The sequence below is a fragment of the Streptomyces sp. NPDC025638 genome (genome assembly GCF_055558775.1).
The window spans coordinates 1-40,696 of record NZ_JBVHLX010000034.1 but is presented as its reverse complement, the minus strand read 5'-3'; the positions used below and the strand labels follow the sequence as shown (position 1 = coordinate 40,696).

The following is a 40,696-nucleotide window of genomic DNA, read 5'->3' as shown; positions in this document are numbered from 1 at the left end:
GGGGCCCTGCCTTCATGCGCGTACACCGGGAAGATCACCCCGGCGGGAAACCTGTTCGACCTGCACGTTCCATGATCGGTTGAGATACGGCTTCTGATGTCCGTTTCGGTGTCGCCTGATCGTGTGGCTTTGGAGCTCCTGGCCGGCCGACGGGTCTGTCCGTGTTGCAGTGGCAGGGTGAGCGAACGCAGGCCCTACAAGAGCGACTTGTCCGACGAACGCTGGGCACTGATCGAGCCGGTGACCACTGGATGGAAGGCCAAGCACCCCTCTGTCAGCGGCCATCAGGGCAGATACGGGATGCGGGAGATCGTCAACGCTCTGCTGTACCAGTCCCGTACCGGTTGCCAGTGGGATTACCTGCCGCACGACCTGCCACCGCCCGGCGCGGTGAAGTACTACTTCTATAAGTGGCGCGACGACGGCACCGACGAGGTCATCCACGATCTGCTGCGCTGGCAGGTGCGTGAGGGCCGGGGGCGATTAGCCGACCCGAGCCTGGTGGTGCTCGACACGCAGAGTCTCCATGCCGCCGTCGGAGTGCCCGCGGCCACGACCGGGCGGGACGCCTCGAAGAAGGTACCGGGCCGCAAGCGCGGGCTGGCCGTTGACGTGCTGGGCCTGGTGGTCGCTGTGGTGGTGCTGGCCGCCTCCGTACACGACAACGTCTTCGGCACCGCGCTGCTGGACAAGGTCGCCGCCGGGACCTCCACGGTGACGAAGGCCCTGGTGGACCAGGGGTTCAAGAAGACCGTGGTTGACCACGGCGTCGGCCTGGGTATCGCGGTGGAGATCGTCGAGCGCAACCCGGCCGACCGCGGCTTCGTCCCGCAACCGATCCGCTGGAGAGTCGAGCAGACCAACGGGATCTTGATGCTCCACCGCAGGCTGGTCCGCGACTACGAACACCGCCCGGCCTCCGCCGAGTCACGGGTGTACTGGGCGATAAGCGACGTGATGGCCCGTCGACTGACGGGCACCTCCGCCCTGGCCTGGCGCGGCGCGTGAGCGGCGACCCGCAGCAGACCCTCGGCGCCCTGCTGGCCCGCCTGGAGGTCCGCGAGCGGCAGATCGCCGTGGAAGCGGGGGCCACTCACGAGCAGATCGTGCAGCTGACCGCGCTGCTGGACGGACTCGCCCAGGCCGCTGAACACATCGCGATCACCCGCAAAACGCTCCTGGAACTGACCGACGAGGCGCCCCTGGCACCGGCAGAGCCGGCTGCGGCCCTGCCGGATGGCCCCGCCTACCAGCAGATCATGGCCGTGTTCGCCGAAGCCGACGCCCCTTTGCGAGCGCGCAACGTGTGCGAGGCGATGGACCTGAACCTCGCACCGAACAACATCAACAACGTCCGCATCAAGCTGAAGCGTTTGACCAGGCGCGGAATCCTGGCCGAAACCGAGCCGGGACTGTTCACCAGGCCACGACCGCAATCGCCCGGAAGCCAGCTCTGACCAGCGCGCCTACTCGAGGTCCATGGCCGAGTCGGCCGATGGGTCACGGCCCATCGTCTCGGACGGCGTGGTTTTGATGCTGCCCGGAGCCCAGCCGAGGACTTCCTCGAAGCTTCGGGCACCGGTCGGGGTGGGCAGCTCCCCACGGTCGCGTTCGAAGGTCCTGATGGTCGCCTCACTCAGCCAGGTGCGGCGCGCGAGTTCACGCTCCGAGATGCCTTCAGCTTCACGGAACTCGATGAGGGCTCTCGCCAGCCGCGCCGATTCCTCTCCACTCATGACCGCAGTATGTCGCAGAGCCCGGGCTGGGACAGCCCTCTGACTCGATCCCATGCCCCAGGGGCACCGGCCGCGGCAACACGCCCACCAGACCGAACCCGAGTCGATTTGTTCGTCCTCGCCATGCAACCGGCGCTCGTTCACAGCCCTGACCTGCACGCCAATCCCATGGCAGAGCCAGATATCAGGCAAAACCTTACATACCGCCCTCTCAGAGGTCACGGGTTGTTCGAGCTTCCCGTTGACGGACCGGGGCCTGTCCGGTTGGTGGGCTGGCGCCCCTCCTCCACCCTCCAGCAGGCGAGACTGTCCTCCGTCGCCCGGGTTGCGGGGTGCTGTGGACCGAGCACGCGGAGCTGATCGGCGAGTAGCTGGGCGAGAGCCGCCGTTGCGCCGGCAGGGTCACCGGCCTGGCCGATCCACTGGGCGAGATGATGGCGGGCCGAGAAGGTGTGAGGATGCTCGGGCCCGAGCACGCGCAGCCGATCAGCCAGTAGTTCTGTCTCCGCGACGACAGCACCTGCGGCATCGCCTGTCTTGGCCCTCCACTGTGCGAGGTTGTGGCGCGTTGTCAGCGTGTCGGGGTGATCCGGGCCGAGGACGCGAAGCCTGTCGGCCAGCAGTTCCGACGTGGCGACGAAGGCACCTGATGCATCTCCGCCCTTTCCTCGCCAATAGGCGAGGTTCGCACGAGTGGTCAGTGTGTCCGGATGGTCGTGGCCCAGCACACTGAGACGATCAACCAAGACCCCCTCCAGTTCGCTCACCGCGCTGTGCGCGTCGCCGCTTTCCCCTCGCCAGGAGGCCAGGTCGTGACGGGTTGTCAGCGTGTCGGGGTGATCCGGACCCAGCACCCTCAGCTGATCGGCCAGAAGCCGCTCGAAGTCGGATACAGCCGTGTCAGGATCCCCAGCTTTCCCACGCCATCGAGCCAGATCGTGGCGGGTGCTCAGCGTCTGCGGGTGGTCGGCTCCCAGGAGTCTTAGCTGATCGGCCAGGAGCCCCTCGAAGTCGGACGCGGCCCCGAGAGGATCTCCGGCTTCACCTCTCCATACAGCCAGGTGGAGGCGGACGGCTCGAGTCTTGAGATGGTCCGGTCCCAGAAACCGCGACGTGTCGGCGAGTAACTGCTCGCACGCTGTCACGGCCTCGGCGGGGTTGCCGGCTTCTCCCGTCCAATGGGCCACGTTCAGTCGAGCGGTGAGAGTCTGGCTGTGCTCGGGGCCGAGAATCCGCAACGAATCCTCCAGAACCCTTTTGGAGGCCTCTCCGGCTCCGGATGGGTCACCCGCGCGACCCTGCAAGGCGGCCTCGTCGCCGCGGGCGGCCAGGGTGTCGGGATGGTGCGGGCCGAGCACACGTACCCGATCGGCCAGCAAGTCGGCGAAGCCGGCCTTCGCGCTGATCAGATCGCCGGTCGCAGCCTGCCACGTGATCAGGTGGTGCCGGATCGTCAATGCGTCCGCGTGGTCGTGCCCCAGGTACCGGCACGCCGCGTTGTAGAGATCCTGGAAGTACGTACGCGCCGCGCCGGCCAAGCCTGTTACACCCAGGCTCTGGCCGGTGCGGAGGAGCACCGGGTGGCAGCCAGCCTGCCATAATGCAGTACCCGCATGAGAGATCAGTGCTTCGGCGTTGGCGCGCAGTGACTGAGCGAGGGTAAAGTCGCCTTCTTCCATGGACCACACGGCGGTGAGTGCGTCCGCACACGTGACCACGAGGGTGTCCTGTACGGCAGACGGCAGAGCTTCACGAGTGGTCCGCTGAATGAGACCGTGGACACGGACTCGCTGATGGGGACTGTCGGTCGTGTGATCCGCCAGGCTGAGCCTGTCCAGGCATCGCAGTGCTGCGGCCGCGTCCTCCGCACTGGCCGAGCCGGACTGCCCGCTGGTTCCCACAGATCGGTGGTCGCTCAGGTAGCCCAGGGCTGGAGGGCTGGTCAGCACGGTCACAGGAATGCCGTTGGCATCCAGCATGCTGGCGAGGTGCAGCATGGGGCGGGCCAGTCCGGAAGGACGAAGCCGGTCCGCGTGCTCGACCGACAGGGACCACGTGGCTTGCAGGGCCGCACGATGGTCGTCGGGCAGGCCGCTGTCGTCCGGAACCAGGTCGGCGAGCTGCCGGGTTCGATCGGCGAGTCGCGCGCGATAGGTCGCACAGCCCATACTGAGATCGACAAGGTAGGCGGCTGCTTGAGCAAGAGCGAGAGGCAGATGGCCCAAGTCCGCGGCAAGCCCCGCGATCTGCACCGGGTCGTCGCTGCGCCCCAACGCGGCCAGCTGGGCCCTGAGATAGCTCGCCGCCTCATTGGGGGTGAACAGACCTATGTCGATGCGGACGCGGCTTCGGCCGCGGAGCGCCGCGTCGCGGCGGCGTGTGGTGATCAGCACCTGGCCCTGAGGGTTGGCGGGCGGCCAAAGGCCACGGAGGTCAGCGGGGTCGGCCAGGTCATCGAGCACCACCAGCCATCGGCGATCGGTCGTCTCGGCCCACGCGAGGAAACGGGAGGCGGCCTGGTCGGGGTCGCTGGAGTCCGCTGCCGCAACGTCTGCCCCAAGCCGGCTGTAGGAGCTGACAATTGATTCACGGCTCGAGGCGGTGATCCAGGCCAGGAGGTCCACAGCCCTGTCTCGCCATGAACGGCGGGCATAATGCGCTGCCAGTTGGGTCTTGCCGACGCCCCCCGTTCCGGAAAGAACTTGACACAGAACCGCGGTGCCGCCATCCGCTACTGCGCGTTCCAGCGCCTCCACCGCGTCACGATGCTGAAAGCACTCCGCTTGTCGCGGAATCACGCCGGCGATATGCGGCCACGACATCGGCGCTCGTGGCGCTGCGTAGTAGTCGAACCGGTTGATGCTGTGGGCGGCAACGCTGTGGTGGTGCGCACTGATCGAAAGGCCGGTGGGGTGAGGGATGGCCGGCATGACCACGGGGGGCCTCGGCTGTGTGCCGAGCCCGGCCTGCTCAGGATTTCCGATCCTCACGTCGCCCATCACGCCCGCGGCAGCCGACCCCCGGTCGGCGCGGATACCGACCGTGCCCTCGACTGCGAGCCCACCGTCACCGGCAGAAGCTCCGCCGGACAGGTGCTGGCCGTTCCCGACAACCTCATCGAGACGCCGAACCACCTCCGCACGCTCCTCGTCGGCGACATGCTCCAGGAGATGGCGGAAGCGAGTCTGCCAGGCCGCCACCATCCTCGTACGCGTGTGCTCCCTCTCCTCGGATCCAGCACGCTCCAACTCGACGACGGACCTGTCCAGTCCTTCCAGGAGGGTCCGCTCCTCCGCCCCGTCCCCACGGCCGAAGATCCCGGCCACGCGCTGGCGCAGGGCCTGCCAGGCATCGGTGCCAGCCGCGGAGGCCACGGCAGCCCCGGCTGCTGACGCCAACGCAATCAACGACTCATCTAGCATGCCAGCCCCCTCGAGCACACCGCGTTGCGACAGACCCGCGACTGAGCGTATCTATACGCAAGGCCTTCAGCCCAGACACGCGGTGACCTCTCCGCCAGCGAACGGGGCGGCGCCAGAAGGAGGTTGTGCAGTCTCGGGGCACGGCCAGCGTCGCACCGAAGCCGACCGGCTCCGGGGCGCGCGCCGTCTGCCACCCGCTCGGCGGCTAGCATCCGTGTGCCGGGGCCAGCTCCAGGCCGCGCATGCCGAGCAGGCCGTCGGCGCCGAGCGCATCGACGAACCCCGTGTGCCACCGATCGCGCGTCAGCATCCACCTGCCCGTGGCGGGGTCCTGTTCCCAGCGCGGCTTTCCGCGCCGGGTCTTGTCGATGCCCAGCACCCTCACCTCGGGCAGCGGCGCCTGGGTGACCTCGTGTGCGGCGGTGCGGAAGGCGTCCATCACGGTGGGCCAGGACAGGTGCAGGTCACGGGCGGCCTGGATGACGGTGGAGGCGGCGTCTCGTATCCGCCGCCCGGCGGCACCGCGCAGCCGCATGGTGATCCGCGCGTCGGCCGGTAGCTGCGGGATCTGCTCGATGAAGGACCGGCGCGGGCAGCCGGGCTCCCGGCACCACCAGCGGCGTTTGTGCCAGTGGAACTCCAGCCCGCTCTCGCCGTACGGCAGATCGCGGGGCCGGGTCGTCGCGGAGCCCTTCACCGGGGTCGCGAACACCCCGCACTCGGGGCAGGCAGCCGACCAAGACGAGGCGGTCCAGCTCCAGGAGAAGGCGCTTGCCGTGGCCCGTGCAACAGGAAGTACCGAGCTGTTGCCCTCAATCACAGCCAAACCGGGCATCGTGCTCCTCGGCCGGTACAGACGAAACGGTCGGCCCGAGGATCTCGCAGAGGCCGAGAAGGCGTGCCGGTGGGCGATCGAAGAGGCCCCCAGCGGCGCGACACGCCGCTGCTCGCCCTCGCGCTCGTGCTCATGGAGCGGTTGGACGGTTCAGACACGGACGAGGACCGGCGGGCCGCGTCCGCCGCGTTGGAGGAAGCAGCCCGGGCCCCCACTGCACAGTTGCAGCTTCGTGTGCTGGCGGCGCAGTTGTTGGGGCGGCTCGAGGCGGGGCGGCAGGATTGGCGGCGGGCGACCATCGGGTTCGGCCTGGCTGTCGAGCTGCTGCCGTACCTCGCTGCACGTACGATGAGCCGCCCCGATCAGGAGCACTGGCTGGGCCAGTTCACGTTCCTCGCCGCTGATGCCGCCGCGTGCGCGATTGCTGCCGGAGATCCCGAACGCGCAGTTGAGCTGCTCGAACTCGGCCGCGGTGTGATGCTGAGGCAGACGCTGGAGCTGCGGGGTGACGTGGACGAGCTGCGAAAGGCCGCCCCGCGTCTGGCAGAGCAGTTCGCCAACGTCTGCGCCGTGCTCAGCCGTACGTTTGTGGCTCCGAACTCTATCGTCCCGGCGGCGCTGATCGGAGAACTCGCCGAATACCCAGAGGCGGCCGACGTGCGCCGACGGGCGACCGAGGACTTCGAACGGCTGGTCGAGCGGATCCGGCAGTTTCCTGGCTACGATCGTCAACGACACCGGCGCTGAGCTGCACTGAGTCATCGAACTCCGCCTCGCGCCACACCTTTTGCCCCTGAGAACTCCTGGGCGTCGGGGAGTATGACGAAGATCGGGGCCCCTTGAGGTGACGTTGTGGTCATGAGCGGTGATTTTGGGGCGCGAGCAGTGCTGCGAGGGCCGTGGCGGGGTGAGGGTCGGGTTGACCGATGGGCCACCAGGCGCCGTTTTCCTTCCCGTACGGATACCATCGGCCGTCGCGGCCGTAGCGCAGTTGGCGGTCGCGGCCGATGACGGTGAAGCGGTTGCGCCACGCGCGCAGCTGGGGAGGCTGTCCGTCCGCCCAGTCCTCGGCGAGCGAGGCTCGGGCGCGGGTGAGTACGGATGGGTCCGGGGTCCAGGGGTCCTCCAGGACCGCGAGTGCGGCCGTGCCGCCGTAACTCCAGGCCCGTACTGCCTGGGCGAGCTCGATCAGCGGGCGGCCGGTGCTCTCGGCGATCCGGGTGAAGACCTCTGTCTGTGGGTGCTCGGCGGCGATGCGCACAGCGTCCTGCCACTCCGTTAGGTCAGCCAAAGGCGGTGGTGTGTCGTTCGCCAGCGCGGCGGCGAGTTGGCGGCGGGCGCGCTCGGCTGCGTCGGTGGCCAGGCTTTCGAGCGCCTGCGGGGCGATGCCTGGTTCGGCGGGCCGGGACGCCTCGAAGACGGGCGGGTGCCCGGTGCGTTCGGGCAGGGGCGGCGGTTCGGGCAGCGGTGGCAGGTCGGCGCGCGCCGCGAAGGCCTCCCGGGCCGGTGTACCTGTGGGTGGGGTGGGAGTGCGCGGGGACGGAACCGACGTTGATGCCGAGGCTGTCGCCTGCGATGCCGCGCGGGCGGCGTTGCGGCGGGCGAGCTCGTCCAGCAGTTGCTGTTCGCTGCGGCCGCGCATCAGCAGGAGTACGAAGGGGTCTTCGTCCAGCAGGCGTGCGACCTGGTAGCACAGCGCGGCGCCGTGCTTGCACGGGTAGCCCCAGTCGGGGCAGGAGCAGGACGGCTCCAGGTCGTTGGCGGACGGTAGCAGCCGTACGCCGGCCTTCAGCGCGTCCTGCACCAGCTCGGTGGGCATGTCGCGGTCCAGCAGTGCGGCGATGTGCCCGGCGCGCGCCGCCACCGCGTTGAGGAGCCGGTCCCATTCCGGGTCGTTGAGGACGGGGATCGCCAATGACACCCGGTAGGGCCGCGGCCTGCTGCCCTGCACCGGGGCGCTGATCCGGCCGGGGGCCACGGTCATCTCGCCCACGGATCCGCGCCGCGCGTAGGTGCGACCGCGGGTGAGGCGGCCGGAATCGAGTGAGCACTCCTCCAGCGCCGATACCCACGCCTGGCCCCACCAGGTTGAGACGAAACCGCCCCGGCGGCCGGGAGCTGGAGGGAAGGGAGGGAAAGTACGGGCGAGCTGATCCTGGGCCTGCTGCATGGGCTTCGTCGGGCGCGGGCTCACGTGCGGCTTCCCCTCGTGGTGCGCTGACGGTCTGTGCTCCAAGGCGTGGTGTTGTGGCGCATCGTTACCAGTTCGGCTAGTTCGGCGTCGGAGAGTTCGGTGAGTGCCGCCTCGCCATGGCTCAGCACGGCGTCCGCGAGCCCCTTCTTCTGCTTGAGCATCTGCGCGATCCGGTCCTCGACCGTCCCCGCCGCGATCAGGCGGTGCACCTGCACCGGCTGGGTCTGGCCGATGCGGTACGCACGGTCGGTGGCCTGGTCTTCGACCGCCGGGTTCCACCAGCGGTCGAAGTGGATGACGTGGCCGGCGCGGGTCAGGTTGAGGCCGGTGCCGGCGGCCTTGAGGGAGAGCAGGAAGACCTGCCGTTCGCCGTGCTGGAAGCGGTCGACCATCTCCTCGCGCTGCTTCACCGGCGTCCCGCCGTGCAGGAACTGCGCTGCGGTGCCGCGGGCGGCGAGATGCTGCTCCAGCAGCCGGCCCATCTCGACGTACTGGGTGAAGACGAGCACCGAGCCGTCCTCGGCCACGATCGCATCCAGCAGCTCGTCGAGCAGCTCCAGTTTGCCGGAGCGGCCGACGAGCTTCGCGTTCTTCTCCTTCAGGTACTGCGCCGGGTGGTTGCAGACCTGCTTGAGGCCGGTGAGCAGCTTCATCACCAGGCCGCGCCGGGCCATCCCGTCCGCCTGGCCGATGGCCGCCAGCGACTCGCGCACCAGCGCCTCGTACAGGGACGCCTGCTCCTTCGTCAGCGAGACGCTCTGGTCGGTCTCGGTCTTGGGCGGCAGCTCGGGGGCAATGCCGGGGTCGGACTTTCGGCGGCGCAGGAGGAAGGGGCGGACCAGGCGGGCGAGACGGTTCGCACTCTCCTGGTCGCCGTCGGCCTCGACCGCGCGGGCGTAGCGGTCGCGGAAGGCGGTGAGCGTGCCGAGCAGGCCGGGTGTCGTCCAGTCGAGCAGGGCCCACAGCTCGGAGAGGTTGTTCTCAACCGGGGTGCCGGTCAGTGCGATGCGCCCGGCGGAGGGGACGGTGCGCAGTATCCCCGCGGTGTCGGAGTACGGGTTCTTGACGTGCTGCGCCTCGTCCGCGACGAGCAGGCCCCACGGCACAGCGGTTTCGGCCAGGAGCGCCGCGTCGCGGCGCAGGGTGCCGTACGTGGTGAGGACGAAGGCGTTCGATGCGAGGTCGTCCAGGGTGCGGCCCGGGCCGTGGAAGCGGCGTACGGGGATGCCGGGTGCGAAGCGCTGCACCTCGCGTTCCCAGTTGCCGAGCAGGGACGTCGGACAGATCACCAGGGTGGGGCCGTGGGCCGCTCGCTCGTGGTGGCGCAGGTGGAGCGAAATCAGGGTGATCGTTTTGCCGAGGCCCATGTCGTCGGCGAGGCAGCAGCCCAGGCCGAGGGAGGTCATCCGGTCCAGCCAGATCAGGCCCCGCAGCTGGTAGTCGCGCAGGGTGGCTGCGAGCATGGCGGGTTGGCTGGTGGTGGCCGATGCAGCGTCCGGGCCCGCCTCCGGTTCGGCGATCCGCGCGCGCAATTGCTCCAGGGCGCCGCCCGCGGTGACCGGTACGGACGTGCCGTCGATCTCTACCTTGCCGGTCAGCGCCGCGCCCAGGGCGTCGATCGCGGTGAGCTCGCGGCCGCGCTGCTTGCGGACCTTTCGGACCAGCGTCTGGTCGACCACCACCCACTGGTCGCGCAGTCGCACCACCGGGCGGTGCGCCTCGATGAGGCGGTCCATCTCCTCCTCGGTCAGTGGCTCCCCGCCCAACGCCACCTGCCAGCGGAATTCCAGAAGTTGACCGGAGGAGAGGAAGGTCTCCAGGTCCGACTGCGTCTTTTTGCGCCGGGGCGGCTCCAGCAGGCCGGTCGCGGTCAGCTCCTTCGCCAGGCCCTTTGGCAGGTGGACCTGGATTCCGGCGGCGTTCAGCCGCTCCGCGGCGTCGCCGAGCAGGTCCAGCAGCTCGTCGTCGGCGAGCTGCAGCACATCGGGCGCGGCCGCGGAGAGCAGGCGCGACAGCGGCGGCCAGGCCTTCGCGCCGCGGCGCAGCGCCAGCAGCGCGTCGATACGGGTACGGGCGCCGAACTGCTCCGGAGCGGCTGCAGCCCCGGCCCACAGCTCGGCCGCATCTGCCAGCAGGGTGGGGTCGGCGAGGCTGTGCACCTGCACCACAGCCCGGAACTTTGGCCCGGCGCCGCCGCTGTCGCCGAAGTCTCCGCCGTCCCACGCGTCGCTGTCTTCCTCCAGACGCAGGGAGACGCGCACGCCCGCGTCCATCCCGGCGGCCACCTCGGCCGCCCACTCACGCTGTTCGGGGATAGGCACCGGCATCCGAGCGGCGAAGGCCGGACCGGCCACCAGGTGGCGTGCTGCCGGGCAGCGCGGCAGGCCGTCCGCGACCGCGTCCAAAAAGGCGCGGAGCAGCGGCTCGGCGGCGGGCAGGGCTACGGGCGACGAGCCCGGCAGTGGGACCGCGCGCGCCTCCGGCGGCATCGCCGCCGCGAGGTCGCGGATCCGGCGCACGTCGTCGCCGTCCAGCGGACCGAGCCGCCAGGCGTCGAACCCGGTGGGGCTCAGCCCCGGCAGCAGCCGCCCCCGCGCGGCAAGTTGAAGCGCGATCAGGGCCCCTGCTCCCCAAAACGCAGCGGAAACGGAGGCGTTGCCGCTCTGCACCAAGGCGCGAGCGCGGGTGAGTACGGGCACCGCCTGCGCGACCGGCAGCAGCACCGCGCTCACGCTCCGCCGCCGGATCCCGTGCCCGTGCGGCCGCACGACGGTGAGCTCCTCCGGCTCCACACCGCAGTCGGGCATTTCCCCGCCGTCCGCCCGCCAGAACGCCACACGGCCTTCCCTGGCCGGATCTCCGGGCAGGAAGACGGCCTCGCATACGCTGAGCGCGGCTGAGGTAGCCGGCGCAACCGCCGACGGCTTCCTCTGCTCGGCAGGCTCGTCCACCTCGACGACCTGGAGGATATGGGCCATGATCGGATGTCCTTCGAGCCGGAGTGCAGGTACGCGCTGAATGACACCGTCACGCCTTGTCATCACGCATCCGCAATCTGTACGGCGGAATGCTATCGACCCGTGACAGGCACTCGCGACGCGGACAAAGGACGCATGAGCGTCAGCACACCCAGTCCTTGAGCCACTCGGTGTCCAGCATGACGCCGACCGGCGGAGTGGACGACTACCTCGCACGTGTCGCAGTCGATGGGCAGGTACACGAGGATGCTGACCGGCGTGGGCGCGGCGCCTCTCGATTCGGTCGCGCTGCTTAGGTTCGCGGCGCACGAGGTCACCTCGACGACCACCAGGGTGCCCTCCGGGTCGGTGACGGTGTAGTCCAGGTACTGGGGGTCGTCCTGGCGGCCGTTGTTGCTCCAGGTGAGGCCGGCAACGGTGAGGGCGCGGCCCAGCTGGGCGCAGCGTTCCGGGGTGCGTGGGTGAACGTTGCCACGGGTCGTCTCTCCTTGTAATCAGGGGCAGGACTGGGGCGGGGCCTACGGGCGGGTGAACTCGGGGTGGATGCGTTCGTTGGTCTCTCGCGCTTCCCTGCGGGCCTGGTCGGCTGCGGCCTGCGGGCTGGCGGCGTAGACGACGTCGACGCTGCCGAAGGTCTCTTCGGCGTCCTCCTTGTGCTGTTCGTGGACGTCGGCCCGTTCGCCCGGATCGGCGGGGGCCTTTTCCACGTGCCAGATGTCGACGTCGCCCCCGCCCGTCCACTGACCGACCACGAAGTAAGCGCGCTCTCCGCTCTGGGGCGCGGCGGTGGGCTGGGTCAGCCCCTCGTACTCCGACCGGAAGAGCGTCAGGCGGCGGTCCTCCTCGTTGGCTGCGCTCCTGCTGATCTCGGCCCACTTCGGCAGGTACTCGGCGCGGTGGCCAGGCTCTCGCGGTCCGGTGCCGGCAGAAGCGCGAGTACCGGGTGCGGGCGATCGGCGAACCAGCACGCCAGCGTCCACCAGGCGCCTGGACTGCGGGCGGCCTGGAACCGGTGGGCGTCGGCCTCCTCCAGCCGGCGGGCCTGTGCCCGTTCGGCGGGCGAGATCATCGCGTCCAGCCACTTCAGCAGTTGCGGGGTGTCGTGGCGACGGGCCGCGTGCTGGAGGTGGGCCAAGTCGCAGCGTGCGGCGTAGTGGCCGGCGCACGCGCGCAGGATGGCGGTCAGGGTCTGGCTGGCCGTGCTCGGGCGCGGATTGGTCGTCGGTGTCGGTCAGGTCGCGTTGCAGACATCCCCAGGGCACGTCGGCCGAGTGGGCGAGTACCCGGACCGTGTTGCCCTGGTAGGCGCGGCGCCACGAATGCGCACCAGTGGCTCGGACGTTTGTTGCATGCGGCGCTACGGGGCTGCGCAACAACGAGCCGGTCCGGAAGTCTGGTGTGTGGCCGGGCGTCTGACAGCCATGTCGACGGGGGCCGGGTATCTCGGATGAGTGGTGCACACTGGTCGGTGATGTCGCCCTCGTCCGATCCAGCGGGCCGCTCCCGGCCGGGAAGCGGCGTCGAGAAATTGGGGAGGAACGTTGAACAAGCAGTTGGGCCGGGGTGTGGCCACCGTGGCGCTGGCAGGTGGTCTTGTCGCAGGAGGTGCGGGCGTGTCGGTGGTCTTCGAAAAGTGGACCAGTCCTGGACTTTGAGAATTGACCCCCTTCGAGGGTCTGGCTCGTTGAGTCAGGCCGGGAGGATGGGTGATCGACGTGGAGGACTGGGCGGAGATCCGCCGGTTGCACCGGGCTGAGCAGATGCCGATCCGGGCGATCGCGAGGCATCTGGGGATCTCGAGGAACACGGTTCGGCGGGCCTTGAACAGCGAAGCGGCTCCGAAGTACCAGCGGGCGCCGAGGGGTTCGATCGTGGATGCGGTCGAACCGCAGATCAGGGACCTGCTGCAGCGGTTCCCGGAGATGCCGGCGACGGTGATCGCGGAACGGATCGGCTGGACTCGTTCCTATGCGGTGATCAAGAGGCGGGTCAGGGAACTGAGGCCGGTCTATCGGGCGGAGGATGTCGGGGGCGGGCTCCCGGAAGTGGCCTCAGGTGCGCCTCATGAAGTGCTCGGCGGTGTAGTAGTGCACCGTCCGGGCCACTGTGGTGTCCTTCGCGGGCGATGTATTGAGCGAGGGGCTGCAACGGCCCCGCTGGAAGGCTGCTGATGGCTTCCTATACGCCTTCCCGGCGCTCTTGCCGGCAGCGGTTGGGGCGGGACGGTCTGCGGGTGTGATACCGAGCGTGGTCAGCCGCTGCTGCTGTTCTTTGGTGAGCGGTCCAGTTGCGCCGTTGCCGGGTGATCCATGTGCCCGGTGGTCGCCTTCGTACATCACGCCGGCCGCGATGTCGGGCAGCCGCCTTCCCCGAGGAGGCGGACGGAGGCGAGGAACGCCCGGTGGACCGCGGTCCCGCAGCGTTGACGGTACTGGGCCAAGACCACCTTCCACATCCAGGAAGCCCTTGAAGCAGATCAATGGAACGTCGAAGAGGACGAAAGGCAAGGGGCTAGGCGGCAGCGACTTGAGTGGTTCAGCAGGGACACCGTCCGCATGATCCTCAGCTTCCTGGACTCCACCGTCCGCGGCCAGCCCGGCGGGCTACCTGTAGCGCCTGTATGCAGCGAATCCGGACAACGTGGCCGTCGGTTCGGCTCCTTGCAGACGGCGCAGGCCGCGGCGGCCACGCCCGCTCAGGTTGGCCGGGGAACCGGTTGACCCCACTCTGGAGTGCATCTCTACGGCATGTCCTCGCCGTACTGCTTCAGCAGTTTCCGCAGGGCGTTCGCGTTGGGGTCGTCGCGGCCTTTGAGCCTGTGTTTGTTGTTGCGCTTCCAATCGCCGAGTGCTCTCTCGGCCGGATCCAGCGACGTGCGCGACGGTGCAGTATGACCGTGGTCCTCGGCGAACCTGCGCAGCGCGCCCAGATTGCGCTCCCACTGCTCCTGTTGGGGGTTCCAGGACCAGCCGGGAAGGCCTTCAAGTTCCTGCTGTCTCTCGCTGTCCAACTGCTGGCGTCGGGTTCTGAAAGAGGCGATCCACACACCGACCGGATGTCCGTTCCATGTTGACTGCTGCTTGATCGTCGCCATGGGCCGGCCGGTTGCGGCGAAGAACTGCCACAGCGCGTCGATCTTGGCTTGGAACTGGTCGTCATAGGGTGTCCAGCTCCAGCCGGGCACCTTGGCCATGGCCGTCAACTGATCGGCGGGAAGATCCTCGCCACAGTCCTGGAGCGCCTTACGTCGGCTGCGCAGATTGCTGGCCCAGATGGTCGCTGTGCGCTGCAGCATGCGCCCTGCACGGTCGTCCGTGGACTTGGCCAGCGCGTGAGCAACGTAACGTTCGTAGCCTTGCCAGAACTCGACCTCGTAGGCACTACGTTGGGACCAGGATGCGATCCCGTCCAACTGCCGCAGCCGCTCATCGCGAAGCTTCCCTCGCCGTTGTAGGCCGCGTTGCTTGCGAGCCCATCGACCAAGATCTACTCCCTCAGCCTCCCACTCCCCGTCCGACGGATAGCAGTGGCCGTTCAGCTCTTCGAACTCCACCAACGCGCTGTACATTCGGTTCCACGCCTCTTCGTGGGCGCGACGCTCCACGCGGAAGGCTCGCTCCCCGAGTTTCGCCCTGATCCATTCCCGAGCAGTGGTAGCAGCCACAGGGCGCCCGTGCGCCCGGTAGGCGTCGGCTTCGTCTTGTGCGATGAGCCCCAGCTGCGCCAAATGGTCGAGAACTGTTGCCGCGGCATCCTCCGGGCTGGCGAGGAAGCCGACCTCGACATCGAAGACAGGGTCGAGCTTGGCGAGCGGGGCTTCACGGATCCGCACCACAACCCAGCCGTCCCGGCGTAGTCGCTCTGCCTTCGCGGAGTCGCTCTCCCCCTTGTCCTGGTGATACCAGGAGCCGTCGAACTCAAGGATGAGCCTCATCTCGGGTGCCGCGGAATCAGCGACCATGTCCACCTTTTCCGTGCGGTCAGTCCGCACGGAGGTGCGGTCAACCTCGAGGGGCAGCACTGTGCACAGCTCGGCCTTCAACCGCAACTCCTGAGCCGAGGTCTGAACCAGCTTGCAGTCAGGGCAGCCGGTCCCGTTCGCCTTCCGGAACCCCCCAGTGCGGTTGTTGATGACCGCTGGCCAGGGCATGTGGTCCGGCATGGCATCGGGGCAGTCCCAATAGGCGATAGCGTTCGAGCCGACGCTGACCTCATCGGCCGAGAACCCCGACAACTTCTCGTTGAGGGTCTCGGCTATCTCCGGCTTCACCAGCGACAGCCGGTTCTGGTCTGTGACTGTCGGCCGTGCCCCTTGCCGCTCCACCCCACCCGCTCCTTCGTGTACACCGACCCATCGGGTCGCTCGCCATGCGTGAAAGCCGCATTCAACGAGTCCCGCTGAGGCATCTCAGCCCCAACCCCATTGCACCAGACGGCTTCGAAGGCAGATCCGAAGGCTGTGCCCTCGGCTGAATGCAAACCTGACCAGCACCGCGGCGGTACCGCGCGTGACCATGCTCGCCAACATCATGGATTCATCCCGGCTGCACATGGCGAACAGAACCCTGCCCTTGCCGGAAATCTGGACAAGGGCACCCTCGTGGCACCGTCCGTCAGCGTCGGCACGGCCACTTGCGGACGCGGCCGTCCTCGCCGGTGATCCATCCGTAGTCGGACTGGCCGCAGTAGGTTGCTCGTGTGGTGGCCGGAGGCAGTACGAGAGCATCTGACTTCACGCGAGTTGGGGACTGGCCGGAGCTACTGGCCCAATGGCCCGAAACGGTCCTTGATATGGGATCAGGGGCACCGATGTGGACGCTGGCCATGGCTTCAGCATTGCTACCAACGTTCCGGTCCGCTCTGGGATTCCGCCAGTACAGCGGGGCTCGAACGACTACCAGGAACCTTGCCTCCCTCGTGGGCGAGCGGGTCCTGTGGCCCGGTGACGGCTTGCTGCCTGCGCATGTACACCATGCAAAGTTCGCCTGCCAAGGTGCGAGCTTCATAAGGCCTGGCAGGAGGTTCCCCTGCGCGCCAAAGGCGGCACTGCCGCAGCCCGGGGCGGGGCGTCACGCTCCTGCCCCGGGCTCCGGATTCCTTGCGGGTTCTGCTGGTGTGGTTAGGGCTTGGGCAGCGGCAGGCTGGGCATGTTTGGGTGTCGCAGGTGCTGCCCGTCGCCATACACGTGCAGTGTGAACGTTTCAGGTGTCGGGGACCCGGCCGCGTCGTAGGCGCTCAGCACGTGCTCGATGCGCTGCCACAGTCGCACCGGGCCCCCTTCGCGTACCTGCCACTGGCCGCGGCCCGGGGTGAGCGTGGCGGCGGATCCGGTCGTGATGTCGGCCAGATGCACCGTTTCGCCGACGGTGACCATCTGCGCGTTGGGTGCCGCGCACTGGGCGAGGAAGCGAAGGTGGAATGCATCCTGGGTTGCGGCTGTGATCCGTTCGGGGCTGTGCCGGGCGGGTCGGCTGGTCCGGGGCAGGTTTGTGGCCCAGTGGGCGGGGTTGCCGAACGCCGGCGCCGCGTGGGTGCGTGCGGACATGAACGAGACGGTGCCTGGGAGCAGCCGGCCCTCTGCGGTGCCGTTGTCGGTGACAGTGAGCAGGACGCGGGCGTACCCGTAGAGCCAGCCGGACAACGTGAGCAGGACCTTCCCGCCAGGCCGTACCTGCGCGAGCAGGGCCGGGGGGACGGCGCGGAAGGAGCAGGCGGCCACGGCCCGGTCGAACTCTGCTTCGGGCCAGTAGCCGTACAGCCCGTCGGCTACTGCCAGCGTCGGGGTGTAGCCGCAGCCGTACAGGGCGCTCGCCGCCTGCTCAAGCCGGTGCGGGTCGACGTCGATCGATGTCACGTCGGCCGAGCCGAGTCGTTCGCAGGCCAGAGCGGTCGAGTAGCCGGTGCCGGTTCCGATCTCCAGCACGGTGTGGCCCTCGTGCACGTCGGCGTCGGTCCACATCCGCACGACCAGGGACGGCAGTGTGGATGAGGAGGTCGGTGCTCCGCCGTGCCGGGCGGTGGGTGCTTTCCAGTTGGGTTCGTCGCCGTCGAACTGCGTGATGAGCGTGGTGTCGCAGTACGCGGCGGCCAGCCACCGGCCGTAGTCGAGTTCGGCGGTGACCGGCTCCCACACCGTCAGCCCCTGACCGTCGCGCTGGTCGGAGGCCAGGTAGAAGCCTGGCACGAACCGGTGCCGGGGCACTGTGGCGACGGCTGCCCGCCAGGCGGGATCGGCCAGGGCACCGTCGGTGACGAGGGCCTTGGTCATCGCTGCGCGCAGCCGCGCTGAGTCGGCCTCCAGGTCGGCGGGCATCGTCATCGCGCCGCGCCCCCTTCCGTGCTCGTGGTCAGGATGTCGGCGAACGCCGTCGTGATGTCGTCGGCGTCGGGCAGCCAGCCCCACTGCCCGTTGGGGTTGCACTCGATGAACACCCAATCCTGTGGACTGTCACCAGCGCCGGTGAGGGCGAAGTCGAAGCAGCCGAAGACCAGGCCGAAAGCGCTCAGGTAGCTGTACAGTGCCGCCTCGATGGCTGTCGGGACATGGATGGGGGAGTGGATGAGGGCGTTCCAGTCTCCGCGGCGCCAGTCCAGCGCGGCGTCCGGGGCAGAGATCTGCTGGGCGAACACGCGGCGGCCGACCACCGTGACCCGCACGTCGCCGGTCTTGGGGATCTCCGCCTGGAACAGGTGGGCGGTCAGCGTGAGCGTGTCGTCGAAGGTGTCGGGATCGACGCGCTGGGCCCAGATCGCTCCGGTGTGGCCGTCCTGGTCGCGGGGAAGGCCGCGGAAGGTCTTGTAGATGATCGGGCCGTGCTCGGCGGCGAACTTCCGCGCGTGCTCGACGTCGTTGGTGACCAGTGTCGGCGCGATGGCCAGCCCGAGCTGGGCGGCGAGCTGGAGCTGGGCGGGCTTGAAGTCCGCGGCGGTGACAGCGCCGGGGTGGTTGACGTACGTCGCGCCATGCAGACGGTTCAGGATGCCGCCGAGCCCGTGGCGCGCCTCGGCGGCACAGAAGTCGCGCTGCTGGGCGGGTAGATGCCGGTAGCGGGCGGCGTAGGGGGTGGGGCGGCGGTAGTACACCGCCGCCACTTCCCCCAGCTCCACCTCCCGGCTGCCGGTGACCAGCCGCCCGGCCCAGGCGGGCTCCGCTGCGCCGATGCGGGCGCTGAAGGCCAGGCCGGCGCCGATGTCGGCCGGATCGACCCGTGCGACGGGCACCTCACGCTCGTTCAGCGCGGTGATGACCCGGTCCGCGGTGACGTCTTCCAGCGCGGTGACGACCAGGACGGTGGAGGCCATCGGGTCAGTCCGATTCGTAGTCGGTGGTGTTGTCGTCCTGGGTCTGCGGCTGCGGGTTCTGCCCGTCACCACCGCCGGACATGGACGCGGTGCCACTGGTCTTGCTGGTGCCGTGCTTGCCCATCTCGACCACCTGGCCGGCGCTGTCGGTGTAGCGGGCGGTCTGCGTCACCGCGTCGAGCGCGACCGCGGCGTAGGGCGGCGGGCCGACTGGCAGCCGGCCGGTGACCAGTCGCATCGCCCAGGGAGCTAAGGGTGCGAGCGTTGCCATGTGTTCGTCCTTTCCCTTGCTGTGTGCGGGTGGCCGGGCGGCCACCCGCACACAGCAGAATCGACCTCGCGCACCGGCCTCGACCAGTACCGTAGATGCCGCGAACCGTGGCGAAGATGCCACGCTCCGTAACGGGCGAGTCGGGGAGGGCGAGACGGCGATGACCGGTAGAACCAGCAACCCGCACCTAGCGCTGTGGATCGCGGCCACCGGCCTGTCCCACGGCGAGATCGCCCGCCGGATCGCCGCGCAAGCGATACGCCAGGACTACCGGCAGATCGCTCCGGACGCCACCCGCATCCGCCGCTGGATCGACGGCGAGCGCCCCCGCCCGCCCGTCCCAGCCCTGCTCGCCGCGGTGCTCTCTGACGCGGTCGGCCAGCCGCTCACCCCGGGTGATCTCGGACTGACGGCCCAAGGGCCCACCACAGATGCCATCCAGCTCCCGTTGCTCACCGAGGCAGCCGCTCAGACCCTGGCCGGATGGACGCAAATGGACCTCTTTGTCGACCGCCGCGACACCCTAAAGCTCGCCCTCGGTGCCACGCTGCTCCGCGCCGCCGAACGGATGCTGGGCGGCACCGCTCGCCGGCTGAACCGCGATATCAAGGGCTTCGACGCCGACACCACCGCCGCGCTGGAGGAGGTGACTGCGTTCTTCACGAAGGCGGATGCCTCCAAGGGTGGGGGCTTGTACCGTTCCGCGATCGTTGCGCAGCTCGCCGAAGTCGCCCGCCGTATCCAGGACGGCGTACCGCCCTCGCTCAAGGCACGGGTGTTCGCGGCGGCTGCCGACCTTGCGGCGCTGGCCGGGTGGGTGAGTCACGACTGCGGACGGTATGCCACCGCCCAGCGGTACTGGTCCTACGGCATCTATGCCGCATCCGAGGCCGGTCAGCCGGACCGCGGGGTGGAGATCGTCACCCGCATGTCCCACCAGATGATCTATCTCGGGCACCCCGCCGACGCCCTCGGCTTGCTCGGCGTAGCCGCAGCGAAGACAACACTGCCCGCCACGAAGGCGCTGGTTGCCTCCCAGACCGGCCGGGTCCACGCCGCCCTCGGTGACGAGCGCGGCGCCGAACAGCATCTCGGCGCAGCCGACGAGCTGGTGCATGGCGACCTCGGGGACGTACCAGCGTGGGTGACGTACTTCGACGCCGCAGAACACGCTGGCGCCCGCGCGGTCTCTGCCCGCGACCTGAACAGCCTCGTCCGCCCCCACCGCGCCAGCAGCCACTTCACCGACGCGCTCGCCTGGCGCCAGCCCGGCTTCGACCGGGTGAAAGTCATGGACCGGATCGGGCTTACGGCCGCGCTGTTCGACGAGGGCGAGCCGGAGCAGGCCGCCGCAGCCGCTCAGCAGGCCCTCGACGAGGCCGCCCGGATCGACTCCACCCTGGTCGCCTCCCGGCTCAACGTCCTTCTGGATTCCGCCCGGCCGTACCGGAACACCGCGGTGGACGAGGTCCGCACCCGCGCCAAGGACCTCGCGGCAGCCCGCCCGACCACGGTCGCCGCCTGAGACCATCGACCCCATGGGCAAGCACTCCCGACCCGGACCGCCGAACCAGCCCTCCCGCGCGGTACCGCGCATCGACACAAGTGACCCGCTCGCCGCCTACAACGAACGCCGCCGGCCGCCACTCGATCAGTACCGCCGGTACCGCCCGCTGCACGCCGGTGGTGGGCACCTGCGCCCCGGCGAGCCGAGGGCGCTGGAGGAGTGGGACGGCTTCCGCTTCGTGCCCGCGGGCACTGCGCCCGACCTCGCGGCGGCACAGCAGTGGGTGAACGCATGGGCGTTCGGCGACCGTGCCGATGACGCCGAGTCCACTACCTGACGCTCGACCAGCCACCGTCACCTGGCATGCGGCTGGTGACGACTGTAGAGCACCACTGCATCGGGCCGTGGAGACCTCGGGTGCCGATGCAAGCCCGCTCCGGAAGAGGCCGTCGCAGATGGTGCCTTCCACGTGGTCACAAGCGCCCACCGGCCCCGTTCGATGGTCGATTCCGGTCGCAACAACCATGGCAACCCGGTATGCATTCAGGGCCTGTTCAGGCTGTGCACGGTGCGGGTGGCGGGCACATGGAGACATTGCTGGCATCCACCGCGCTGCCGGGGCCGGAACAGAGGATCAACAGGGAGCGCGGTCGCGGGTATGAGCAGGACGACCGCGGTGTCCCCTGTGTACGTCTCGAGAGTCTCGGGCGTTGAGTCCTGGTAGTCGGTGGTCGGCTGTGGGGGCATCACGGGTGACGGTCACGGTGCGGGCAGCGGGCCGGGTCTGTCGTCCGTGCTCAGGAGCAGGATGTGGTGGCCGGCGAACTCGGTGCGGCCGTCGGTGACTTTCTCGATGTCCAGTCGGAGCCGGATGTGTCCGGCGCCTTCGCCGTTGAGCCGCAGATCCTGCTCCAGTTGGTCGCCGATGCGGTCGGCGGCGGCTTCGGCCGCGTCATAGTTGGCGAGGTCTCGTGCGAAGAGCTGCTGGGTGGCGGTGTCGCGGAGTTGATAGCTGGGCATCTGGGGCCCGTCCTTCGGATGGTGGGGTGATCAGGCAGCGGGTTCGGCGAGCCGGTTGCGTGCCGCGCTCACTGCGCGGGACCACACGTCGGGGCTGCCGCCGTGTTCACGGGCGAGGGAAGCGGCAACGCCGCGGACATCGCCCCGCTCCTGGAGTGCGGCCAGTGCGATCTCTGTCCGCTGCTGGGCGGCCTGTGAGCGGGGTGGCGCGGCCGCGGGCTGGTGCTTGAGGGCGGTGCGTACGACGTACTCCCAGGATCTCTGTGGGCCGCCGTACTGCACGCTGAGCTCCGCGGCCAGCCCTGGGTGGTAGCCGTCGCGGTCGATCGCCTCGGCGGCGTACTGCTCGGCGAGCTGCGTGGCGGTGAGCGGCTCGCCGCCGGTGCGGGCGCTCAGCTCGGCCGCGAGAGCCTCCTCGAGGGCGGAGGGCCGGCCGACGGCCGCGTCGGCCTGGGGCCCGGGACGGCGGCCGGCCTTGCCGAGCTTGTCCCCGGTGCGCTTGCGGTCGAAGTCCTGCAGGTCGCCGACGCGGAAGCCGGGGATCATGCGGCCAGTCGGGCCCTCGACCGGCTCGGCGAGGGGCTTCGGGAAGTAGTCGGGGTTGTCCTTCAGGTACTTGCGGATTGCCGAGGCTCCGTTGAAGCCCAGCCACTTGGCGGCTGTGTTGATGGAGACGACGTCCTCCGGGTCGGCCTGGTACAGCTCGGGGTCGGCCTTGAGGACCTTGTTCGCCTTCTCCTGCTGGAACCAGGTGTAGAAGTCGCGGAACTGCTGCTCGTCGTAGAAGTCGCTCCCGTCGATGCGCTCCTTCTCCGGGTGGCGGTGCCCCTCCGGCTGCTCGAGCCGGATCTTGTACCAGCGGGCCGCGGTGCCGACGCTGGCGCCGGTGAACTCGCGGATCCAGTCGCGGTTGACCACGGCACGGTCGCCGACGACGCGACGCTGCGGGTTCAGGGCCTTGGACATTGCACTCTCCGGTTCGGATCGCGGCCCTATACTGAGGGCCTGCTCCTCTTGGTCCTTCGGCGCTCACGCGCCGGCGGGCGAGTCGAGTTGGTGAAGGTGGTCGGCGGGACGTTCGGTCGGGGTTGCCGCCCTGGGTCGACACCCTCGTGAGGGGGTGCCTTCCGCCGTCCACCGCTTTTGCCGCTTGTTTTGCGTAATCAATATGACGCTCTTGGTGGATGGCTGTCAATCTCGCCGGCACCCAGAGCACGTCACGACCGGCTGCGGCGGTGCGCGGCCCACTTCCGTTCGAAGTGCGGCATTTTCTTGTCCCGGACGTGGAACGGGGCGGTGACCATGAGTTCCTCCACGGTCGGAAGGGCCGGCCCTCGCTGTTGGACCCACGCCCGCACTCGCCCGTAGCGGTCGTCGGGGTGATGCGGTGGTGTCGGTCGGGGGCCGCCGGACGTTGAGATGGACTGGACTCTGCGGAGGTCGATGCGATCGACAACGATGTGACTGAAGTGAATATTGTGATGCCGCAGCGACGGAAGGTTCCTTTCGAAAGAGTGTTTCTATTGCTCCGGAGTGCGGTAGCTTGCATACTCAGGTCGCGTGGCTGGTGTTATCCATAATCCATTGTGGTCTCGTTTATCGAAGTTGAACGTTGCAGGGAGCGGGGGTTCCTGGTGGGGATACGGCCTAGGGGTAAGCGAGTGAGTCGTCTCGGCTGGGAAATGCTTGCCTGGGGATTTCTTGGTCTCACTCTCGTGACTGTGGCCGCAGTGGCTCCAATATGGATTGTTTCGGCTGATGACGTCCCGGACGCTGCCAAAAGGTTGGAGATACAGAACTCGATCCGCGGCACTCTGCTGGGAGCTTCTGCAGGGGCCTTATTTCTGGTGACTGCGGCCCTCGGCTATCGACAGTTCCGCCTTTCTCAACGTCAGGCGGAAATTGCGGGAACCGACCTGGACTCCAAGATTGTTGCGCAATTGGATAGCGCGACTCCTGAAATCAGAGTTGCTGCGATCCTTGAAATGGGCCGTACTGTGGCTCGGGATTCGAGCGACAGTGAACGCATCTGCGATATTCTTGAAGTTTTCGTCCGGAGAAGTTCGCCCATGCGAAGCTTGACATCCAGTCCGGAAACGGGTTTTCCTCCCATGGCCGTGCGGCACCCTGATGTTCAGGAGGCTCTGGGCCTGTTTTCTAGAATTCGCCCGCTTCTGAGTTGGCGTCAGGTGGCGGATCATATTGAAAACGAAATTCGCGTAGAAGTTGCCGATCGGTCAACCTTTCAGCTCGTTGATTTGCGTGGGTCTGACCTGAGGCATGGCAACCTTCAGTTGTGCGACTTTCAAAGCTCCTCCCTGTCTCAGGCGAACCTTTCCCGGGCCAACCTTTGGGGCACTCATCTCGATGGAGTCGATCTATCCCGGGCGATCCTTGCGTTTACTCGGATTGGGCAATGTCGACTAATCAATGCGAAGCTGGATGGAGCATTTGCTATGAATGCAAATTTCACCATGGCGGTCCTGGCGGGAGCCTCTCTAAGGGAGGCAGATTTGAGGGGATGCATCTTTTCGGGCGCCTATCTTGAGGCGCTATCGGTCAGGGCAGATTGGGAGGATCCGGGGCTTATCGGAGAAGATCCGTCCTCTGTCGATTATGGTCGACGGCAGGTCAAGCAGACCGTGAGCCTAATGGCGCATCACGGGTTTCTGTTCCATGAGATCCTGACTTCCGGGCCTGAATATGGCCCATGCGACCTCGCCGGAGCGGATATCAGGGGTGCTGACTTTTCGGAGGCCGCTATCTCGGGGGCATCGTTCGTGGGTGCTCGGGCGGATCGCGAGACGAAATGGCCTTCGGGGTTTGATCCCGATGCGGCTGGCGTCACTTTTACGTGACGCTTCCAGGGGTGTGGTCTGTTGTGTAGATAGGGGTGTGGCTCCTCACTCTCATTGGAGCGTTTCCGGGATCCCTGGGAATTGGTCGGACATTTGAGGGAAGCGGTTGGGGCCTTTGGAGGTTTGCGAGTTTGGTTGTGAGAGCGTGGATGACTTGGGCATAGATCTCGTTTCGTTCGGTCAGTTCGCTGTTGTGCTGGCGTAGCCGTTTGTGTGCGGCTTCGAGGTCGTCGACTTTAGCCTGGAGGGTTTGGAATGCGGCGGGAATTCCGTTCACGGATCCAGAAGTCTCCGGAAGAGACGACTGCAGGCGCGGCGCCGTGAGGGCGAGTGATGCTGCCGCTCTCGAGTCACGAGGATGAACGAGTGCCTGAGTGCCGTTTCTTCGTCGCAGTCGGGTAGAAAGTTCTATCGGTTCGGCGCGCAGGAATAATTGATTACTCCCGAGGAAGACTTACTTCAAGCTCTGCCTTCAGGGTGTGACGATACCTTCGCGCCCTGTCATGCGTCCAAATATAAGCCGCATACCCAACACTGCCCAGAATTATGTATGGCGCAAATTCCGGGATCTGCGTTGAGACTAGTGCAGAGGTGGCAATCCCAGCTGTCGCCCCCAGCTTGCGGGCAGGTCCTTCGAAATTTGAGAGCTTCAACTGCAGAAGCGTCTCCGTATATCTTGAGCCCTTGGCCGCCTCCATTCGCAAAGCCTTCATGTATGCCTTGAATCGATCTTCAACGTCACGCCTCAATGGCTCATTTAGTGGGTTGTTACGCCATTCACTCAGAGCCGCAAAGTACTCCGCACCGGCGGTTTGCTTACGCACCCCGATGAGCTTCCTAGGATCCATGCCCAGAAGGACACGCGGAGGTGGAACACTTTCCGTAACCGTCGTCTCTGTTATTCCAGTGGTGGTGTTGTTGACTCCAGACGGCTCAAGGGACGCGAGCATGACCTGGCTAATACTCCAGTTGTAGATCGTGATCTTGCCGGTGGGGCGGGGCGACGGCCATGGGCACGCAGCGAAATCGGATCGCGTGACGCGGTCGGAGGCTGGCACGCTGCTTCCCATGGATCATCCGGAAGTACTGCTCGTCGGAGGGCGTGCCGGTGTCGGCAAGACGACGGTGGGGTGGGAGGTTTCGGCGCGACTGCGCGCCGCCGCGGTCTCGCACGCGATCGTCGAGGGTGACTTCATGGGCCAGGTGCATCCGGCACCGGAGGGGGATCCCCACCGCTCGGAGATCACTGAGAGCAATCTGACGGCCGTCTGGGCGAATTTCGCCCGGCTCGGCTACCACCGCCTGATCTATACGAACACCGTGAGTGTGCTGCCCGAGGCGACGGGCATGTTCGAGCGCGCCATGGGGGCGGGCGTGCGGATCGTACGAGTGCTGCTCACCGCCTCCGATTCCACCACCGGCGAGCGGCTGGCAGGCCGGGAACTCGGCTCGGAGCTGGAGCAGGAGCTGAGGGGCAGTGCCCGCAAGGCGCGGCTCCTGGATGAGCGGGCACCCACGGACACGGTGCGGGTGGCGACCGACGGGCGGCCTGTCGTGGACATCGCGCTTGAAGTGGTGGCCGCCACCGGCTGGATCAGGCGGCACTCCACTGAGCGATCCTGATCTTGCTGGTCGGGGCCTGTCAGGGAAGGGTGCGGCCAACGGTGATCATCAGTGTGTGAAGACAGAAGATCAGTCGGTGGCCGCAGGTCACAGCATAGATCCTGCCCGGTGGCAGGAAACGTTCGAGGCCCTGATGGGCCGTATCGCGGGGCGGTTCGGCCGTGTGGAACCACGGCGTCGGGCACGGGAGTTCGTGCTTGGTTTGCTATCTGACCTGCCGCGCAAGAACTGCTGGACGCTCGCCGAGCACGCCGGTGATGCGACCCCATACGGCCTGCAGCACCTGCTGTCGAGGGCCAAGTGGGACGCCGACGCGGTACGCGACGACATCCGCGGCTTCGTCGTCAGGGAACTGCACGATGACACGGCGGTGCTGGTCGTCGACGAGACCGGCGACCTCAAGAAGGGCGCCGCTACGGTGGGCGTGCAGCGCCAGTACACCGGGACCGCCGGACACATCGAGAACAGCCAGGTCGCCGTCTACCTCGCCTACTCCACCCTGCGGGGCCACGCGACGATCGATCGGGAACTGTATGTTCCGCGCTCCTGGACCGAGGACACGGCCCGCTGTCAGGCCGCCGGGATACCCGACACCGTCGGCTTCGCCACGAAGCCCGCACTCGCCTCCCGCATGATCGGCCGAGCACTGGACGCCGGCGTTCGCGCGTCCTGGGTGGCCGGGGACGAAGTCTACGGAGGCAACCCGCACCTGCGGACCGAGCTGGAGAGACGCGAGATCGGCTACGTACTCGCCGTCGCCCGTGACCACCAGGTCACCACCAACGCGGGCAAGTTCCGCATCGATGCCCTGGTCAAGAAGCTGCCGAAACGGGCCTGGCAGAAACTCTCAGCCTGCGCCGGAGCCAAGGGCCACCGCTTCTACGACTGGGCCCTGGCCGACATCGCCGACGACCGGCCCGGCCACCACCAGCTGCTCGTCCGCCGCAACCGGCGCACCGGCGAACTCGCCTTCTACCGCTGCTATTCAGCTACCCACGTGCCGCTGTCCACCCTGGTGCAGGTCGCCGGACGCAGATGGACTGTCGAGGAGACCTTCCAGTCCGGCAAGGAGCTGGCCGGACTGGACGAACACCAGGTCAGACGCTGGATGTCCTGGCACCGCTGGGTCACCCTCGCGATGCTCGCCCACGCCTTCCTCGCCGTCGTCCGTGCCGACGAACATTCCCGCCACACCGAGTCGGACGACCTGATACCGCTCACCTGCAACGAGATCCAGCGCCTGTTCATCGCGCTCGTCGTCCGACTCGTCCACGACGCCGCCCACCGGCTTGACTGGTCCCACTGGCGACGCCGCCACCAGGACCGATCGCAGGCCAGCCACTATCAGCGACAAGCCGCTCAGACATGAAGATCGCGATCTACAGCTGGAGTACTAGAGCCCGGAATCCGGCGCAGTAGCGTGGTGTGGCTGGTCGCGATCCCCATGACCTGGGTGAGACAGGCACCGACCCGGCTGGCCAAGACCAGCCTGACCGCAATCCGTCCTCAGCGTTCTCGTATCTCAGCAGTCTTGCGCGGGTCGCCGGCCAGGATGTGGTGGGCGAGCCGTTGTGCCTGCTGTTCCAGGGGCTGGTGGCGGTTGACGAACAACGTGTACCTGCAGGAACGGGTAGGCGTGCTCGGTCCCCCGGCCTGGTGTGGCTGCGACGTCGTCGAGCGGGGTCTGGCAGCGATCACGGGGAGCCGTCACGGTCAGTGAAGGGGCTGTTCGAATCGGATCCGTGAGTCGGGGTGCGCCTGGACGGAAATCGGCGTCTCTGACGCTCCGTCACGTTCTGCTGGTGTCGGCTGAATCGTCCCGCCGGTGTCGACGTCCAGGGCATGGGCCATGATGAAATCTCCTGGCAGGACGTGCTGTTCGAGGGCTTCGAGGTGCTGGTCACCGCGGCACTGCACGGCGTGTGCGGTCTGGTGGTCCGACTGACCGGGCGGAACTGCGCAGGCATCTGTCCGTCCTGCGGCCAGGCGTCGGCGCGTGTGCACGACCGGTACGAGCGCCGACTGCAGGATCTTCCGCTGACCGGGCACGGTGTGCGGATCCTGTTGTCCGTGCGGCGCTTCGTGTGCGCCGAGCCGTCCTGCTCCCGGCGGACGTTCGCCGAGCAGATACCGGGGTTGACCAGCCCATACGCCCGGTGCACCGATCGGCTCGGCGAGCTGCTGGACCGGATCGCGCTCGCGCTGGCGGGCCGCGCCGGGGCTCGGATGGCTACGGCCCTGGGGCTGACGGCGGGGCGGATGGGGCTGCTGAACCGGGTCCGGGCGATGCCCGATCCGCTCTTTGACACCCCGCGCGTCCTTGGTGTCGATGATTTCGCCACCAAGCGCGGGCAGTCCTACAGCACGGTGATCACCAATGGTGAGACGCATCAGGTCATTGACGTGTTGCCCGGCCGCGACGCCGAACCGCTCACGAGGTGGCTGACCGATCATCCCGGCATCGAAGTGATCTGCCGCGACCGCTCGGGGGCTTACGCCGAGGCCGCCCGGGCCGGAGCACCGCACGCCCAACAGGTTGCCGACCGGTTCCACTTGTGGCAGAACCTCGGCCAGGCCGTCGAGAAGTGCGTCACGGCCCACCGCGACCAGCTGAGCGCCATCACTCCGCCACCAAAGCGCGAGACTACCGCGCAGGAGGCTGACGGTGCTCCATGGCCGGCAGTCTCGGATACTCCGCCGGCCGGGCGCCTGGCCGAGCGCGCTCGTGCGCATCACGCCCTGGTCCATGGCCTGTTGAGCGAAGGAATGGGCCTGCGCGCGATCACTCGGCATCTGGGGTGGGGGCGCCATACGGTCCGGCGATACGCCCGTGCGGCCCGCTGGCAGGACGCCGTCACCGGCCGCCACGCCCGCACCAGCCGCCTCGATGTCCACCGCGCCGATCTGCAACGACGCGTCGACGAGACCGACGGTGCCATCACCGTCAAAGAGCTGTGCGCGGAACTCGCCGCCCAGGGGCGGCCGGTGCCCTACACCAGCCTCCGCGACTGGGCGCGCAGCCGACTGGAGTGGCCCACCGCCCCAGCCCGGCCTCCGGCGCCGCCCAACGTCCGGAAGGTCACCGGCTGGCTCACCCGGCGCGCCGCCAGCCTCGACGAGGACGAACACCAGCAGCTCAAGGCGGTCCTGAACGCCTGCCCGGAACTGGCTAGGGCACATCAACTCGTCCGCGACTTCAGTGACATGCTCACCCAGCAGACCGGCGTCCTGCTGCCCGCGTGGATCGAGGACGCCACCGCGGCGAACCTGCCCGGCCTGACCGGCTTCGCCCGCGGCCTCACCGGTGACCTCGATGCCGTCACCGCCGGCCTCACACTCCGCTGGAGCTCGGGCGGCACGGAAGGCGCCGTGAATCGCATCAAGAAGATCAAGAGGCAGATGTATGGGCGCGCCGAATTCGAACTCTTACGGAAGATGATCCTCTTGGCGTGACCTGCCGTGACGCTCGCAGTGATGCGTGGGCAGCCCTATAGATCCGCCCACACGTGACCAGGCACATATGGCGAGACACCGGTGACGAGCCAGTACTGCAGATCCCTCAGCCTCTCCAACGCCGCTTCGTAGTACGCCGGAGGCTCGGGACGGGGAAAGCGGGGATGGGCCGTGTGATCGGGCAACCAGTCCACGCAGATCCAGAACCCCTCTACCAGCCACCGCGGCAAGTCCTGCTGATCGCGTTGCTCGAACGTCTCGCATACCTGCCGCATGGCCCGCTCCAGCCGAGAGAAGGCTTGCTTGTCCCAGTTCTGGTCACGGATCACGATCGCGAGAAACGCGTTGTCATCCTCCGAGAACTCACGCCGGAGCAAAGGGAGATCATCCATCGCTTCATGATGGCGGTCCCCACTGACAATCCCTGTCCGACGATCCGCGGAGGACGCCCCCTTCACCGACGGTGACGGCTCCCCGTAATCGCTGCCAGACCCCGCTGAACGCCGCCCGAGCCAACAGGGCGATCGCCCGCTACCTCGAGCGGGGTCCCGGCCTACCTCTACCTGAGGTCGGACGGCGCGCTGCCCAAGCCGCCGCCGGGCACCGACATCGACACGCGCGACGAGATCGTCAAGTACTGGCAGGGCCAGTCCACCTTCGTCGACGGGCTGGCGCAGGAGACCTGCCGGGACTTCGGCCACACCGGCTGGGGCATCGCGGCGGCCACGCACGTCGCCGAGACCTCCCGGATCCAGGGGGCGGACCTGTACCCGCGGCTGAAGGACCGGTTGCGGGCCGCACTGGACTTCCACACGAAGTACGCGCTCGGCGCAACCCCTCCGGCGTGGCTGTGCGGCGGCAAGCCGAAGACCGGCCTGGGCGCCGTCACCGAGGTGGGCTACAACGCCCTGCACACCCGCCTCGGCCTCACCATGGACACCACACGGCGCTACACCGAGAGCCGCCGTCCGTCCGGCACCGACGGTTACTTCGTCGCCTGGGAGACGCTCACCCGCGCGAACAATCCGAAGTAGCGGGATGTCTCCCTGGTGGGGTGCGGGGCGGCCGGCTCCAGGCTCCGGACGGGAGCGCCGACGTGCCGCGCGGGGTGCCCGCGCTCACCAGTACAGCAGCCACCGCTCGTCGCACCACACCCCGTGCCCCTGGAGGGTGAGCCGCTCGTCGTCCGGCTGCACGCGGGTGCTGGGGGCGACCTGGTGGAGGGTGTGGCCGGAGTGGATCACCATCCGGCCGACCGTGTAGGGGACGTACCGCAGGGTGTGGAAGCGCTTGAGGTCGGCCACGGACTCGATCCAGCCCTTCTCCAGCGCATGCCGGAACTCCTCGTGGCTCACCTCCCAGAGGTTCAGGCCGCCGCCCGCCGCGGGCAGCCGGACCGCCAGGGTGAAGGAGATCTGCCGCTTCAGGTCCGTCCCGGGGGGCCAGCTGAAGGCCCGGTACTGCAGGTCGAAGTGCAGGGGCGCGGTCGGCCTGGTGAACACCGACGCGGACAGCCAGACATGGAAGCCGGGCAGCGCCAGGTGCTCGGGGTAGTGGACCGGGGCGCCGAGATGCCCGGCGAGCACACCGGCGAGGTGCGCGTACAGCCAACCGAAGGAGTCCTCGAGCAGGGGCCGTGAGGCGTCGGCCCGCTTCTGGTAGACACCGGACTCCGGGTCCGGCGCGAGATCGAGGTAGCTGGGCGCGCCCAGGGTGAAGAAGGCGGCCGGTTCCGGGCCGCGGGGAGTCCAGTGCCGGCGCAGGCCGTGCACGGCGTCGCGCAGTGCGGCGCTGCGCGCCGCGGTGAGCACGGGCAGCGAGTCGATCACGGGCACGCCCCCTGCAGCAGCCCGAGGAGCGAGGCGCTGATGGCTCCGCCGAGCCGCCGGTCGTACCAGTCGTACGCGGGCATCGGGTTGACCTCCAGACACCAATAGGTGCCGTCGGCCCCCACCTTGAAGTCCCAGCCCGCGAACGCCATGCCCAGCTCGGCGGTGTGGCGGACCAGCTGCTCGGCGAGCGGTCCGGGCAGTTCGCAGGGGGTGAACTCCGCGTCCCGGTCGGTCCGGTAGTCCACCGCGCCGGAGATGATCTCCTCGGCGTGCACCCGGTCGCCGACGACATGGGCGCGGACGTCCCGGCCCGTGATGTACCGCTGGAGGTGCACCGGGCCCTGCCCGGGGTCGAACCCCGCCAGGTCGGCCGCGGTCACGAGCCTGCCGGTGGCCCGCACGCCGGAGACCGCCTTGACGAGCGCCGGACCGGACCCGGCGAAGGCCCGAAGACGCTGCGGCGACGAGCTGGTGATGCTCGCGGGCACGCGGAACCCGGCCCGGGACAACGACCATTCGTGGAGCGGCTTGGACCCGTTGTCGGAGCGGATCGAGGGCCGGTTGACGACCAGCCCGGGGATCTGGTCCAGCCAGGCCGCGAGCGCCGTGGTCAGCCAGCGCCAGCGCTGTGCCGACGCACGGTCCTGCTGGAGGGCCGCCAGATCGGCGACCCGGCAGTAGTAGGACGCCTGCGGGTCGAGGTCATGGCCGCCGAGCCGCGCCGAGCGGTCCCCGCCCACGACCAGGCGCCAGTCACCTTCCTCGACGGCCTGCCGCAGGTCGACGGCCCGGACCGGTACGCCCCGGGCCTCGGCCGAGGAGACGAAGTGCGCCAAGGTGCTCTCGGAAGCGAGGCCGACCGCGTAGATCATGGGAACAGCACCTTCACGAGTTGGGGTCCGAGCCCGAGCCACACCATGCGCAGCTGCTCCACGTCGGGGAACGGCTCCACCACGACCGGCCGGGCCTGGGCGAGGTCGGGCGACAACCGCCATACCACGGCCGCGAGCTGGAGTCCGAGCCGGGCGGCGAACTCCGTGCTGCGCTGCTCCAGGCCGAGCTCGTCCAGGTCGACGGGACTGCTGCGCCAGGCCTGGTCACCGAGGACCACGACACTCTCGAAGAGGGGTTCGGGGTCCGACCAGCGCGCCCGGTAGGGGCCGGAGCCGTCCGCCGCGGGGACGGAGGCGTCCGGGAGTGCGGACCAGGGGCGCGTGGTCCAGGAGTCGAGATCCTGGACCCACCACTCGCTCCCCTGGCCGTCGGCCGGTGCGCCGGGCGGACCGCAGGGCCGGGAGGAGAAGACCTCCGGCGAGCCGGCGAACAGACCTGCCCGCAGTTCGGTGAGTGCCGCGGACGCGGACACACGGGTGCCCAGGCCGCCGGGCTCCGGGCGGTTGATCACCGGCGCGGGCGTCAGGGCGGCGACGGCCCACAGGTGGGCCAGGCACTCGTTGAGCTGGAACTCCGCGTCGAAGCTGATCCGTTGCAGCGGCGGGGCGGGCAGCCGGAGGAACATCGGCAGCGCCGGCTCGACCACCGCGGTGGGGCCGTCGACGATGACGGTGAACAGCTGAGCGGCGTCGAACACGTCGAGGATCGTGGCCTCGCGGCCGCTGTCCCGCACGAAGTCCCGTACCTCCACGGCCACCGGGTCCGCAGGATCGGCGACGACGACCAGTCCGGAGGGATCGCCGCCGGACACCTCAGATGACGACACCGCGCCTCCTCAGCAGGCGGTTGATGCGCGAACCCCGCAGCGCCGCCGCGGCCTCCTCCGGGCCGTCGGCCACCGACCCGGCCGGTGCGGCGAAGCGTTGCGCCGTCCCGTCGTCTCCGGTCTCTCCGGTCGGCGGCTCGTGCGGCTGTCGTACGACGGCGGCGGGACCGGGCGGGGCCATGGCGCCGTCGAAGCTGTCCTTGCCGTCCTTGAAATCCTTCGAGTCCTTGTGGTCCTTCGAGTCCTTCGTGTCTTTCGTGTCCTTCCTGTCCTTCCCGTCCTTCGTGTCCTTGACGTCCTTCACCTCCTTCATCTCCTTCGCCTCCTTTCCGTCCTTCCCGTCCTTTCGGTCCTTGCCGTCCTTGAAGTCCTTGAAGCGTTTGGCCTCCGGCGGGCGGTGCTCACCGGGTACGCCGGTGTCCTCCTGCTCGGAGAAGGCTCGGCCCGGCTGCGGGGTGTTCCACAGCAGTGCCGGGACATCGTGCCGCTCGGCGGCCGTGAGGAACGGCCGTACCCGTGACTCGTCGACGGTCCATGTCATGTGTTCACCGCTCCTGTTGTCGGAGGCAGGCCGCGCGGTACAGGCGCAGCGCCACGGCCAGGTGCCGCTGGGCGTCCCGGTGGTGCGGATTGAGGTTGAGGATCAGGTGGTCCACGCCGAGTGACGCGTACGTCAGCAGGCCGCGCGCGACGGCCTGGGGTGAGCCGGTGAGGATGCTGGCCTCCGGTGGCGGCGCCCCGTCAGAGCCGGGCGACGTCCCGCCCTCCGCGCCGTCCTCCGCGCCGCCCTGCACGCCGCCCTCCGCGCCGTCCTCCACCCGGACGTTGACGCCGAGCGTGAGGCCCAGCGTCGCCGGATCGCGTCCCTCCTTCAAGCAGGTCTCCCTGACCCGGGCCAGGGTCGCCTCGGCACCCGACGGGGAGCCGAACCAGCAGGCGTTCCACAAGTCGGCGTACCGAGCCGTCAGCGCGGTCATCCGGGGACCGTGCGCCCCCACCAGGACGGGCGGGCCACCGGAGCGCGGACCGCGGGGACGCAACTCCCCGTCGCGCAGTCGGTGATGGCGGCCGGAGAAGTCGGCGCGGCCCGTCCGCATCAGCGCGACGATGATCTGCAGCGCTTCCTCGAAGCGGTCCACACGGTGGTCGAAGGGGATGCCGAACGCCTCGAACTCGGGGGCGTGCCAGCCACAGCCGAGGCCGAGGACCAGCCGCCCGCGGCTGACCTCGTCGAGCGTCACGGCCATCTTGGCCAGCACCGCCGGGTTGCGGAAGGCGGTGCACAGCACGAGGGTGCCGAGCTGGACCCGATCGGTCGCCTCGGCCAGGGCCGACAGCACCGTCCAGGCCTCCCAGATGCCCTCGCTCGGACCGTCGGCCTCGATGCCCTCGCCCGGACCGTGGGCCTCGCGGAAGAGCAGGTGATCGAAGACCCACACCGAGTCGAAGCCGGAGTCCTCGGCCTGGAGGGCGAGCGCCCTGATCTCCCCGTAGGACGGCTGCCGCCACGGATACTCGGCGAGCGGCAGAACCAGGCCGACCTTCATCGTCCCCCCCGGTGGCGAGCCCGGACCCCGCTGGGAGATTACATCCGGCGACGGATCGTCACAATGGGTGCAATGAGCGGTAGTTGAGCGTAATGATGTGCCGTTCCCTCGACACATCGCGGGCACCGCCGCGATCCTGGACCGGGGGCGGGCGCGGGAGTCTCCCCGGGGGAGAGGGGGCCGGACCATGGCGGCAGCGTCAGGAGCGGCCAGAGTCGCGGTGGCAGTGGTGGCGGTGCTCTGCGCCCTGTGCGTGCCGGGTCTCGTACTGGTCGCGGTGCTCGTCGACCTCGACACCGCCGACCGCCTGGCGAGCGTGGCCGGGGCGGCGACCGGGCTGGTCGGGCTGGTGCTCTCCGTGCTCGCCCTCCGGCGTGCGGACCCGGCGACGGTCCGGGCCGAAGGAGACGGTGCCATCAGCATCGGCGGGAACGTCACCGGCAGCGCGATCGGGCGGAACAGCAACGTCACGGGCCGGGCCGTCGCACCGGCGGTCGGGGCAGCCGTCGTAGGCCCTGTCGTGGCCGAGGGCAGCGGGGCGTTCGCGGCGGGTGGTGACGCCACCGGCAGCGCCCTCGGCGAGGGCAGCCAGGTCGACGGCCGGTGACCCCGTTCACCTGGTTACGGCGCCGCCGGCGCAGCCCGGCCCCGCAGGCTGGCGAGGCGCCGACGGGCCTGATCACGCCACCCGTCCCGGCCGCCGGGGCGCCCGCGCAGGTGACGGCCGACGGCACCGGTGCCGTCGCGATCGGGGCGAACGCCATCGCCAGCGCCATCGGCGAGGACAGCAGCGTCACCAACAACTACGGGCCCCTCCCCGAGCCGCCGCCCGGCGAGGACCGGATCCAAGAGGAACTGGGCCGGTACGCCAAGCGGGTCCGTGCGTCCCTGGGACGGCTGGACCTGGACGTGCTGATCCCCTCCGAGGAGGGGGAACACCCGGCGGTGGAGCTCCAGGCCGTCTTCGTCCCGCCGCTGCTGCGTGCCGACCCGCCGCCGGTGGAACTGCCCCGGGAACTGCGGCAGCGGCTGGAGGGCGGCCGTGCCGGGGAACCCCCGCCGGGCGAGTTCCCGCCGGGCCTCGACGCGGAGTCGGTGGAGCGGATGCGCCTGGCCTACCGGGACCGGCCGCCGGTGGAGTCGCTGGAGGTGCTCACCGATCCGCAGCAGCCGCGCGTGGTGCTGCTGGGCGATCCCGGGGCCGGGAAGTCCACCCTCGCCCGCTACCTGACCCTCGCGCTCACCTGCGGACCCGTGCCGGAGCACCTGGCCGGGCTGGCCGGCCGGGTGCCGGTGGTGGTGGAACTGCGCAGGTACGCCGACGAGCGGTGGCGCGACCGGTCCTTCGAGGACTACCTGCACCACCTCAGCACCCTGGAGCGGATGTCGGTTCCGCGGGGTGTCCTGGAGACTCTGCTGCCCGCCGGCCGGATGCTCGTGATCTTCGATGGTCTGGACGAGCTGTTCGAGCCGGAGGTACGGGCCGAGACGGGACGGCGGATCGCCGCCTTCGCCGACCGGTACCCGGGCGTACGCGTCGTGGTGACCTCCCGGACCATCGGCTACCAGCGTGCGACCCTGGACTCGGCGGGCTTCCGGCACTACATGATCCAGGATCTGACCCCGAGTCAGATCAGGCTGTTCACACGCCACTGGTACCGCGTCGTCTGTCCCGGGGACCCGGAGTCGGCGGCCCGGCTGCAGAAGCGGATCACCGACGCGGTGCGGTTCTCCCAGCCCGTACGGGATCTCGCGGGCAACCCCCTGCTGCTCACCATTCTGTCGATCATTGGCCGGCGGCGGGCGCTGCCCCGCGACCGGCAGGGCGTGTACGGGCACGCCGTGGACATCCTGGTCGCCCGCTGGGACCAGGAGGCCAAACACCTGCCGCCCCCGGGGCAGGCCGACATGCCGTACATCAACGACGCGGACCGCCGGGCCCTGCTGCGCCTGCTGGCCCGGCGGATGCAGGAGGGCGACGGCGGCATCGCCGGCAACCACATCCACGGCGAGGACCTGGAGGCGGTCTTCACCGGCTACCTGGAGGAGCGGTACCGCCTGGCGAAGCAGACAGCGGTCACCGCGGCCAGAGGGATGATCCGGCAGTTCCGGGAGCGGAACTTCATCCTCAGCCGCTTCGGCGACGAGGTGTACGGCTTCGTCCACCGCGCCTTCCTGGAGTACCTGGCGGCCGACGACATCGCTCGCCGTTACCAGCGGGACCGTGAGTGGTCGGAGGAGGAACTGATCCAGGAGGTGTTCGAAGCCCGCGCGAAGGACCCCGCCTGGCACGAAGTACTGCTGCTCCTCGTCGGGATGCTGGGGGAGCGCGACGCTGGACGGGTGGTCGACGCACTGCTGCGGCTGCACGCGCACGACGTGGTGGTGGGCCGTCACGACATGCTCGCCCTCGCCGTACGGGCCCTGGCGGAAGTCGAGCGGATCGACCTCATCGAGCCCCAGAGCGACGCCGTGGTGAGCGCCTTGATCGACTTGATGGAGCGCCAGCTGGACTGGACGGCACTGAACGCGCTGGAGAGCATCCTTCCCGCCCTGTCGGTCCTCGGTCCCGAGTGGCACGGGCGCGAGCGCTACCTGCGGTGGTTCCTGCTGCGCGGCCAGTTCCAGGCGGAGCACCAGATCGCCTCGGGGATCGTCTTCGGGGCGCACTCCGACCCGGCGGCCCTGCTCCTCCTGGCGGAGCACACCCCCTACCCCGAGACCCGCACGGAGATCCTCCGCCTGCTGCTCCAACGATGGCCCGACGAACTGCCCGGCGCCTGGGACCTGGTGCGGGGCGCGCTCGATGCGCCCGACGCCGAGTCCCGCCGCGGAGCGCTGGAGAACATCGCCCGCTACTGGCAGGACGACGCGGACGTGCGCCCGCTGCTGTTCGAGTGCGCCGTGTCCGACCCGGACCCCGAGCCGCGCAGAGAAGCACTGGAGTCCGTCGCGGAGCGCTGGCCGGACCGCGAGGACGCCCATGAGCTGGTCGTCCGGCGGGCCGCCGCCGAGCCCGCCCCCGCCTCCCGCCGGCTGGCCCTCCAACTGCTGCGACGCCACTGGCCGGAGCGCGCGGACACCTGGGAGCTCATCACCGACCGTGCCGTCGCCGACCCGGACCCGGCTCCCCGGCAGGAAGCGCTGCGGCTGCTGGCCACCTACCGCGCGGACCACCAAGGTTTACGGCACCTGCTCCTGGAGCGGGCCGTGGCCGACCCGGCGCCGGAACCCCGCGCAGAGGCGCTGTCGGCCCTGGCACGCCACTGGAGGGACAGCGTGGAAGTCCGTGAACTGGTGCTCCGGCAGGCGGTCTTCGACCCGGACTCCCCGGCACGACGCGGTGCGATCGAAGCGCTGGCTTGGCGTTGGAAGGACCACGAAGGGGTCCGCGACCTGCTCTTCCGCCGCGCCCTCGAGGACCCCGGGCCGGAACCCAGGAGGGAGGCGCTGGAAGCCCTCGTATGGTGCTGGCGGGACGAGGCGGAGACCTGGGAACTCGCCCTGCGGCAAGCAGTCGACGATCCGCACCCGGACGTCCGCTGGGGGACCATGCAACTGCTGGCCCGCCGGTCGCCCGATCGCGAGGCCGTACGGGACCTGCTGTTGCGGCAGGTGATCGCGGAGCCGGAGCCGAAACCCCGTGGAGAGGCGCTCTGGCTGCTGGCGGAGCTCTGGAACCGGCACGAGGGCGTACGGGAGCTGCTGGCCGAGCGAGCCGTCGCGGATCCGCGGTCGGGGCCGCGCTGGGTGGCACTACAGGTCCTGGCCCGCCACTGGCCCGAACGCGCGGACGTCCAGCGGCTGATCGTGGACCGGATGACCGCCGATCCCTCATCCACCAACAGGCGCAACGCCCTGAACTGGTGCGCCTGGCTGCGGGAGGCGGCGCCGGACACGCACGAGACCGTCCGTTCCGTGGCCCTGAACGACCCCGCCCCACGGGTCCGCATCACCGCACTCCGCGTGCTGGCGTTCGGCTGGCCGCGGCTGCCCGCCACCACCGGCTTCCTGCGCGAACGCGCCGACGGCGACCCGGACGAGGGCGTGCGCGAGGCAGCCGTACAGGCCCTCGGCACCGCCCAGGCCTTCGCGACGCTCCCGGATGGCTCCCACTGACCCAAGGAGAGACATGGATGCGCTGCCGGTGGAATCGCACGTGGTCGATGTCGACGTCCTGGACGAGCAGCGGTGCGCCGAACTGAGCGACCGCCTGGAGACGCTACGACCGTACTGGCTGAACCGGGGCGTCGGTTGCGCCACCCTGGGCCTCGCGACCTACCTCGACGTGCTGGCCTCCGAGGAACTGGAGGAGACGTACTTCGGCCGGCTCGCCCGGCACAACCACCTCCTGCGGGAACACTTCGGGGACCTGCTCGACCGGGTCGCCGAGGTGCTCGCCGGACTGCTGAGGATGCCGGCCCGGTACGACGAGCGGGTGGCGCTGCCCGGCTTCCACGTGTTCGAGGGAGAGGGCATCGCCACCGCCCCCAGGCCGAGTCACCACTTCGACCTGCAGCACCGGGCGCTGCGCTGGCCCTTCCCGGTCGCGCCGGTTGAGCACGCGATGTCCTTCACCCTGCCCCTCGCCCTGCCGCGCCGGGGTGGCGCCCTGGACGTCTGGGAGATCACCGAGGCGGAGATGCTCCGGATGGAGCGCCTCGGCTGGACGATCGACAGGATCGACAGGACCAGGCCGGCCCGGCGGCACGAGTACCAGGTCGGCAGGATGGCCGTCCAGCTCACGCCCGTCCTGCACCGCATCGCAGCGATTCCCGAACGGCACCCCGGCGACCGGCGCATCACCCTGCAGGGACATGGCATCCGCGATGCCGACGGCTGGGTCCTGTACTGGTGAAGGTGCTCCGCTGGTGAGTGCGTGTTTCTGATCCTCGGTCCTAAGTAGCCTTGAGTCCTACGCTGGCCTGGTGTCCGAGGATGCCGGTCGGGCCGGGGAAAGGATCTTCCGAGGCTGTGGGGAACGGCTGAGGCCGGGAGCCCGGCCCGGGGCGGAGTTCTGTTCGTCGGTGTGTCGGTCCAGGCAGTGGCGTCGGGAACAGCGGTTGCGCCAGCGCCTGGCGGCCGTTCAGGACGGCACGGGCGAGGTGGAGTGCCCGGAGTGCGGAGCGCGGTGGGTGGCCGGCAGCGACCGCCGCTCGGACGCGGTGTTCTGCTCGCCGCGGTGCAAGGTGAGGGCATGGAGGCGCTGGACGGAACCGTTCGGCGAACGGTCACAGTGACCGCTGGCCGAACGCATCCTGAACCCAACTCCGGTCGCCGAACGGTCATTTGCGGTCGTTCGTTGTGATCTAAGGAACATCGCCAGGCAGGGGCGTCGTTCCGCGTCCACAGGATCCTGGGGCAGATCGAGATCGAGATCGAGATCGAGATCGAGATCGAGAACGAGAACGAGAACGAGGCCGAGCGGTTCGCGACCATCGCCAAACCTCCCGCGGGCGGGACGCGGTGGACGGTGGATGAGGCCAACCGCAGGGTGGGCCGCCAGGTCGAACGCCCGGCGTCGCCGCAGGAGAAGATTACCGCGATCCACTCGCTGGCCCGGGACGAAGAGGTCGCGGCGACGGTCACCACCGACTTCCTCAAGCGGCCCACGGTCGCAGCGAAGGTGCCGGCCGCCGAGAAGGCCCGGGTGGTGGAGGAGTTCACCCGGGACGAAGCGGTCGCGACAACGGCCGCGACAAACCTGCTGCGCAGGCCGGACGTCGCATTCAGGGCAATGAGCGACTTTACCGACCGTGTCGTGAGTGTCGGGGTCACTCGTCGGGGTGGTCTGCAGAGCTTTCGCGTTCTCGTTTACCGATCTCGGCAAGCCTGTTCGTCGCGTCTGGATATTGCGGGAGGGGCAGGTGCGGAAAGTGATTGTCCTGGACGACATTCGTGTCCAGGAGATGGTCCGAGGGGATGGGAGCCGGTCGTACACGATTGTGTGGCCGGACCTGACCGTGGACGAGGAGGCGGACAGCTTCCTGGGCCAGTACGAGGGATCGGGGACGCAGAAGACGTACGCGTACACCCTGGTCGATCACCTGCGGTGGCGAGTGCACGAGGGGCTGACGACGGAGACGATCTCGCTGTCGGATCTGCGGCGGTACATGGGGGCGGTGGGGGCACGGGTGCATATGCCCTTCGGGGAACGGTGGCGAGTGCCGCCGAAACGTCCGTACAGCGCAGATGCCCTCAAGGTCGCGGCCGCGTGTCTGAAGGGCTTTTACCTGCATCAATGTGCCCGGCAGGCGGCGAACCCCGAGCTCAAGGCGGCCTTGGACATCCAACGGCTGCCGACTTAGAAGTCATCTCATTTGGTGAGTCGGTGGTAGCAGATCAGGGTGCAGGCGATGCTGGTGAAGGCGAGGAAGTGCTCGGCTTTGCGTTCGTAG

The 40,696-nt window shown here is 68.8% G+C and carries 31 protein-coding genes and 3 pseudogenes; 16 read left to right on the top strand and 18 right to left on the bottom strand.

Annotated features, from left to right (window positions below):
- Positions 1 to 177 precede the first annotated feature (177 nt).
- Together ACZ4EG_RS44490 and ACZ4EG_RS44485 are read left to right on the top strand one after the other, a co-directional pair.
- The gene (locus ACZ4EG_RS44490) at positions 178 to 1,008 is read left to right on the top strand and encodes an IS5 family transposase (RefSeq protein ID WP_467794758.1); all 831 of its coding nucleotides are present in this window, start codon (positions 178 to 180) and stop codon (positions 1,006 to 1,008) included.
- The gene (locus ACZ4EG_RS44485) at positions 1,005 to 1,457 is read left to right on the top strand and encodes a hypothetical protein (protein ID WP_467794757.1); all 453 of its coding nucleotides are present in this window, start codon (positions 1,005 to 1,007) and stop codon (positions 1,455 to 1,457) included. The genes ACZ4EG_RS44490 and ACZ4EG_RS44485 overlap by 4 nt, the downstream gene beginning before the upstream one ends.
- 9 nt (positions 1,458 to 1,466) lie before the next feature.
- Here the strand turns inward: ACZ4EG_RS44485 and ACZ4EG_RS44480 are convergent, their stop codons facing one another.
- The 3 genes from ACZ4EG_RS44480 to ACZ4EG_RS44470 form a co-directional block, all read right to left on the bottom strand.
- Positions 1,467 to 1,736 (bottom strand): helix-turn-helix domain-containing protein, encoded by a 270-nt coding sequence (locus ACZ4EG_RS44480; RefSeq protein ID WP_467794756.1) that lies wholly within the window; start codon positions 1,734 to 1,736, stop codon positions 1,467 to 1,469.
- 218 nt (positions 1,737 to 1,954) lie between these two features.
- The gene (locus tag ACZ4EG_RS44475; RefSeq protein ID WP_467794755.1) at positions 1,955 to 5,158 is read right to left on the bottom strand and encodes a tetratricopeptide repeat protein; all 3,204 of its coding nucleotides are present in this window, start codon (positions 5,156 to 5,158) and stop codon (positions 1,955 to 1,957) included.
- Positions 5,159 to 5,363: 205 nt separating this feature from the next.
- Complete coding sequence (locus tag ACZ4EG_RS44470; protein ID WP_467794760.1) at positions 5,364 to 5,978, bottom strand: transposase family protein; 615 nt, start codon at positions 5,976 to 5,978, stop codon at positions 5,364 to 5,366.
- Positions 5,979 to 6,062: 84 nt separating this feature from the next.
- Between ACZ4EG_RS44470 and ACZ4EG_RS44465 the strand changes: the two genes are divergently transcribed.
- The gene (locus ACZ4EG_RS44465; RefSeq protein WP_467794754.1) at positions 6,063 to 6,740 is read left to right on the top strand and encodes a hypothetical protein; all 678 of its coding nucleotides are present in this window, start codon (positions 6,063 to 6,065) and stop codon (positions 6,738 to 6,740) included.
- A gap of 109 nt (positions 6,741 to 6,849) precedes the next feature.
- On the opposite strand, the gene ACZ4EG_RS44460 is transcribed toward ACZ4EG_RS44465, so the two are convergent.
- The 3 genes from ACZ4EG_RS44460 to ACZ4EG_RS44450 all read right to left on the bottom strand — a co-directional run bounded on the left by ACZ4EG_RS44460 (position 6,850) and on the right by ACZ4EG_RS44450 (position 12,133).
- Complete coding sequence (locus tag ACZ4EG_RS44460; RefSeq protein WP_467794753.1) at positions 6,850 to 7,977, bottom strand: SWIM zinc finger family protein; 1,128 nt, start codon at positions 7,975 to 7,977, stop codon at positions 6,850 to 6,852.
- A 206-nt stretch (positions 7,978 to 8,183) separates the two neighbouring features.
- Entirely contained in the window at positions 8,184 to 11,165 is a 2,982-nt protein-coding gene (locus ACZ4EG_RS44455; RefSeq protein ID WP_467794752.1) for a DEAD/DEAH box helicase, read from the bottom strand.
- A gap of 518 nt (positions 11,166 to 11,683) precedes the next feature.
- Positions 11,684 to 12,133 carry a hypothetical protein gene (locus ACZ4EG_RS44450; RefSeq protein WP_467794751.1) on the bottom strand — a complete coding sequence of 150 codons (450 nt, stop codon included), beginning with the start codon at positions 12,131 to 12,133 and terminating at the stop codon, positions 11,684 to 11,686.
- 738 nt (positions 12,134 to 12,871) lie between these two features.
- Here ACZ4EG_RS44450 and ACZ4EG_RS44445 point away from each other — a divergent pair.
- Positions 12,872 to 13,189 (top strand): annotated as a pseudogene (locus ACZ4EG_RS44445) (helix-turn-helix domain-containing protein); the annotation flags it as partial.
- Positions 13,190 to 13,905: 716 nt separating this feature from the next.
- Here ACZ4EG_RS44445 and ACZ4EG_RS44440 read toward each other — a convergent pair.
- From ACZ4EG_RS44440 to ACZ4EG_RS44425, 4 genes are all read right to left on the bottom strand, one after another.
- Positions 13,906 to 15,489 carry a Helicase associated domain protein gene (locus ACZ4EG_RS44440; RefSeq protein WP_467794750.1) on the bottom strand — a complete coding sequence of 528 codons (1,584 nt, stop codon included), beginning with the start codon at positions 15,487 to 15,489 and terminating at the stop codon, positions 13,906 to 13,908.
- 795 nt (positions 15,490 to 16,284) lie between these two features.
- Positions 16,285 to 17,484: an ATP-grasp peptide maturase system methyltransferase gene (tgmC, locus tag ACZ4EG_RS44435; protein WP_467794749.1), complete on the bottom strand. Its 1,200-nt coding sequence runs from the start codon at positions 17,482 to 17,484 to the stop codon at positions 16,285 to 16,287.
- Positions 17,481 to 18,467 (bottom strand): ATP-grasp ribosomal peptide maturase, encoded by a 987-nt coding sequence (tgmB, locus tag ACZ4EG_RS44430; protein WP_467794748.1) that lies wholly within the window; start codon positions 18,465 to 18,467, stop codon positions 17,481 to 17,483. Before tgmB ends, tgmC begins: the two co-directional genes overlap by 4 nt.
- A gap of 4 nt (positions 18,468 to 18,471) precedes the next feature.
- Positions 18,472 to 18,738 (bottom strand): putative ATP-grasp-modified RiPP, encoded by a 267-nt coding sequence (locus ACZ4EG_RS44425; RefSeq protein WP_467794747.1) that lies wholly within the window; start codon positions 18,736 to 18,738, stop codon positions 18,472 to 18,474.
- A 160-nt stretch (positions 18,739 to 18,898) separates the two neighbouring features.
- On the opposite strand from ACZ4EG_RS44425, the gene ACZ4EG_RS44420 reads away from it, so the two are divergent.
- Both ACZ4EG_RS44420 and ACZ4EG_RS44415 read left to right on the top strand, forming a co-directional pair.
- The gene (locus tag ACZ4EG_RS44420; RefSeq protein ID WP_467794746.1) at positions 18,899 to 20,263 is read left to right on the top strand and encodes a Tat pathway signal protein; all 1,365 of its coding nucleotides are present in this window, start codon (positions 18,899 to 18,901) and stop codon (positions 20,261 to 20,263) included.
- Positions 20,264 to 20,276: 13 nt separating this feature from the next.
- Complete coding sequence (locus ACZ4EG_RS44415) at positions 20,277 to 20,582, top strand: DUF6087 family protein (protein ID WP_467794745.1); 306 nt, start codon at positions 20,277 to 20,279, stop codon at positions 20,580 to 20,582.
- A gap of 422 nt (positions 20,583 to 21,004) precedes the next feature.
- On the opposite strand, the gene ACZ4EG_RS44410 is transcribed toward ACZ4EG_RS44415, so the two are convergent.
- Positions 21,005 to 21,265, bottom strand: a complete 261-nt coding sequence (locus ACZ4EG_RS44410) for a hypothetical protein (protein WP_467794744.1) — start codon at positions 21,263 to 21,265, stop codon at positions 21,005 to 21,007.
- A gap of 30 nt (positions 21,266 to 21,295) precedes the next feature.
- On the bottom strand, positions 21,296 to 22,231 hold the full coding sequence (locus ACZ4EG_RS44405; protein ID WP_467794743.1) for a hypothetical protein: 936 nt from the start codon (positions 22,229 to 22,231) through the stop codon (positions 21,296 to 21,298).
- Positions 22,232 to 22,926: 695 nt separating this feature from the next.
- Here ACZ4EG_RS44405 and ACZ4EG_RS44400 point away from each other — a divergent pair.
- From ACZ4EG_RS44400 to ACZ4EG_RS44385, 4 genes are all read left to right on the top strand, one after another.
- Complete coding sequence (locus ACZ4EG_RS44400) at positions 22,927 to 24,123, top strand: pentapeptide repeat-containing protein (protein ID WP_467794742.1); 1,197 nt, start codon at positions 22,927 to 22,929, stop codon at positions 24,121 to 24,123.
- 1,068 nt (positions 24,124 to 25,191) lie between these two features.
- The gene (locus ACZ4EG_RS44395; RefSeq protein WP_467794741.1) at positions 25,192 to 25,746 is read left to right on the top strand and encodes an AAA family ATPase; all 555 of its coding nucleotides are present in this window, start codon (positions 25,192 to 25,194) and stop codon (positions 25,744 to 25,746) included.
- 133 nt (positions 25,747 to 25,879) lie between these two features.
- Positions 25,880 to 27,115, top strand: a complete 1,236-nt coding sequence (locus ACZ4EG_RS44390; protein ID WP_467794759.1) for an IS701 family transposase — start codon at positions 25,880 to 25,882, stop codon at positions 27,113 to 27,115.
- 473 nt (positions 27,116 to 27,588) lie between these two features.
- Positions 27,589 to 29,199, top strand: coding sequence for an ISL3 family transposase (locus ACZ4EG_RS44385; RefSeq protein WP_467794740.1), 1,611 nt, complete (start codon positions 27,589 to 27,591; stop codon positions 29,197 to 29,199).
- Between the two features lie 35 nt (positions 29,200 to 29,234).
- On the opposite strand, the gene ACZ4EG_RS44380 is transcribed toward ACZ4EG_RS44385, so the two are convergent.
- Complete coding sequence (locus ACZ4EG_RS44380; protein WP_467794739.1) at positions 29,235 to 29,591, bottom strand: hypothetical protein; 357 nt, start codon at positions 29,589 to 29,591, stop codon at positions 29,235 to 29,237.
- Positions 29,592 to 29,744: 153 nt separating this feature from the next.
- Between ACZ4EG_RS44380 and ACZ4EG_RS44375 the strand changes: the two are divergent.
- Positions 29,745 to 30,233 (top strand): annotated as a pseudogene (locus ACZ4EG_RS44375) (alginate lyase family protein); the annotation flags it as partial.
- An 84-nt stretch (positions 30,234 to 30,317) separates the two neighbouring features.
- Here the strand turns inward: ACZ4EG_RS44375 and ACZ4EG_RS44370 are convergent.
- Genes ACZ4EG_RS44370 through ACZ4EG_RS44350 form a run of 5 tightly spaced genes read right to left on the bottom strand, consistent with a single transcriptional unit; the run spans position 30,318 to position 34,298 of the window.
- A complete protein-coding gene (locus ACZ4EG_RS44370; protein WP_467794738.1) occupies positions 30,318 to 31,028 on the bottom strand; it encodes a hypothetical protein in 711 nt (236 codons plus the stop codon).
- The gene (locus tag ACZ4EG_RS44365) at positions 31,025 to 31,903 is read right to left on the bottom strand and encodes an ATP-grasp domain-containing protein (RefSeq protein ID WP_467794737.1); all 879 of its coding nucleotides are present in this window, start codon (positions 31,901 to 31,903) and stop codon (positions 31,025 to 31,027) included. Before ACZ4EG_RS44365 ends, ACZ4EG_RS44370 begins: the two co-directional genes overlap by 4 nt.
- The gene (locus ACZ4EG_RS44360; protein ID WP_467794736.1) at positions 31,900 to 32,751 is read right to left on the bottom strand and encodes a hypothetical protein; all 852 of its coding nucleotides are present in this window, start codon (positions 32,749 to 32,751) and stop codon (positions 31,900 to 31,902) included. The genes ACZ4EG_RS44365 and ACZ4EG_RS44360 overlap by 4 nt, the downstream gene beginning before the upstream one ends.
- Entirely contained in the window at positions 32,738 to 33,292 is a 555-nt protein-coding gene (locus ACZ4EG_RS44355) for a hypothetical protein (protein WP_390713220.1), read from the bottom strand. Before ACZ4EG_RS44355 ends, ACZ4EG_RS44360 begins: the two co-directional genes overlap by 14 nt.
- A 4-nt stretch (positions 33,293 to 33,296) precedes the next feature.
- Positions 33,297 to 34,298: an LLM class flavin-dependent oxidoreductase gene (locus tag ACZ4EG_RS44350; protein ID WP_467794735.1), complete on the bottom strand. Its 1,002-nt coding sequence runs from the start codon at positions 34,296 to 34,298 to the stop codon at positions 33,297 to 33,299.
- Between the two features lie 187 nt (positions 34,299 to 34,485).
- On the opposite strand from ACZ4EG_RS44350, the gene ACZ4EG_RS44345 reads away from it, so the two are divergent.
- The 5 genes and pseudogenes from ACZ4EG_RS44345 (at position 34,486) to ACZ4EG_RS44325 (ending at position 40,606) form a co-directional block, all read left to right on the top strand.
- Positions 34,486 to 34,905, top strand: a complete 420-nt coding sequence (locus ACZ4EG_RS44345) for a hypothetical protein (protein WP_467794734.1) — start codon at positions 34,486 to 34,488, stop codon at positions 34,903 to 34,905.
- A complete protein-coding gene (locus tag ACZ4EG_RS44340; RefSeq protein ID WP_467794733.1) occupies positions 34,902 to 38,417 on the top strand; it encodes an NACHT domain-containing protein in 3,516 nt (1,171 codons plus the stop codon). The genes ACZ4EG_RS44345 and ACZ4EG_RS44340 overlap by 4 nt, the downstream gene beginning before the upstream one ends.
- 13 nt (positions 38,418 to 38,430) lie before the next feature.
- A complete protein-coding gene (locus tag ACZ4EG_RS44335; RefSeq protein ID WP_467794732.1) occupies positions 38,431 to 39,156 on the top strand; it encodes a hypothetical protein in 726 nt (241 codons plus the stop codon).
- 453 nt (positions 39,157 to 39,609) lie between these two features.
- Positions 39,610 to 40,056 (top strand): annotated as a pseudogene (locus ACZ4EG_RS44330) (DUF6192 family protein); the annotation flags it as partial.
- Positions 40,057 to 40,063: 7 nt separating this feature from the next.
- The gene (locus ACZ4EG_RS44325) at positions 40,064 to 40,606 is read left to right on the top strand and encodes a hypothetical protein (protein WP_467794731.1); all 543 of its coding nucleotides are present in this window, start codon (positions 40,064 to 40,066) and stop codon (positions 40,604 to 40,606) included.
- Positions 40,607 to 40,696: the final 90 nt, after the last annotated feature.

Coding starts and splice junctions, on each gene's coding strand:
- ACZ4EG_RS44480 (WP_467794756.1), bottom strand. CDS start 1,736: ATGAGTGGAGAGGAATCGGCGCGGCTGGCGAGAGCCCTCATCGAGTTC.
- ACZ4EG_RS44475 (WP_467794755.1), bottom strand. CDS start 5,158: ATGCTAGATGAGTCGTTGATTGCGTTGGCGTCAGCAGCCGGGGCTGCC.
- ACZ4EG_RS44460 (WP_467794753.1), bottom strand. CDS start 7,977: ATGACCGTGGCCCCCGGCCGGATCAGCGCCCCGGTGCAGGGCAGCAGG.
- ACZ4EG_RS44455 (WP_467794752.1), bottom strand. CDS start 11,165: ATGGCCCATATCCTCCAGGTCGTCGAGGTGGACGAGCCTGCCGAGCAG.
- tgmC (WP_467794749.1), bottom strand. CDS start 17,484: ATGACGATGCCCGCCGACCTGGAGGCCGACTCAGCGCGGCTGCGCGCA.
- tgmB (WP_467794748.1), bottom strand. CDS start 18,467: ATGGCCTCCACCGTCCTGGTCGTCACCGCGCTGGAAGACGTCACCGCG.
- ACZ4EG_RS44425 (WP_467794747.1), bottom strand. CDS start 18,738: ATGGCAACGCTCGCACCCTTAGCTCCCTGGGCGATGCGACTGGTCACC.
- ACZ4EG_RS44420 (WP_467794746.1), top strand. CDS start 18,899: ATGACCGGTAGAACCAGCAACCCGCACCTAGCGCTGTGGATCGCGGCC.
- ACZ4EG_RS44415 (WP_467794745.1), top strand. CDS start 20,277: ATGGGCAAGCACTCCCGACCCGGACCGCCGAACCAGCCCTCCCGCGCG.
- ACZ4EG_RS44410 (WP_467794744.1), bottom strand. CDS start 21,265: ATGCCCAGCTATCAACTCCGCGACACCGCCACCCAGCAGCTCTTCGCA.
- ACZ4EG_RS44405 (WP_467794743.1), bottom strand. CDS start 22,231: ATGTCCAAGGCCCTGAACCCGCAGCGTCGCGTCGTCGGCGACCGTGCC.
- ACZ4EG_RS44395 (WP_467794741.1), top strand. CDS start 25,192: ATGGATCATCCGGAAGTACTGCTCGTCGGAGGGCGTGCCGGTGTCGGC.
- ACZ4EG_RS44390 (WP_467794759.1), top strand. CDS start 25,880: ATGGGCCGTATCGCGGGGCGGTTCGGCCGTGTGGAACCACGGCGTCGG.
- ACZ4EG_RS44385 (WP_467794740.1), top strand. CDS start 27,589: ATGGGCCATGATGAAATCTCCTGGCAGGACGTGCTGTTCGAGGGCTTC.
- ACZ4EG_RS44380 (WP_467794739.1), bottom strand. CDS start 29,591: ATGGATGATCTCCCTTTGCTCCGGCGTGAGTTCTCGGAGGATGACAAC.
- ACZ4EG_RS44365 (WP_467794737.1), bottom strand. CDS start 31,903: ATGATCTACGCGGTCGGCCTCGCTTCCGAGAGCACCTTGGCGCACTTC.
- ACZ4EG_RS44355 (WP_390713220.1), bottom strand. CDS start 33,292: ATGACATGGACCGTCGACGAGTCACGGGTACGGCCGTTCCTCACGGCC.
- ACZ4EG_RS44350 (WP_467794735.1), bottom strand. CDS start 34,298: ATGAAGGTCGGCCTGGTTCTGCCGCTCGCCGAGTATCCGTGGCGGCAG.
- ACZ4EG_RS44345 (WP_467794734.1), top strand. CDS start 34,486: ATGGCGGCAGCGTCAGGAGCGGCCAGAGTCGCGGTGGCAGTGGTGGCG.
- ACZ4EG_RS44335 (WP_467794732.1), top strand. CDS start 38,431: ATGGATGCGCTGCCGGTGGAATCGCACGTGGTCGATGTCGACGTCCTG.